The 57671-nt window shown below is 51.0% G+C and carries 46 protein-coding genes; 12 read left to right on the forward strand and 34 right to left on the reverse strand.

The features are described from left to right. Positions 1 to 3048: collagen-like protein (locus HQN87_RS30775; RefSeq protein WP_173140961.1), on the forward strand; the 3048-nt coding region annotated here is incomplete at its 5' end. A gap of 138 nt (positions 3049 to 3186) precedes the next feature. Here the strand turns inward: HQN87_RS30775 and HQN87_RS30780 are convergent. Next, complete coding sequence (locus tag HQN87_RS30780; RefSeq protein WP_173140963.1) at positions 3187 to 5151, reverse strand: glycosyltransferase; 1965 nt, start codon at positions 5149 to 5151, stop codon at positions 3187 to 3189. A gap of 159 nt (positions 5152 to 5310) precedes the next feature. Between HQN87_RS30780 and HQN87_RS30785 the strand changes: the two genes are divergently transcribed. From HQN87_RS30785 to HQN87_RS33155, 8 genes are all read left to right on the forward strand, one after another. Beyond that, the gene (locus HQN87_RS30785) at positions 5311 to 6042 is read left to right on the forward strand and encodes a class I SAM-dependent methyltransferase (RefSeq protein ID WP_173140965.1); all 732 of its coding nucleotides are present in this window, start codon (positions 5311 to 5313) and stop codon (positions 6040 to 6042) included. 186 nt (positions 6043 to 6228) lie between these two features. Further along, a complete protein-coding gene (locus tag HQN87_RS30790) occupies positions 6229 to 8106 on the forward strand; it encodes a leucine-rich repeat domain-containing protein (protein ID WP_173140967.1) in 1878 nt (625 codons plus the stop codon). A 120-nt stretch (positions 8107 to 8226) separates the two neighbouring features. Next, a complete protein-coding gene (locus HQN87_RS30795) occupies positions 8227 to 8547 on the forward strand; it encodes an ArsR/SmtB family transcription factor (RefSeq protein WP_173140969.1) in 321 nt (106 codons plus the stop codon). Between the two features lie 94 nt (positions 8548 to 8641). Beyond that, positions 8642 to 9724, forward strand: a complete 1083-nt coding sequence (locus HQN87_RS30800) for a Rossmann-fold NAD(P)-binding domain-containing protein (RefSeq protein ID WP_173140971.1) — start codon at positions 8642 to 8644, stop codon at positions 9722 to 9724. 67 nt (positions 9725 to 9791) lie between these two features. After that, complete coding sequence (locus HQN87_RS30805) at positions 9792 to 10568, forward strand: methyltransferase (protein ID WP_173140973.1); 777 nt, start codon at positions 9792 to 9794, stop codon at positions 10566 to 10568. 253 nt (positions 10569 to 10821) lie between these two features. Next, positions 10822 to 12663: an HSP90 family protein gene (locus HQN87_RS30810; RefSeq protein ID WP_173140975.1), complete on the forward strand. Its 1842-nt coding sequence runs from the start codon at positions 10822 to 10824 to the stop codon at positions 12661 to 12663. Then, positions 12664 to 13722, forward strand: coding sequence for a hypothetical protein (locus tag HQN87_RS30815; RefSeq protein ID WP_173140977.1), 1059 nt, complete (start codon positions 12664 to 12666; stop codon positions 13720 to 13722). 222 nt (positions 13723 to 13944) lie between these two features. Beyond that, entirely contained in the window at positions 13945 to 14025 is an 81-nt protein-coding gene (locus tag HQN87_RS33155; RefSeq protein WP_367272844.1) for a putative holin-like toxin, read from the forward strand. A gap of 245 nt (positions 14026 to 14270) precedes the next feature. Here the strand turns inward: HQN87_RS33155 and HQN87_RS30820 are convergent, their stop codons facing one another. From HQN87_RS30820 to HQN87_RS30915, 20 genes are all read right to left on the reverse strand, one after another. Further along, entirely contained in the window at positions 14271 to 18320 is a 4050-nt protein-coding gene (locus HQN87_RS30820; RefSeq protein WP_173140979.1) for an S-layer homology domain-containing protein, read from the reverse strand. 363 nt (positions 18321 to 18683) lie between these two features. Further along, complete coding sequence (locus tag HQN87_RS30825) at positions 18684 to 19721, reverse strand: hypothetical protein (protein WP_173140981.1); 1038 nt, start codon at positions 19719 to 19721, stop codon at positions 18684 to 18686. 50 nt (positions 19722 to 19771) lie between these two features. Beyond that, on the reverse strand, positions 19772 to 20605 hold the full coding sequence (locus HQN87_RS30830; protein WP_173140983.1) for an FkbM family methyltransferase: 834 nt from the start codon (positions 20603 to 20605) through the stop codon (positions 19772 to 19774). A gap of 39 nt (positions 20606 to 20644) precedes the next feature. Then, positions 20645 to 21457: an ABC transporter permease gene (locus tag HQN87_RS30835; protein WP_173140985.1), complete on the reverse strand. Its 813-nt coding sequence runs from the start codon at positions 21455 to 21457 to the stop codon at positions 20645 to 20647. Positions 21458 to 21461: 4 nt separating this feature from the next. Then, the gene (locus HQN87_RS30840) at positions 21462 to 22262 is read right to left on the reverse strand and encodes an ABC transporter permease (protein WP_173140987.1); all 801 of its coding nucleotides are present in this window, start codon (positions 22260 to 22262) and stop codon (positions 21462 to 21464) included. Then, positions 22249 to 23253, reverse strand: a complete 1005-nt coding sequence (locus tag HQN87_RS30845; protein ID WP_173140989.1) for an ABC transporter ATP-binding protein — start codon at positions 23251 to 23253, stop codon at positions 22249 to 22251. Before HQN87_RS30845 ends, HQN87_RS30840 begins: the two co-directional genes overlap by 14 nt. A 32-nt stretch (positions 23254 to 23285) precedes the next feature. Then, entirely contained in the window at positions 23286 to 24464 is a 1179-nt protein-coding gene (locus HQN87_RS30850) for a radical SAM/SPASM domain-containing protein (RefSeq protein ID WP_173140991.1), read from the reverse strand. 42 nt (positions 24465 to 24506) lie between these two features. After that, positions 24507 to 25595, reverse strand: coding sequence for a radical SAM/SPASM domain-containing protein (locus HQN87_RS30855; RefSeq protein ID WP_173140993.1), 1089 nt, complete (start codon positions 25593 to 25595; stop codon positions 24507 to 24509). A gap of 27 nt (positions 25596 to 25622) precedes the next feature. Further along, on the reverse strand, positions 25623 to 26771 hold the full coding sequence (locus HQN87_RS30860) for a UDP-glucuronosyltransferase (protein WP_254075740.1): 1149 nt from the start codon (positions 26769 to 26771) through the stop codon (positions 25623 to 25625). Beyond that, positions 26768 to 27019 (reverse strand): acyl carrier protein, encoded by a 252-nt coding sequence (locus HQN87_RS30865; protein ID WP_173140995.1) that lies wholly within the window; start codon positions 27017 to 27019, stop codon positions 26768 to 26770. The genes HQN87_RS30860 and HQN87_RS30865 overlap by 4 nt, the downstream gene beginning before the upstream one ends. 13 nt (positions 27020 to 27032) lie before the next feature. Continuing rightward, entirely contained in the window at positions 27033 to 27974 is a 942-nt protein-coding gene (locus HQN87_RS30870) for an NAD-dependent epimerase/dehydratase family protein (RefSeq protein ID WP_367272845.1), read from the reverse strand. 74 nt (positions 27975 to 28048) lie between these two features. Further along, on the reverse strand, positions 28049 to 29131 hold the full coding sequence (locus tag HQN87_RS30875; protein ID WP_173140997.1) for a hypothetical protein: 1083 nt from the start codon (positions 29129 to 29131) through the stop codon (positions 28049 to 28051). Positions 29132 to 29133: 2 nt separating this feature from the next. Beyond that, entirely contained in the window at positions 29134 to 30621 is a 1488-nt protein-coding gene (locus HQN87_RS30880; protein WP_173140999.1) for a class I adenylate-forming enzyme family protein, read from the reverse strand. Beyond that, entirely contained in the window at positions 30618 to 30857 is a 240-nt protein-coding gene (locus HQN87_RS30885) for a phosphopantetheine-binding protein (RefSeq protein WP_173141001.1), read from the reverse strand. Before HQN87_RS30885 ends, HQN87_RS30880 begins: the two co-directional genes overlap by 4 nt. Positions 30858 to 31279: 422 nt before the next feature. Next, complete coding sequence (locus tag HQN87_RS30890; RefSeq protein ID WP_173141003.1) at positions 31280 to 35680, reverse strand: InlB B-repeat-containing protein; 4401 nt, start codon at positions 35678 to 35680, stop codon at positions 31280 to 31282. Between the two features lie 451 nt (positions 35681 to 36131). Continuing rightward, positions 36132 to 38663, reverse strand: coding sequence for a winged helix-turn-helix domain-containing protein (locus HQN87_RS33160; RefSeq protein ID WP_173141005.1), 2532 nt, complete (start codon positions 38661 to 38663; stop codon positions 36132 to 36134). Between the two features lie 168 nt (positions 38664 to 38831). Further along, complete coding sequence (rlmD, locus tag HQN87_RS30900) at positions 38832 to 40370, reverse strand: 23S rRNA (uracil(1939)-C(5))-methyltransferase RlmD (protein ID WP_173141006.1); 1539 nt, start codon at positions 40368 to 40370, stop codon at positions 38832 to 38834. Positions 40371 to 40451: 81 nt separating this feature from the next. After that, entirely contained in the window at positions 40452 to 41345 is an 894-nt protein-coding gene (locus tag HQN87_RS30905; RefSeq protein ID WP_173141008.1) for a diacylglycerol kinase, read from the reverse strand. 224 nt (positions 41346 to 41569) lie between these two features. After that, positions 41570 to 42334 carry a sirohydrochlorin chelatase gene (locus HQN87_RS30910; protein WP_173141010.1) on the reverse strand — a complete coding sequence of 255 codons (765 nt, stop codon included), beginning with the start codon at positions 42332 to 42334 and terminating at the stop codon, positions 41570 to 41572. Between the two features lie 2 nt (positions 42335 to 42336). Beyond that, entirely contained in the window at positions 42337 to 42627 is a 291-nt protein-coding gene (locus tag HQN87_RS30915) for a YerC/YecD family TrpR-related protein (protein ID WP_019913624.1), read from the reverse strand. A 371-nt stretch (positions 42628 to 42998) separates the two neighbouring features. On the opposite strand from HQN87_RS30915, the gene HQN87_RS30920 reads away from it, so the two are divergent. After that, positions 42999 to 43559 carry a tyrosine protein kinase gene (locus tag HQN87_RS30920; RefSeq protein WP_173141012.1) on the forward strand — a complete coding sequence of 187 codons (561 nt, stop codon included), beginning with the start codon at positions 42999 to 43001 and terminating at the stop codon, positions 43557 to 43559. Between the two features lie 27 nt (positions 43560 to 43586). Here HQN87_RS30920 and corA read toward each other — a convergent pair whose 3' ends face one another. From corA to HQN87_RS30985, 13 genes are all read right to left on the reverse strand, one after another. Further along, the gene (corA, locus tag HQN87_RS30925; RefSeq protein WP_173141014.1) at positions 43587 to 44546 is read right to left on the reverse strand and encodes a magnesium/cobalt transporter CorA; all 960 of its coding nucleotides are present in this window, start codon (positions 44544 to 44546) and stop codon (positions 43587 to 43589) included. 156 nt (positions 44547 to 44702) lie between these two features. Then, positions 44703 to 45611, reverse strand: coding sequence for a response regulator (locus HQN87_RS30930; protein WP_173141016.1), 909 nt, complete (start codon positions 45609 to 45611; stop codon positions 44703 to 44705). Between the two features lie 3 nt (positions 45612 to 45614). After that, entirely contained in the window at positions 45615 to 46904 is a 1290-nt protein-coding gene (locus HQN87_RS30935) for an ATP-binding protein (RefSeq protein ID WP_173141018.1), read from the reverse strand. An 86-nt stretch (positions 46905 to 46990) separates the two neighbouring features. Next, the gene (locus HQN87_RS30940; protein ID WP_173141020.1) at positions 46991 to 47641 is read right to left on the reverse strand and encodes an amino acid ABC transporter permease; all 651 of its coding nucleotides are present in this window, start codon (positions 47639 to 47641) and stop codon (positions 46991 to 46993) included. Positions 47642 to 47669: 28 nt separating this feature from the next. Beyond that, a complete protein-coding gene (locus tag HQN87_RS30945; protein ID WP_173141022.1) occupies positions 47670 to 48320 on the reverse strand; it encodes an amino acid ABC transporter permease in 651 nt (216 codons plus the stop codon). A gap of 148 nt (positions 48321 to 48468) precedes the next feature. After that, entirely contained in the window at positions 48469 to 49323 is an 855-nt protein-coding gene (locus HQN87_RS30950) for a glutamate ABC transporter substrate-binding protein (protein WP_301953247.1), read from the reverse strand. A 33-nt stretch (positions 49324 to 49356) separates the two neighbouring features. Continuing rightward, positions 49357 to 50085, reverse strand: coding sequence for an amino acid ABC transporter ATP-binding protein (locus HQN87_RS30955; RefSeq protein ID WP_173141024.1), 729 nt, complete (start codon positions 50083 to 50085; stop codon positions 49357 to 49359). A 303-nt stretch (positions 50086 to 50388) separates the two neighbouring features. After that, positions 50389 to 51378 carry an inorganic phosphate transporter gene (locus HQN87_RS30960; RefSeq protein ID WP_173141026.1) on the reverse strand — a complete coding sequence of 330 codons (990 nt, stop codon included), beginning with the start codon at positions 51376 to 51378 and terminating at the stop codon, positions 50389 to 50391. 13 nt (positions 51379 to 51391) lie between these two features. Then, on the reverse strand, positions 51392 to 52009 hold the full coding sequence (locus tag HQN87_RS30965) for a DUF47 domain-containing protein (protein ID WP_173141028.1): 618 nt from the start codon (positions 52007 to 52009) through the stop codon (positions 51392 to 51394). A 202-nt stretch (positions 52010 to 52211) separates the two neighbouring features. After that, positions 52212 to 53318: a DUF3048 domain-containing protein gene (locus tag HQN87_RS30970; RefSeq protein ID WP_173141030.1), complete on the reverse strand. Its 1107-nt coding sequence runs from the start codon at positions 53316 to 53318 to the stop codon at positions 52212 to 52214. 153 nt (positions 53319 to 53471) lie between these two features. Beyond that, positions 53472 to 54248 (reverse strand): DODA-type extradiol aromatic ring-opening family dioxygenase, encoded by a 777-nt coding sequence (locus HQN87_RS30975; protein WP_173141032.1) that lies wholly within the window; start codon positions 54246 to 54248, stop codon positions 53472 to 53474. A gap of 81 nt (positions 54249 to 54329) precedes the next feature. Continuing rightward, positions 54330 to 55160 (reverse strand): alpha/beta hydrolase family protein, encoded by an 831-nt coding sequence (locus HQN87_RS30980; protein WP_173141034.1) that lies wholly within the window; start codon positions 55158 to 55160, stop codon positions 54330 to 54332. A 171-nt stretch (positions 55161 to 55331) separates the two neighbouring features. Then, a complete protein-coding gene (locus HQN87_RS30985) occupies positions 55332 to 55532 on the reverse strand; it encodes a hypothetical protein (protein WP_173141036.1) in 201 nt (66 codons plus the stop codon). Positions 55533 to 55730: 198 nt separating this feature from the next. Between HQN87_RS30985 and HQN87_RS30990 the strand changes: the two genes are divergently transcribed. Both HQN87_RS30990 and HQN87_RS30995 read left to right on the forward strand, forming a co-directional pair. Beyond that, the gene (locus HQN87_RS30990; protein WP_173141038.1) at positions 55731 to 56378 is read left to right on the forward strand and encodes a DUF1129 family protein; all 648 of its coding nucleotides are present in this window, start codon (positions 55731 to 55733) and stop codon (positions 56376 to 56378) included. A gap of 41 nt (positions 56379 to 56419) precedes the next feature. Next, entirely contained in the window at positions 56420 to 57346 is a 927-nt protein-coding gene (locus HQN87_RS30995; protein WP_173141040.1) for a hypothetical protein, read from the forward strand. Positions 57347 to 57671 lie beyond the last annotated feature (325 nt).

Consider the following 57671-nt stretch of genomic DNA (forward strand, 5'->3'; position numbering starts at 1 on the left):
GGGGCCACTGGCGAGACGGGCACCACTGGTGCGACGGGTGCTACCGGCGAGACGGGGGCCACTGGCGTGACCGGGGCCACTGGTGCAACCGGGGCTACTGGTGCAACCGGGGCTACTGGTGAGACGGGCGCGACTGGTGCGACCGGGGCTACTGGTGCAACCGGGACTACTGGTGCAACCGGGGAGACTGGTGCGACCGGGGAGACGGGGGCTACTGGTGCGACCGGGGAGACGGGAGCGACTGGTGCGACCGGAGCTACTGGTGCGACCGGGACGACTGGTGCGACGGGGGCGACTGGCGTGACCGGCGCTACTGGTGCGACCGGGGCTACTGGGGCTACTGGGGAGACTGGGGCCACTGGTGAGACCGGGGCTACTGGTGAAACGGGTGCGACTGGCGTGACAGGAGCTACCGGCGAGACCGGGGCTACTGGCGTGACCGGGGCCACTGGCGAAACGGGGACTACTGGTGAGACGGGTGCTACTGGCGTGACCGGGGCTACCGGTGAAACGGGGGCTACTGGCGTGACCGGGGCTACTGGTGCGACCGGCGCTACTGGGGCTACCGGTGCGACCGGGGCGACTGGGGCTACTGGCGTGACCGGGGCCACTGGCGTGACTGGCGCCACTGGTGAGACCGGGGCTACTGGCGTGACCGGGGCTACTAGCGTGACCGGGACTACAGGTGAGACGGGGACTACTGGCGTGACCGGGGCTACTGGGGCGACGGGCACTACCGGTGAGACGGGAGCTACTGGCGAGACAGGTGCTACTGGCGTGACGGGTGCCACTGGGGCGACGGGCACTACCGGCGAGACGGGGGCTACTGGGGCGACTGGTGAGACGGGCGCGACTGGCGAGACGGGGGCTACCGGTGAGACCGGGGCTACTGGCGTGACCGGGGCCACTGGCGATACTGGGGCTACTGGCGTGACCGGGGCGACTGGTGCGACCGGAGCTACTGGTGAGACGGGCGCTACTGGTGAGACCGGGGCCACTGGTGCGACCGGGACTACCGGCGAGACGGGGGCTACTGGTGAGACTGGGGCTACTGGTACGACCGGTACCACTGGCGTAACGGGGACTACTGGCGAGACCGGGGCTACTGGGGCTACTGGCGTGACCGGGACTACAGGTGAGACGGGGACTACTGGCGTGACCGGGGCTACTGGAGCGACGGGTACTACTGGCGAGACGGGGGCGACCGGGGCTACTGGAGCTACTGGAGCTACTGGAGCTACTGGTGCAACCGGGGCCACTGGGGCGACCGGAGCTACTGGGGCGACCGGAGCCACTGGCGAGACGGGGGCTACTGGTGCAACCGGGGCCACTGGGACGACCGGAGCTACTGGGGCGACCGGAGCTACTGGGGCGACCGGAGCTACTGGGGCGACCGGGGCGACCGGGGCTACTGGTGATACGGGTTCCACTGGGGCGACCGGAGCTACTGGCGAGACGGGTGCCACTGGGGCGACCGGTGCGACGGGTTCTACCGGCGAGACCGGGGCTACTGGGGCGACGGGTTCCACTGGGGCGACCGGGGCTACTGGTACTACCGGCGAGACGGGAGCTACTGGGACGACCGGAGCTACTGGCGAGACTGGAGCTACTGGCGAGACTGGGGCTACCGGTGAGACGGGTGCCACTGGCGAGACTGGGGCTACTGGGGCGACCGGGGCTACTGGTGATACGGGTTCCACTGGAGCGACCGGAGCTACTGGGGCGACGGGCACTACCGGCGAGACCGGGGCTACTAGTACGACCGGGGCTACTGGAGCCACTGGAGATACGGGAGCTACTGGCGATACGGGAACTACTGGGGCGACCGGAGCTACTGGGGCGACGGGTTCTACTGGCGAGACGGGAGCCACTGGGGCGACCGGGGTTACTGGGGCGACGGGTTCTACTGGCGAGACCGGAGCTACTGGGGCGACCGGGGCTACTGGCGATACGGGTTCCACTGGAGCTACTGGGACGACGGGCACTACCGGCGAGACGGGAGCTACTGGCGAGACCGGAGCTACTGGCGAGACCGGAGCTACTGGCGATACGGGGGCTACTGGGGCGACCGGAGCTACTGGGGCGACCGGGGCCACTGGAGTAACCGGAGCTACTGGTACGACTGGTGCTACTGGTGCGACCGGGGCCACCGGGGCGACCGGTGAGACTGGCGCTACTGGTGAAACCGGGGCTACTGGTGAAACTGGAGCTACTGGCGAGACGGGGACTACCGGTGAAACGGGCACTACCGGCGAGACGGGTGCCACTGGTGCGACCGGAGCTACTGGGGCGACTGGAGCTACTGCGGCTACCGGCGCTACTGGCGTGACTGGTGCCACTGGCGAAACTGGAGCTACCAGCGAGACCGGAACCACTGGCGTGACCGGGCCTACCGGCGAAACGGGCACCACTGGCGTGACAGGCACCACTGGCGTGACGGGTACCACCAGCGATACGGGAGCTACTGGCGAGACTGGAACTACTGGCGAGACCGGAGCCACTGGCAGTACGGGAGTCACCGGCGAGACGGGGGCCACCGGCGTGACCGGCATCACTGGGTCTACGGGAGAAACCGGTGCAACGGGCGTATACAGCTATGATTTTGCAAGTTATTTTGTTGATGCACCTTCAGTTATAGCTTCCGGCCCAGATACACCGCTTGGTCCTTATTCAGCCTCAGTATCGCCCACAAGAGGAACTGTCACAAACAGTGGAAACACCTTTACTCTGGCTTCATATCGCACCTTTATGATTATTTATCAGGCTACTGTACGCAGTACTTCTGACTCTGGGGGTACAATTGGGATAGAGTTGCTTCATCGTCGCAATCCTGACCCTGAATTTGATCTCTACAGTACCTCCCCTATCGCTGCTACAGTTGCATCCGACACAGAATACGTTTCCTTAACGTACACGCTTGTGTATCAGACCGATTCAGGTGGAAGTGACATACAGCTTGCCCTCATGTTTGACAATACGGAGGCTTCGGGGGAATTTGGCGATGCAGAAGTGAATAGTGGACTTATTACTTTCGTTGCTATCGGGTAAGCCTTACAACAACAAGCACCTCACATTCCCGCTGGGATTGCAGAGGTGCTTGTTTCTGCTGCGGCAGCAGTTCATAAGAAAAAAGACCCATGCCTGAAGCATGGGTCCCTTCGATATCTATCTAGCTAGCACTCATATTTATTCATAAATTGGGATGCGGACAGTCGATTCCTGCTGCTCTTTCTTTAAAGCAGCAAACTTTTCCTCATAATATTTTTTATTAAGCAGCATGCTGGGGTGATCGGGTTCATAGGCCAAAGCCTGATTATTGTGGTCATTTGCCTTGTCATATTGTCCCAGCTTGTCATAGCACAAGCACAGATTCAAATGTGGCAGCCATGTCCAGGCGTTCTGCTCCATGAAAGCCAAGGCGCTGGTAGGCTTCGGTAAGGAGGCAGCCAATTCATACCAGAAAATAGCCTGCTCCAGCTGTTTCGGTTGCTGATCATAAAAGATATTTCCAATTCGGCAGCAAGCCTCCGCACGCGGTTTGTCATAAATCATTGTCCGGAATAAGCTTTCGAATGCTTTTTCCCGCTCGTACATCCGTATGTAACAAGCAGACAACTTCAAGCACGCTGCAATCTGATCCTCCACCCAGCCTAACCCCGTAGCCAGATATTTTTCATAATACTCCACCGCTTCTTCAAAAAACAGATTATCCCGCAGCTCATTGCCAAAATAATAGAGATCCCGGATAGAAAACTCTTTGCCGGCTGCCTGATGTCTGCGGTATATCTGCAAATTCCGGTCCGTGTATTCCTTCTCCTTGTGGTGGGTCACCGCAGCCTCGGAATGAATCACATTTCCATATACATTCAAATACTCATGAACTGCACCATACCATTGGTAGTTCCGTTCGCGCTTAACAATCCGGTTCCGCCTCAAGCTGAAGGTAACCTTGCCATTGGGATTCACACCAATATTGTAAGGCATCGTTACACTATCAATAGTCGGATTCAATGCACGGATCGTTTGCCGCAGCAGCTTCTGGTCTTCCTCCAGAATAATATCATCCGCATCCAGCCACATGATATAATCCATGGTTGCTTTGCTGAAGGCATGATTTCGCGCAGCGGCAAAGTCGTCAATCCATGGGAAATCATAGATTTTCGCCCCGAATTCCGCAGCCACTTCTTTGGTTCTATCGGTTGATCCCGTGTCCACTATAATGATTTCATCCATCAGATCCTTTATGTTGGGCAGACCACGCTGTAACGCATCCTCCTCGTTTTTGGCAATCATACATAAACTGACGGTCACACTCCGCCCCTCCCGGATAGCTCTGGAATGGTGCGGATATCTTTGTTTATAGGCCTGCACCCCATCCAAATCGGTCTCGCGATAGATATGATAGGCCGGATAATGGGTATCCACATATAAAGTCAATCCGAGTGCCGCACTACGTACACAAAAGTGGCGGTCCTCCCCCCAAAGCGATAGATTCGGGATTTTTTTGAAACCTACTCCGGCGCTCAGTGCATTACGGCTAATTAAAGTACACGCGCCAAGGCCCCCCACTTCATATAATCCGGGCACCCGCAATTTGTGCAAGAACTCCGAGGTTCTCTTCCGGATCTCCTCATCTTCCAGCTTTCCACCCTCACGCATTTCATACAGTGTATAGTGGTCCGACACCCAGACTTGCGGCATTTCCGGACTGTCCGGTTGCCACTTGGTCCAAAAAATGGTTGATACAATATCCTTCTCCGCACTTATCAGATGCTCCAACGTATCGGGATGAACAACCAGATCAGAATCAATTAAAAACAGATAATCAAATTCATGGGACTTTGCATACTCAATGATACCGTCCTTCATCCCTGCTACTTTCCATACCAGCTCATCCGGCCAGTAATGGGTTTTGTCGTTACGGACATATCGCCCGGTAGTTATTTCATAAGGCATAACATGAGTTTGCTCATGCTGTTGCGAGAATTCATGCAGTAAATCCTTAGCAGCTTGGTCCTCATTATCATCCACGAAATAATATTCAATATGAAGATTCTCGGTCCTCAACTCATCCAGGGAGTCCAGGAATTCCTTAAGGATAGCAGGCTTCTGGCAGATCGGACTGCCAATTAGAATCTTTGTTTGGTCCATTTCAGCACCTCATTCTATAAAGTCGTTCTCTTAAAAAATATTTCCAAAGTCCACTTACTATTCCTAGAACTTTCCGCCATCCGCTGTGGAATGCTTAAAATCCGCCTTGCATATAGTGAATCGTAACTAGAAAATCGTGACGAGGTGAATGGAATGCTTGTGAGAGACATAGAAAAAGCGCTTAATGCAGCCGAACAAACGGGTGTGGTATTTGGAAGCAAGGCATTGAGCAAAGGAGCGTTGGTCCATTTATGCCGGCGTCTGGATCATAACCGGACCTGGCGGATTCTGGAATTAGGCGGCGGATTAACTCCGCATTTCTGGAACGAAATCGTGACTCAGGAGCTACTCCCTATCTCCATGATTACGGTGGAGCATGACCTGACCTTGAGTAATATCTGGAAGGAAGCTGAACTTGGGAATGGCTGTATTGAGTTTCATACCCAGCCTTTGAAGAGTCTGACGGATGAGGAATGGAACGAAATCTTCTCATGTCGAGATATTGCATTGTCTGTATGGAATTCTTACGGACTCCCCGTTCCTGCCGATCAGCATAACCACTACACCATCCGGAATACCTTCTATGCTGATGTGGATATGCTCCCGCTGGAAGACGACTCCATCGACGTTATGATTCTGGACGGCCCTCACGGGAACGGACGCTCCTTGGCCTACCCGCTGTTTTACAAAAAACTGAAGCCGGACGCTTTCGTTCTGGTTGACGACTATGACCACTACCCGTTCATGGATGATCTGCGGAGGTTCTTCCAAGTCGAGGAGATTTCCAGTGAGGGAAAGGGAGATTACCGGTGGCAGTTGTGCCGTTTGGCTGGCAGACGTCCGCAACCCGACCCTGTAAGTGGGCCTTCCATCGAATCCCAACTGGTCTGAACATACCATTTTGCGCACAAGAAGAACCTGAAGCACTGCTTCAGGTCCTTTTACATTTCACTACATACCAATTGAGATTCCCTAACGTTTTGTTGCCAAAGCGTCGGGCGGTTCAGTAATATGGAACCAAAGGAAAATATAATAGTATAGTTATTAACTCATTACATAATGAAGGAGGGGGCATTCGTGGCTTTTATTCCGTTAACCTGTCCCAATTGCAGCGGAAGAATTGAATACAAGGAAGGTACGATCCTGAAGTGTCCCTATTGTCAAACGGAGCTTCTATTGAAGCAAAATAATGTCTACTATGTGGACCAGACCATTAACCATTATCACGGAGCAACACCTGAAGCCACGCCGAAGCCGACCGTCTCCGTCTCCATCCCTATAAGGCTGGTAATGCTCCTGCTGCTCGTCATATCAGGTGCCATCGGTACTTATTTGTATTACGGCTTAGACTCCCCTCAGCGCACAACAGAAGCCAATCTGTCTGTACGGAAAATGCCCGAAAGCGAGGTCCTGCTCTCCTTTCTGCGGGAGATCTTGGATAAAGGCTCTGCGATGCCGACAGAGGAGGAATTGGCCTCGCTGCGCTATTTGACCGTGGATCGTACAAAGAATGACCAGTGGCGTTTCACCTACAGCTTCGCCGATCCCTTCAGCAATGCCCAGGCTGAGAAGATCACGTATATTACCCAGGACAAGAAACTGAATACCCAGCGGATTGATCAGCGGGATTTTGAGGCCTTCAAGGGGCTGACGGCACTGAATCTGACGGGTACCTATGAGATCAACCAGGCGGACAGAACAACTCTGGCCCATATGCCCGGATTAAAAAGCTATGGCGGCGCCTTTAACGAATCCTTTAGCATATTTTCCGGGTACTTCGGCGACAAGTCTAAAATCACGGAGCTCACCACCCAGCTGCGCAGCAATCAGGAAGTGGCCCTGCTGCTGGAATTCCCCAATTTAAGCTCGCTGTCCATTACCTATGTGGATGAGTCTATAACGGATTTGCATCTGCTGAGTAAGCTTCCGTTGAAGTCCCTGTCCCTTACCTTCGTCAATGACCTGGGGTGGTTATCGTCTATGACGGGGCTGTCTTCTCTGGCTATCCATCACAGTGAAACCACAGATCTGCAGCCGTTATACGCCTTAACCGGGCTCCAGGAGCTTAAGCTTTCCTATTTAACCAATGTAAAATCCATCGACTTCTTGCAGAACATGCCTGCTCTGCAAACGCTGGATATCGAGAATCTGAATTTCACCAGTCTGAAGCCTCTGGCCGGCAAAACCTCTATTACCTCGCTCCGCCTGGCTTCCTTAAGCCAGCTTAGCTCGGTAGCGGCCGTGAACAGTCTGCCCTCTTTGCGGGAATTGACATTGTCCGGGTACTACCAGAAGGCGGAGGCGCTGGCATTGCCGGGCGCCCAGCGGGTGGAAATCCCCGGCGCTTTTCTTCCCGGGCTGAAGGCGCCTGCCCTAACCGGCCTGACACTCCGGGGCGGAAGCTCGGAGCTCAATATGAAGGCACTGGGGAAATTTCCGGAGCTTACGCAGCTCTCCCTCTGGGATATCGACGAAATGGCCCAGCTTGGCGCCCTTGACGATTTGCCGCAACTGCAGACACTAAGCATCTACGATTCGTCGCTGTATAAGGAGAGTGATTCCTTATTTCGTTTGAAGCAGGTGAAGACTTTGGTCTGCTCGGAATGCCGTCTGGATTTCAGACAAAAGGTAGGCGCGGCGAACAGCGTGCTTGAGCATTTGACCTTGGACCGGCCGTCTTTTAGTATTAACAATAACTCTGTAACTGAAGTTGACCAGGCGATGCCTTATTTCGCGGGCCTGTCCGCTCTGCGTTCCTTCACCCTGCAGGACAGCAACTTGGCAACTCTTGCATTCATGGGCAAATGGCAGGCCATCGAAGAGCTTCATCTGGAGAACAACGCCATTTCCAATATAGATATCCTGAGCAAGCTGCCTAATCTGCAAAAGGTATTCCTGACCGGCAATTCCGTGCTGAACAAGTCCGTGCTTGGTGCGGGCGTGCAGGTGTATTAATTTCTCTGTATGACACAAGAATGACGCTGTGGGAAGCAAATGCCCAAGCGTCTTCTTGCGTTCTTTGGCCAGATACAATACAATACGTTTAAACGATTAAGCATTAGAACGGAGAGCGCTATGAACGAATTAAATGGTAATCAGAAAGCAATCCATATTTTCGAGAATTTAAGCCCTTATTTTCAAGGCTTGGGAGACCCGATTCGCCAGCAAATCGTTGCGCTGCTGATCGACAAAGAGAGTATGAATGTGACACAAATCGCAGAGCATATTCCGATGTCACGGCCTACCGTCTCTCATCACCTCAAAATCTTACGGCAAGCAGGGCTGCTTACAGTTCAGAAAAAGGGCACGGAGATGTTCTACAGACTTGAATTTAACGAAGCGATAGCACTTATGAAACAGCTTGTCCATTTTGTTGAAGAGGAATGCCATTACTAGTGCCATTTACCGCACTAGCACATGTCATTCCAATTTTTTAAAACATTATGTCGAATAAATTAAACATTTAAACATTTGATCGGAGGCAAATAATATGAACAGGAAAAAAATACTTATTGTAGGGGGATACGGGGCCGTAGGCAGACAGATTGCGCAAATATTACTGGATCGGCATCCCGATCTGGATATTGCACTGGGAGGAAGGTCACCTGGGAAAGCGGCACCTTTCGAGTCCGAACGAGTCCAGACAGTCGTAATTGATAATAATGCGGATGATCCGCTGCTTAATACAGACGACAATGTGTCGCTGATCATTAACTCCGTTAACGATCTGCAGGATCGGCTGCTTCTGTCTGCAGTTCGAAGAAAGATCCCACTCATCGACCTTACTCGCTGGACAGAGATATTCCAACAATCGGTCAGCAAATTGGAGAACATAGAGCTATATGCTCCTGTCGTGCTGTCCTCGGGATGGATGGCGGGAACTGCTTCACTGTTCGCCATGCTGCATTCGGCCTCTCTTCAGAACGTCTCCATCCATATTCATGCGCTATACTCACTGAGTGACAAGGCAGGACCCGATTCTGCGGCGTACATGGATCGTATGACCATTCCCTTCCATATTACGGAACCGGAGGGACGGCGTCTTGTATTCCCCATGACCGACCCTGTCAAAGTCCAATTTCCAGACGGATATACAGCACAATGTTATCGGCTTGACACCCCGGATCATGTAACCTTGCCCAAAGCTGAGCATGTCGACTCCGCCAGCTTCCGCATCTCCTTCGATAGTAAAGCATCCACATACGCGCTTGTCGGACTGGTCAAAAGCGGAATATGGAAATTGATCAGCGGGGAGCGATTCCGTCCGCTTAGACGAAGTCTGCTCTACAATCCGGGCACTGGCAGCGCACATCACATCCTTATTCATCTAAAGGGCCGTGATCATAATGGGCAATGGGTTGAACGGAGAATCGCGATTTCCGATCCGCTTGGTCAGACTCATCTTACCGCCTTGGGAGCTGCTGTCCAAGCAGAAAAGCTATTGCAGGCACCCGGGGACGAACCACTGGCTCCAGGCATTTATTATCCCGAAGATCTGCCTGATGCGCGGATGGACGCCTCTGCAATTACCAACTTTTTCAAACAATATGGGGTTCTAATAGATATAAACTAAATAGCAATTATATATTTCATTTATAAGCTGTACATCGCTATACTGGATTTCAAAGGAGGGGAAGCCCATGACTCACTCGACTTCCAATAACCAATGGCAGGCGGACACGTATGATCACAAACTGGACTTTGTCTCCAAAATGGGCGGTGACGTCCTCTCGCTGCTACAGCCCCAGCCCGGTGAACGCGTGCTGGATATCGGCTGCGGGACGGCAGACCTGACGGCTAAGATCGCCGCAGCCGGAGCGGTGACGGTCGGTATCGACCTGTCGCCTGAGATGATCGCACGCGCACGCGACAAGTACCCGTACCTGAGTCTGAGCGCCCAGAATGCGTACACTTACCGGGCAGCCCAACCCTTCGATGCAGTGTTCTCCAACGCAGCATTGCACTGGATGAAGGACGCGCACGCAGTCGCGGTGACTGTGGCAAGCGCGCTAAGGGACGGCGGGCGATTCGTCGCCGAGTTCGGCGGCTATCGTAACGTCGCTGCTCTCGTAAGTGCGACCGAGAGCGCACTGACCGCGCATGGCTATGATCCGCAAGGACGCAATCCGTGGTACTTCCCTACCATCGGCCAATATGCGGCAGTACTGGAGGAGCATGGCTTCCTCATTATGCTGGCCCAGCATTTTGAACGGCCTACACCCTTGCACGGTGAGAGCGGAGTCCGTGATTGGCTGGATATGATGGCCGATGACTTCTTCTACGATGTCAGCGCGGAGCACAAGGCAGCGATCTATCAAGCCGTAGAAGATCAACTGCGGCCGGAGCATTACCGGCAGGGGCAATGGATCGCAGACTACCGGCGGCTGCGAGTCTGCGCGGTGAAGCAGGCCAACTGAAATCAGACGACAATCACCCCATTTTAACTTAGGCGAAATTTCTCAGATTGCCGGGAAACCCGGGTCATAAGGACCCTGGGTTTCTTTTATTTTTCAATAATTACCTGCTCACGGGAAACAAGGCGATTGGCAATATCTGTTTCTTACAAGGCCGCTTCTGGGTAATTACATAGGGCAATATGCGCCTACATAACCTCTAGTTGTTGGCATGAAGCACAACCAATATGATTACAGAATAGGAGAACATACAAAAATGGAGAACCAAAACCGGGATACTTACCGCTTTCAGGTTAACTTGAGCGGGATGATTAACATTTTGTCTAACCATTTGTATAGTAGCCCGAAGGTATTCCTCAGGGAGCTGCTGCAAAATGGCATCGACGCGATTACTGCACGGCAGGCTTATTCCCAGGGGGGATACGAAGGCAAAATTCATGTCGAGGTAAGCGGGACCTCAACCGGGGCGACCTTATTAGTCGAAGATAACGGGATCGGGTTAGACGAGGCAGAGATCCATGAGTTCCTGGCGATGATCGGACAATCCTCCAAGCGGGGAGAAGATTTCCTATCCACCAATACCTCTTTTATCGGACGGTTCGGCATCGGGCTCTTGTCTTGCTTCATGGTGAGTGACGATATCGTCATGGTTACCCAATCCGCCAAGGGCGGACCTGCACTGGAATGGCACGGGAAGCCGGACGGTACCTATACGATCCGCAAGCTCGATGGAGAATACGCTCCGGGCACCAAGGTGTATTTGCGTTGCAAAGAAGGCTCAGAAGCTTACTTCGAGGAAAATAATCTCCAGGAATGGCTGTTCTATTACGGCGCTCTGCTGCCTTATCCTATCCAGCTGGTGTCCGATCATACGACCCGCTTGATTAATCCGCCGTCCCCGCCGTGGGTCAAAGATCCGCAGTTGGCCCGGAAGCATCAGGATGAGGTCTTGGCCTTCGGCAAGCAGGTGCTTGGAGAGACATTCCGCGATTTCATCCCCCTGCACACCTCCTCGGGCCGGACGGGAGGCATCGCCTTCATCCTGCCGCAGGCAGTGAACCTGAGCGCCAAACGCAATCACCGGGTATACCTGAAGCACATGCTGGTCTCCGAAGCTGCCAGCAATATCCTGCCGGACTGGGCGTTCTTCGTCAAATGCCTGATCTGGACCGATGAGCTGCAGCCGACCGCGTCCCGGGAGCATTTCTATGAGAACGTCCAGCTGGAGCAGGTGCGGGAAGAGCTTGGGAACACCCTTCGTCAGGAATTGATGCGTATGGCGGAGTACCACCCGGATCGCTTGCAATCTATCATCTCACTGCACGCCTTATCCATGAAGGCTCTCGCGGTGGAAGATTTGTCGTTCTATTCCATTATTCATGAGTGGCTGCCGTTTGAGAGCACCTATGGCAGGAAGCTGCTTGGCGAGCTGAAGCAGCAGCCTCCCCTCTACTTCACGGCTACTCTGGACGAATACCGCCAGATTACCCACGTGGCTTCGGCCCAATCTATGCTGGTTGTGAATGGCGGGTATATCTATGATGCCGAGCTGCTGGCCCAGCTTCCGCTCATTGACCCGGATGTGCAGACGGAGCGGCTGCTGCCGGAGGAGGTGTCGTTATCCTTCACCGATATTACCCCTCAAGAGCGGCTGGACTACTATGAGTCCGTAAGACTCGCAGACAGTGTGCTTCAGAAGTTCCGCTGCCAGGTGCAGCTGCGCCGCTTCAAGCCGGAGGAGATTCCGGTACTCTACACGCTGTCCGAGCAGTCTGCCCAATGGCGTGTACTTCAGGCGACCAAAGAAGTGAGCACTGACGTCCTCTCCTCCGTGCTGGGCAGCCTGGGCGCAACGTTAAAGGATACGGCATACGCCACGCTCTACTTCAACCTGAACAACCCTGTCATTGAGCGGGCCTTCCATTCGGCACATCTGGCGATGCTGCCTGCCATTGTGGAGATGCTGTACTGCAATGCGTTATTGATGGGACATTATCCGATGAACCGCCAGGAGACAGCACTTTTGAACCAGGGCATTATTCAATTTATTGATTGGGGCATCACGGCAGCCGGTCACGCAACAGGAGGAGAAGAATAGATGAACCTTACCGAGATGAGTTTCGAAGATTTGATGGAAGAAGCCTATGGTATGCCGGGAGGAAAGGCAAAGATGGAACTGCTGGAGCAGGCGGTACGTGTTGCCGATGCCGCAGGAGATATCGATCAGGGCTATGAGGCCCGCAGCGAAATCGTAGAGCTGGGCAGCTTCCACGGCTATCCGATGAAGACACTGGTCGCCTTTTCCTGGCAGCTCGGCCAGTATGATAAGAACCCGGGCCGTTTCGATGATTACAGCCTGCTGTGGTCGTACAAGTGGGTGCTGGACCGCATTACCGCTTTTGCAGATATTAGCCGTGTGCAGATTGAGAATCTGCTGGAGGATATGAAGGCCCGCTATGCGGCCGAAGGTTACAGCAGCCGTACCTATCACTACTACCGGGCGCATATCTTCGCAGAGTTCGGGGAGCTGGGTGCTTCCCAGGCCGAATGGGACATTGTACAGTCCATGGAGCGTGATGGGATGAGCGATTGTATGGCCTGTGAGCAGCACCACCTTGTGGAGTTTCTGGCGAAGCGGGGAGATGACGAAGGAACTCTGAGAGCTGCCGAGCCGATTCTCAACGGTACAATGAGCTGTAGCGAGGTGCCTCATGTGACCATCTCGAAAGTGCTGCTCCCCCTCCTGCGGCTGGGCCGCCAGAAGGAAGCGGATAAGCTTCAGAAGAAAGGCTACAAGCTGATCAAAGGAAACCGTGACTTCCTGTATCACCAGGGAGAGCATATCGGTTACCTGACCTTGACCGATCCAGTCAAGGCGCTGGAGGTCTTCGAGGAGTATATTGCCTCCTCTCTCGATCATGAGAATCCGGCCGATCAGATGATCTTCAACGCCTATTCGGCCAAGCTGTTCCGCCGGCTGGCGGAAGAGTCCATCCGCTTCCAGGTCAAGCTTCCGGCCGGGCACCCGTGTGAGCACCAGTCCGAAGACGTAGCTTCGCTTGCGAAGCATTTCCAGAAGTTGGCTCTCGTCACAGCAGAGAAGCTGGATAAGCGAAACGGGAACGTCTACTATACCGAGCTTCTGAAACAGTTGTAGGTTGTGTTTCGGCAGCGTTCTATAAGAAGCGTTCTATAAGAACAGACGCAAATAAGAGCAGCTCCCGTATTGGGGCTGCTCTTTCGCATTATACATACGTATTTACGTCAAATTCTCTCTAAAGATAGTAATATTCTGGCATCTGATATGTTATACTGATTGAGCAATAGAATAGGCTTAAAGGGTCGGTCGGCTACCTCTCTAAGAAGGGAGGGATGCCTTGTGACAGTGTTTGAAGCAATGATGCTTATGCTAACCTTTGGTTCGCTTATCGTAGCGCTACCGTCCAATAAACGCAAATAGACCGCCCATCTCGTAAAGGTATGCGGTCTATTTGTCTATCCTATTTGCCAGAGGCCTACCGCCCTTAAAAGCGGCTATTGCTCGGGAGAGTCGTGTTGACGCACGGCTCTCTTAGCATTGTACGCCCGTTCTGCTTATACTATACCACAGCCGTTAACGAATGTTAACACCTGTGCACGTAACGGATTCAACAGAAACCGCGTCAGCAATAGCTGTCGCGGCTTCATCATTCTTATGCGAATCTCTTACTTATTATACAGTCTGTAGAGGAATACCGCCGCTTCTGCTTTGGTAGTGTTGCCGGCCGGATTGATCTTGTTACCGCTGCCTTGGATAAGCCCTTCCTTCACCATGGCGGCTACGCTGCCGAGCGCATAGGAAGCCACTTTGGACTTGTCGGAGAATCTCTCCAGATCCGCAGCCGTACCAGGGTTATTGAGCTTCTTCTCCAGCTTCAAGGCTCTTTCGGTCAACACCATCATGTCCTGTCTGGTGATCTTCTGATCGCTGCCGAAGCTGCCGTTGTTCTGGCCATTCGTAATCCCAAGCGCCTTGGCAATGGCAAGTTCATTATAGTAGTAAGCATTCTTCTGTACATCGCTGAAATTGCCATCTGCCTTCGCAGTCAAGCCAAGTGCTCTAACAAGGGAGTACAGGAAATCTGCTCTGGTGATATCCGTTGACGGATGGAATTCACCGCCCTCAGTCTTGAGAATATCCTTGGATGCAAGGACTTCGACCGCATTCTTGGCCCATGCTGCCTTTCCGAGATCTGTGAATGTCTTGGATACATAAGCTACTGCGAAATCGCCGAGATGAGTAGTTGTGAAGGTTACCATACCGGTCTTGGAAGCATAACGTCCGCTTGGTACGGTCATCACCTTTCCGCTTTCATCCATGTACCGGATAACTATCATTTCAGGATTCTTCAATTCATCCGTAGACGGCTGGTAAGGCACGGATACGGTTACAGGTGCACCGGGATTGCTCCAGGCTGTTTCTTTGCCGTCCACTTTAAGGCTAAGTTGAATGATCGGTCTATCGCCTAGAGCCGCCTTTACTTCAGCCGGGAGCCCCGACTTGTCGCCTTTTCCAATCTCCAGCGCTACTTCCTTGCCGCTGCTTTCAGGTGTGCCTGTCAACATATTACCGGAAATGACAACCTGACCGAATTCAGTGGAAATGGTCAGTTTGTTATCCTTTGCTCCGTTTGTCAACGCTGCGGCAGGCAAGCCTACTGAGTATGAATTCACTCCTTGCGCCGCTGGTATGTCCAGGGTAACATTTTTCTCGATGAATTCCTTTGCTCGTGCCAGATCCGATACCTTAACTGATGCAGTCGCATTGTTCACAGTCGCCGGCATGGTTACTTTCTGGCCCTGTACAAGTGGTGCTGCAGGTGTTGATGGTGTTGCAGTTGCTACGGTTCCAGGGCCTGAAGGCACTTCAGGTACAGGCGTTGCAGATATTGCAGGCACAGGTGTTGCAGATGGTGCAGGTGTTGCAGTTGGTGTTCCAGGTTCCGGAGTGGACGGAGTCTCCGTCTTGTCATTGGTTACTTTCAGGGTGTAAGTCTTGACCCTGCCGTCTGCACCTGTTACCTCAACCTTTATATCCGTTCTTGTACCAGGTGTCAGCGATATAGCTTCGGAAGCCGTACCGCTGGCAACCACCGTATCGTTCACTTTAATGGATGACCTGCTGTCCGCCGCTGCCGCTGTCACGGTAATGCTGCTGGCATCCTTCAGGGACACATCATACTCTGTGGTGGCCGCGTTGAACGCTGGCTCTAGTGTGCCTGCACTCAGGGACAAGCTACTGAGGTCAGCGTTCACGCTATTAGGTGTATAGACTCCAAGATCGCCAAGGTCGATAGCATTGTTCCCGATGGCCTGATATTCGCCTGCAAAGTAATCATCCAGATACGAATGTCCAAGAATGAACCGGTCCGGCTTCATAGCGCCATAGTAACCGGCATTCGCATTGCTCTGGCCGTCAAACAGGACATAGCTTCCCTGCCATCCTGAGCCGGTTACGCCCCAGCTGATGATATGATCAATATACGGGGCGAACTTGTTGAACGTTTTGTACAGCAGTGCGTACTGATAACCAAGGGCGTCCGACTGTCTCACATTGAGCACTGCGGGAGCGGTCGCGCCTCCTCCGGGGGCATCGGTAGGCACCTTAAGGTCAAGCTCTGAATAGGTAATACCCGACAGCAGACCACGGTCAACGAGTGAGGCATAGAGAGCCATCGCATACTGGTTATCGCTTGCAAGGGTCTTACCCACCGCGTCATGTCCCTGGATTCCGATGTCTTCGATCAGGGGTCTTCCGTCATACAGCGGATCGGAGCGCCATGCGGTATTTAACTCAAGAACCATGTTATATACGGTTCTAGCTTTACTCCGGGTGGCAACCCCGTAATCGTTGTAGGTCAGCTTTGGAGGATTGTCAACGATGTAACTGTCAATACTGCCTTTAGTGTCGTGTCCATCCAGCTTCATGTACTCTGGAAGGTTAGCGTAATTGGCTTTGTAAGCTTCCGCCATCTTGGCGTTGGGGGCCGCGATGTGCGCGTTTTTGAAGAGCAGGTAAATGTAATGGTCAGTGATGTCGCCGCCAATCTGATCATCCGACATGGCAGCAAGCCAGTTGGTGTGCTTCAGGCTCGTTCTCCAGCTGTTCGCATCCTGCGGGATGAGCTCGCTATGGCGGCTCTCGTGAACCTCTTCGTTGAGTACATCCCAGGAATTGAAGGGAATGACGCCACGGGATTCGCTTGAGCCGTACTTCGTATCTGTGGTCAGGAAGTGCCGCATCACATACATCGTATGGTTGAACTGCACTCTTCTCGCCATTTCTTTGTCTACCTTAACCGTGGTTGTAACGCCATTGCCCAGTCCGTAGAAATTGGCAGAACCGTTATAACCGGAAGGAAGGTTCGCAGGGATCATCTGCGCCATCCAACCAGGGGCCTGGTTATACCATGCCAGAACATGACCGTGAGACTTATACTGTCCGGGAGTTCCCGAATCTCGGATCGCCTGATAAGAGTTAGTCGGGAAGCTGTATTCCGCTAAGCCAGGGGCAGTGGTTGCACCGTTCATGGCCTCGCCGTTCACGTTCTTCAGCCATTCCGGACCACGGGGGTGCGTGCCCTCGGCCTTCAGATTGTTGCCGTCGACGAAGATCTCATAGTGATTGGCGCGGGTTCCGGTTACGGGCCCGGTGCCGATCGCACCGACCATGAACAGGCCATTCTCCTTATTGTACAGACTCTTTAGAGGCGCTACGGCACTCTGGTTTTCCTTGTTGACTACGTTCGGAAGCGCAACGCCTTTCGGGTCAGGTGCGGTAATCTCAATGTTGGCGACAAGCAGCATACCGTTCTCTGCCGGACGGGCATTCTCGCCATGAAGCTCCAGAATGAAGTTCGAGGAATTGCCCGCTGAGGCATTAATGCTGTGATGCACCTTCAACCAGGATTCGCCGTTATAGCTGCCCACCCAGTCGGGATTCAGGTTGTTGTACTGGTATTCCCTGAGGTAGCTGTCGAGGTTATCGCTGGTATTTCTGACTCTCCATCTCATGAATTTGCCTTGCGCGCTCTTGGGATAGTATACATCGAATTCAATCGTTGATCCCGCTGTGACATTAACGGCCGGGGACAACGGCGATTCGAGACTGATGCCGCCGAACGTGCTTTTTCCATTGTGGGCGTAATTTATCTGAAGCACTTCCGCTTTACCCTGGGCATCTGTAAAAGGATACGGGATCGTCTTGAATGAACCACCGGCAAAGTCGGCCGGGACACGGTTATCCAGCGGAGTTCTTGCCTTCCAGGCATTCGTAGGCGCGGTAACTTTTACAGAAACCTTACCCGGACCCGGGTCAAGACGGAAATAAGGATCAGAACCGTCAGATTTGATATTTGCAGTAAATTTCATTATGGCTTCTTTAAGACTTGCAATAGCTTCTTCGGCAGGAGTGTTCACATTACGTGCGAGCTCAATCGCATCATTCAGAGCTTGGAGCTCGTCAACATGCACCCATGGTAAGGCCTGGTTCACATCGGAACCATAGACCGATCCATAGACAGACTGGCTGACTTGGAGCGGGAACTCCAGATTACCGGTTTTTAGGGCTTCGGCTTGCGCAATGAGGTCGTTCAGTTCAACGGACGGTTCCTCTCCAGCCGCAGCCGCCGGGACGGGAGTATACGTGAAGATGGAGAACAACATGATGATAACGAGAAGGCGGGAGATGCTGATTACATATTTTCTACTGTTCATCTAAGTTTGACTCCTTTTCTTATGGAGATTCTTATCCTTGGTTACGCCAAGTTTGGCTTGACAGTCAATCCTGCACCTCCCTCTGAACCTAATGGCAGACCATGTTTGAAAACGCATTCACAAAAGCGGATGATTAGGCTGTAATAGCTTTCATATTAACAACAGGAAGAGAAAGTCTAAATACGGGTAATGCACGAATGATTTTAATATATTACGAAAGTGGACACATTCTCGCTCTGAGGTTTCCAGGAAAAAGAACATCTGGTGTGGTAATGGAATATCTTCGGGTGAACGCAAAATAGACCGCCCTCCCAGCAAGGGCTTGCGGTCTTGTAATTACAACGGGTGGCTGTGGGTTCAGCTTTACAATCTCGCAGCCTTTAACATTAAATAAAATTGATTATTAAAATGCACTTCATTCGTATATATTTTTGTTAATAAACCCATACACTTATCTATGATTTCCCCAGTGAACGTTTGAGACATGATGACTTTATTCGAATAGAACCTTACCGTCTTCCAGTCATTAATAATTTGGTCCAGTAACGGGTCAAGCGTATCTTTGGCATTGATATGATCAAGGTTGTACTTATAGAGCGTATTTAACCTGTATTTCTCAGAACATTTTCTATAAATAGTACTGCTTAGTGTTTCTATAATCGTTTCATTGGTTAGAATGAGCTCGAAATTTTCTGCCAACAACAATATACTATTCAGACTTTCCGTGATTTCATTTTGATACCTGAACATATTTTCTACAAATTTATTGATGCTGGTGTGTGCTGACTTCTTATGGTTCAAGATCTCATGATCAGCGGGGGACACTAGTGCATATTCCCAAAAGTAATTTGGCATCTTAACGTGTTCCGAAGTCATGCAGGACAATTTAAATTCTGAGAATGGTAAAGAATATGGTTTGTATTCTGTAATATCATCAACCGTATATATTTCCCCGTTCGTAAGATTGAAGCCATAGACAAAAACGGGGTGCAGTCCATGTTTTTTGTTATAGTAAAAGTCTCTCCCGCGTTGATAAAATAAATCAATAAAAATAGAAATCGGATGACCCTTAGAAATAGAGTTTATGATTTCATCTTGTAAAGTATCTAATGTAGGAGATTCTCTGCGAATAGAGATGCCCATTTCCTCAAGAATCTGATCTCCCTCCTCGAGATCCAACACTTCTAACTTGAAATAACCTCTTGTTTGTATTTTTTGTTTATCAAATCTATAAATACTAATGACATTATTCAAAATCGGCAGCTCATCTTTTTCGAAATAATTGGCAAGCGTTAATAACAAATTGTAGTCGCAATTAAAATACGGAAAATTATGATGAGGAAACATTTTGATCATGCCGTCGAATGGTTGAAAGGTATCCAGGGAAACAATTTCATCCATAAAATAGTTCTCCTAACCTAAAATTATTGTCGATATTACGGCTATATTACCTACATTTGATTCAGAGCGTACACATTATAGTAATTTGGAATATTCAAGTCTTCGTAGTAGTCGATTGAGACATTGAAGCCATTGCTTCGGAAGATGTTTTCGAGCCTGTTGATCTGCTCTCCATCCAGTCCGTGTACCTCCATTACAATTTGCCTGATTTTGCCCCAATCCTCCGGATGGATGCCTTCCAGCACCTCGAACTCACTTTTTTCCACGTCGATTTTGAGCAGATCAATTGGGTTCAGATCGTAATAGCGGATCATTTCGGAGATCGTAGTTAGCTTGCATGGATAGATTTGTTCATTCAGAAGCCTCGGCGACATCAGATGATCAACAAACCGGTTTAGCATTCGCGGGTCAGGGAAATCTTCTCTGTAATGGTTGATTAATCCGTATCGGAGATCCTGATCGTGGTTCTCCCGGTATTTGATCTGGACAGAATCCGTGGACATCGTAGGAAAATAGGCAAACTCCGCTTCCTTGATCTCATTGGACAGCCCAACATTAACCGTCGTTACGCGGGGCAGCGAGCTCGTATTCATCTTCAAGAGTTCAAACGTCGGAGGCAGTGGCTCAAAGGCATATACCCTGCAGTTGCTCTTGCTGCTGACATATAGGGTGAACATGCCGATATTAGCCCCGACGTCCATGACCGTGCCATGATCCGGGAGCGTAATCCCGTGCTTGAAATACATCTCCTTGCGGAAAATCTCGTTGTAGAGGAACTCGGTCTCGCCTTCATTGTTCTGATAGATTTCGATCCCGTTGTGCAGCCGTTTCTTGGAAGTGGCTTCTGTCTGCGGTGAAAAGCTCTTGTGCTCCATCCTGCTCATCCGATTCACCTTCTCAATAATTTATTTGGGGGCATTTCTCTAACTGCTGGCGCTCTCATAGTGTTTGACGGCCAGCTTCCAGAACAGCCTGACCACTAGAAGCGATATCACAGGAGCTGCAAAAATCCATATTCCTAGGAACAAGTCCAACCGGTCGATCAAATAAACCGACGGCATGTTGGTGATAAACAAGATAGGCACAACATACAGTCCTATTCTCCGCAGCCATTTGGGGTATATGTACATCGGCATATTATTCAAATCCCAGCATTTGTCCAGTATGTCGAAGATCGAACCGGACTTCACCGTCCAGAAGGCAAGAATCTGCGGAAGCAGCAGCACCGAGTAGGTCACGATCGTGCTACTCAAGATCACGCCGATATATCCGGCCAAGTGGATAAAGCTTGGATCGATGCCAAGACGCTGCCAGGCCAATACGATCATCGTGATCCCGGCGATCAGGTTCGGAATCGGAAACGCGAAGTTCACGTGCCGTAATGAAATCATGAACTGCAGCGATAGCGGCTTGGTCATATACAAGTCCAGCGTCCCGTTGCGGATATGGCCGGCGAATCTATAAAAGTTATCCATGAACAGTCCTGTATAGATTGCGATCATAATCGTATAGGTCCCGGTGAAGATCATCATCTGGTCAGGAGAAATTCCGTTAATTTCGATCCCTAGCTGATAAACGAAGATGATATAGATCAGCTTGGACAACAGAAATACGGTCTCCATGATCAAACCGGAGTAGAAATTTGCTTTGTATTCCATGTAACCGACCAAGCTGTTCTTCGCAAAAATAAAAAACATACGTACATGCTTCCGAATCTCAGACAAGCTGATACTCACAGATCTAACCTCCAACGGCTACATATTTCTTCATCCCGGAATCCCAAGACAACTTGGAAATGATCATAAGCACAATGACCCAAACCGCCTGTACGAGGAGCCCGGGCACGATTTCATGAATCGTCAAGCTCCCATTGATGATCTTAACCGGGAAGTATACGACATATTGAAACGGTAAATAGCTGGAAATTCTGGCAAACGTATCTCCGAAAATATTAAGCGGAAAGATGGCGCCACTGAGCAGATAGACGCCTTGGTTGAACGCGATAAAAACGCCCCAAACCTCAGTAATAATGAACGCGAGCGCACTAATCGAATAAAAAAGCAGAAAGTTGATGAGCAGCCCGAACAGAATGCTGACCAGGAACAAAACGATCTGCCCCGCTCTAAGCTGAAACTCCCAAATCTGAGTAAACACGATCATCAGGATGACGAATAAGACAAGGACGACCGCGGTCTGAACCGTTTTCCCGCCGAAAAAATTGCATATCCGATAGCTGAAATAATGAATAGGCTGAGCGATAAATTTGCTCAATCCGCCCGTCTTGATATCATTCGCGATCTCCCCTTCGAAGCCGGCAGAAACCAGCTTGGAGACGACGCCGGACAACACGGAATAAATGATGATCTGCGAATACGAATAGCCGTTAATAATCTCCTGCGGCGAACTGCGAAATACGGCTGTCCAGAGGAAGCATTGGACGAGTATGATGAAGCCGCCGCTGATAATACTCATCAGGAAATCGGTCCGGTATTCCATCTCATTCTGAAGCGCAAGGATGTACGTCCTTTTATACTTCTGCAAGGCTTTCATGTCTGACCCCATCTTTCTGATATAAGCTTTCGATGCCCCGCTCGACAGGTATATCTTCAACTGTGAAATCAAGGATCGGGAACCGGTCCAGCATCATCTTGGAGAGCTGCTGAAGGTCATGCTTATCAATCTCCATGACGGCATTCAGGCCGTCATGTTGAGTAATAACGCCATAGTCGCTTAGCGCTTGCCTCGGTACTTCGTCCGTAAATTGCAGCTTGATAATCTTTTTGGTATGGAACAGCTCGTTCACACGCCGGAGATCGCCGTCGTATACGATTTTCCCTTGATTGATGATGATCGTTCGTTTGCACAGATCCTCAATATCCGCCATGTAGTGGCTTGTCAGAATGACCGTTGCCTTCGTCTGCTGGTTATAATACTTCAGGAACTCCCGAATGCGCTTCTGCGAAATCAGATCAAGTCCGATGGTAGGCTCATCCAGGAAAATCACCTTGGGCCGGTGGATGAGCGATGCAATTAGCTCCATCTTCATCCGTTCCCCCAGCGAAAGCCTCCGCACCTGAATATTGAGCAGGTCCTTTACGTCAAGAATCTCCGTAAGCTCATCCAGGACAAGGTTGTAGGGCTTATCCTCGACCTCATAGATACATTTGTTCAGGTACAACGATTCGTTCGCCGGTAGATCCCACCACAACTGCGATTTCTGCCCCATCACGATCGAGAACTGCATCTTGAATTCTTTTTTTCGCTCCCAAGGGACATAGCCTAATACCGTCGCCTGCCCGCTTGTCGGATACAAGATGCCGGACAGCATCTTAAGCGTAGTCGTTTTGCCGGAACCGTTCGGGCCTAAGAATCCGACCATCTCACCTTGCTCGATGACAAGTGATATTTCGCTAACCGCTTCTTTGATCAGTGATTTCCGCTTCACTAAATTTTTGAGCGATTTTTTGAGCCCCAATTCTTTCTCGTAGTATTTGAAGCTTTTGGATAAGTGTTCCACTTGGATAATGCTCACTGGTGCACCTCATTTATGTTCATTTAGAATCGTTAAACACCGTGCAAATGCAAGACACTGCACTTGGAACATGCCGGTGTCAGCCGTTCGTCCATCATTTCCCTTATCCTTCTGTAAGTCATGCTATGCCATAATTCCTGTACAGACATTTCATTTAATTTGCCGATCTCGAACTCCTTGAAAAATTTGCAAGCGATAATCGTTCCATCGGGCGTAATGTCCATCCGGTTCGAGAGCGCCAGGCACTTCTTGTTCATCGTGCCTTTGCCCTTCAACTCTTTGCCGAGCACGAAATCTTCGATCTGGTCATGATCCAGATTCGGCTGGTAGCGCAAACGCATTTTCCAGACCCGATGATTCACCCGGTCCAACTCGCTCATGAGAGCAGGGATACGCTCCGGATCGAGCTTATAGTTGAAGGCGTGCCAGCTTCGTTCGCCCTTGTGCTCGCTTGCCGGAAGGAAGTGGAACTTCTGGTCGAAGTAATCGTCCATTCCCTGCGTGCATTCGTCCGAGATGTACCACGGGAAGCAGACGATGACCAGATCTACGCCGACGCCCTCCAGAAAGTCCAGCAGATCGTACAGCTTGTCGGTCATACCATCGTTAACGACGGTATGAATCGAAATTTTACCCCTGAACCGGTTTTCCTTGCGCAGTTCGACTAGCATCCGGATAGCATCTATCGCCTTATTAAATACCCCATTGCCGCGAAGCGCATCATTCTCTTCTTCGAATCCATCAAGCGCAATGAGCAGCTCTAAGTTGTCGGAGATTCTCTGCAAGGCGTCCAGCTTTCGCTCGATCAGCACCGCATTCGTGCAGATCGTCGTCTCCCGGGGATGGGCTTCAAGCAAATCGGCCAAACGGTCGAAATGGCTGTATACGAGCGGCTCGCCGCCCCAGATATAGAGTCTCGACTTGGCTGGTTCCGTCTCAAGGATCAGCTTCTCCAGCAGCCCGTAGTCGAGCTGTTCCCGCTGCTGCTCCGGTGTCATGAAGTGATGGTAGCCGGTGTCGTTCCATTGATAGCAATGCTTGCAGCGCAAGTTGCATTGGTTCGTCAGTTTAATCCCGACCGACTCTGGCAACGGTGTCGCGTAACCCGCTATTTTCTCCATGTTCCGCTTGGTTTCCATCGTATTCCTGATGGTACGTTTCAATATTTGCAAATCCTTAGCGGAATGCTTGATCTCTGATTTCGGATTCATATCAACACACCCTTCTTAAATGTGATAGGTCATTCACATGAATCAGTAGATGTAATACCTTGAACAAGCCGTACAGATCGGAAGCATATTTTTTTTCATATACGCGCGATACTCTTTGTACTTGTCACTACTCCAGATATCCAGCAAATTCTCTTCGTTCACGTTGCCGAAGGTCAAATCATAGAAGGCATGGCAGGGCGAAACGTCGCCCCTTGCCGTAATCTCCGCATAAACCCATGGAAGGGAGCACTGATTTCGTTTATCAGCCATCTGCTGGAATTGCCCCGAGAAATAGTTGCGCAAATTCAGTTCATCTATCGTCTTCGGATAGGTGACCACATGGATGCGGTTTTTCAAGCAGTATGCTTTGACATGATTGAGCTGTCTCGTCAATTCCGGAATGTCGATCTCCCTGAACGAACTAATGTCCCGCCACACCATCCCCTTGGCATAAGGAGCTTCATACACGCCGAATTCCTCACTAAGAACCTCCACATATTGGGCATACTGCTCTTCCGTGGCATAGAGCTGCACTTCCATGCTGATATGGTCGAGCATCGACAAGTCAATATGCTTGAAGAAAAATTCCTCGACGTACATATAGTTCAAGGGCGTAATGATAAAGGATACACCCAGCTTCGGAAATTGCGTGCCTTTGCTTTGCCGGAGCTCATAGAGCTTCTCGATTCCCTTGATTACTTTCTTGAATACGCCTTTGCCCCTCTGCCTGTCGTTGATTGCCTCAGGGCCGTCGAGCGATACCCAGATCTTATTAGGAGCATTCTCGGCAAGCATCTCGGCATGCTGCTCGAGCAATGTGCCGTTCGTGGGGAAGTCCGCTACGCTTCCATAGTGATTGATCATGGCGAGAATGTCGCTCAGCCAAGGGTACATCAGCGGCTCGCCGCCGAAGAAATCGTAATACGGCTTGCCGGGGCTGCACTGGACGATGATCTTTTTGATCAGATCCGGGTCCAGCTGCACTAACGTTTTTTTGCTTTTGTACGAACCTTCGAGTCCCCACTCATAGCACATCTTGCATCGCAAATTGCACTCCTCGAGCAGCTGCAAGACGATCCATCTCGGATAGCTTGTCGTATCTCGGGCGATACTCAATTTGTTGACGCTCATCGCATAACCCCTTCTGCCATTGAAATCTTACCTCATCATTAACGCGACTCTCGAACAATAATAATCCACATAATTCGTCCGTTCTCCGGGCCTGTTCCTGATCGCCTGATGCATCTCCTTAAGGACATCTACGGAAAAATCCATCTCCCGCCACTTCTCGTAGCGTATTCCGAACCCAAGCGACTCCCACAATTCCAGATTGCTAAGCTCATGACTGCCGAACGGCTCCAGCAGAATAAGAGGGGTTTCGGATGCAAGCGAGTCGATTAATGTGCCCGCTCCCGGCTTGGCCACGATAGCCATCGCCTCCGAAGCGACGTCAAATAACCAATGATGATCAGCCTTAGCGGCGTATGATTTCGTATCTTCTCCCGCTACTTCAATGTATGGCGGGAACTCGTGCAGGCCGCTTCCGCTCTTCACCCATGAACACCAATCCGGATCGTTCATCCAATACCGGTGATCGGGATCGGGCTTCGCTTCCTTCCAGTCGTAAGCTACGATATCAAGTCCATAGTTATGGCTGGCAAGCTCCGGAACTTTACTTTGATAAGTGCCCATCCCCCAGCCGCCGCCATGAACAACAAGCCGCCGCTTCCTTGATTCGAAGGGGATTGGCGTACCAGAAAGAACCGGGATTTCGTATCGGATCGCCATCTTATCGGTGTCATAGAGACAAGCATTGTAATAATGCTCGTCATACCGGGGATGAAACTTCTTCAGGCTCTTCCAAGACGGGGCCAGATCTGAATCGACGTAGAGCAGGTCTACATGAATTGGATTCGGCAGCATCTTCTCCCTGTACAAATCCAGAATATAACCCCAGTGTCCGGATAGCGATATGAATTCGTACCGTTCTTCCGCTTTCCACGCCTCCAGCAATAGCTCTACCTGGGCATCATCAAGGCTGCTCCGGATATCCATCGGCATTCGGGCCGAAAAATTGGCAAGTGCGAAATTATTGTGGTAAGCCTTCCTGCTGTCTGCAATATGATCCCTTTTGTCTTGCTCCAGATAGCTTTCGAACACGAGCACTTCCGTCGCGATATCCCTCTTCTTGAATGCGCTTGCAGCTAATAGGCCGGGAATATAGAAACCCAGACCGAAACCCGAGCATAGAATCGTTACTTTCCGCTTACCCATAAACTCCCGGACACCCTTGCGTCTATCGTTCATACAGATGCCGTCTTCTGCAGCTCCGAGATATAATTGCAGAAGGTTGTAACCGACTCCAAAAAATCGAAGTCGAATTGTTCAAAATCGATTTCAATATCGAAACGCTCTTCCACCTTTAATAAGAAAGTAATTAGCTGTAACGAGTCGAGTCCCCCGTCTTCCATGATGCTGGAATGCTCGTTCAAGCGGTTTGCCAGCTGGGCGTCGTCCTTGATTTCGCTTATAATCGCTATGATCTGTTCTTGCATAGGTACCTCCCGTTTAATGGATATATTGACCTTGGTAATAATGGATCGTTCTAGCGAGTGCATCATGCAAACCGATCGCCGGTTCCCAGTCCATAATCGTCCTTGATAGGGTAATATCCGGCTTCCTTCTCCTAGGATCGTCTTCCGGCAGCGGGAGAAACTCGATCTGCGCGTTGGATTTCATGAGCTCCTTCAAGACTTGGGCGACTTCAAGTATGGTGACTTCCTGCGGATTCCCCAAATTGACTGGCTGTTCATACGTGGTGCCCAGCAGTCTTATAATCCCTTCCAGCAAATCGTCGATATACTGAAAGCTTCTCGTCTGTCTGCCGTCGCCATAAATCGTAAGGTTTTGCTTGGACATGATTTGATTAATGAAATTGGTAATGACACGTCCGTCATATAAATCCATCTTCGGGCCGAATGTATTGAAGATTCGAATGACCCTTACCGGTATGCCGTATTTCCTGTTCATCCAGTAGGTGATCGCCTCTGCATACCGCTTCGATTCGTTGTAGCAGCTTCTTGCTCCAATCGAATTCACGTTGCCATAATAGTTCTCCGGCTGAGGGTGAACGGTTGGGTCACCGTAGATCTCGCTTGTTGAAGCCAGGAAAAAAGCGGCCTGCTTTTCATTGGCCAGATGCAGCAGATGCATCGTTCCTTCGCTGTTGACCCTCATCGTTTCGATCGGATAGGACAAATATTTGGGCGGGCTGGCAGGACTTGCGAAATGCATCACCCAATCGACCGGGCCTTCAACGGCGAGCGGATGAATGACGTCATGCTCGATAAACTTGAAATTTGGCGACCGTAAGAGATTGTCCATGTTGACAGTGGACCCGGTCAGAAAATTATCGACACCGATAACGGTATGGCCTTCCCGCAGCAGCCTCTCGGCAAGGTTGGAACCAATGAAGCCTGCGACTCCTGTTAATACAATGAATATAAAGATCCCCCCTGGAGCTTATTCAATACGCTGTATCGCAATGATTATAATCCCAGCATCACTCCCTCCATATGTAATACCTAGAACACCACCGGCTTCGGAATGCTTACCTTCTTGAGCCATCGTTCAAGGAATATTGATTCTTCATTTTCAATATTCGTTATCAGCCTATATAAGCTTTCTGAAATACTCATATCCCTTGTCAAATTATATTTAAACGCTACATTCACAAGGATCTTCGCCTTAACTTCAATGGCTGTGAATTCATCAATATGCTCTTGATTTAAATGAATAAGATGCCGGTTATCGTACAAATACTTGAGTCTCAGCGTCATTATCTTCTTATGATCATAAAGTAAATGAAAGGGTCTGATATCAAGCTTAGACTTATTTTCTGAGGTCTCTTTCACATAATTAAATAGAGTTGTGTATATTTGCATGCCAAAGTCAAGATTATCCCTGTCGCCCCCATAGTTGAACATCTCCCAATATTCCGGCGTTTTTTTAGTAAAATAGTTTCTTATAGAATTCACTAGGGTATCTGCACTGAATTTATCCTGATATTGATCATTGAATGTATACAGATACACCATTTCTCTTAGATAATCATGATTGGTTGTTAGATGATTAGTGTTGAACGCAAGATTGAAATCGGCAAATGATATCTCAGCTTGACTATAAACGCCGTTCTTAAAGAAATCGGAAACATACAATATCTCTCTATTTAAGTCATAGCCGTAAACAAATATGTCATGATGCAAATGGAGTCTATGATATCGATCGCTTAGGGGCACGTTGAAATAATTCACCATGGTGTGGATATAATGATTAGCATTAATATTTTCTATAATAAAATGAATAACAGAGTCCCATTTAGCTGTTACAGTATCCCTATGTATCTTCTGAGTAGTAATCCACTTGCATGCATCTGAAGGCCGCAGCTCATAAGTCAGAGGGAAATAAAAATCTCCCCAATTATGTTTATAATCTTTGTTAATAAATAATTGAATATAATTGCTGAATATCCATGGGTGTGCGCACTCGTAATGGGTAAGTATGGACAAGAGATGCGCATGCTGCGTATAGGTTGTAATCATCGGATAACTTACCGGCAATATTCCGCTGCCCAAGGTTTGAGTTGTATTCTTCAACTTTTCGTTCACCCCTACTCCTTTAGCAATATGTGCTTCGTACTTGCCCTGTCCAGTTTTCCTGTTTTTGTTTTTGGAATTTCATTGATAATCCTCCATTGCCTAGGCACCTTATACGAGGACAAATACAAGTTGCAATGTTTGGTCAGCGCCTCTATATCAACCAGACATTCTTCACTAACTTTCAGAAAGGCGATGGGTACTTCGCCTAATAGATCATCGGGCACACCAACAACCATGACTTCCTCCACTTCTTTCACGCCATATAAAAACTCCTCGATTTCTTCCGGATAGATATTGATACCGCCGGATATAATGATATTCTTCTTTCTGCCTGTGATGATGAGACACCCTGATTCATTCCAATATCCCAAATCTCCTGTCTTTAACCAACCATCAACAATGGTAACGTTCGTTAACTCCGGGTTGTTATAATAACCGAGCATCACATTTGGGCCCTTGACCCAAATTTCTCCGGCAGCAGCTCCTTCAACCTCATTCTCATCTTCGTCAACAAGCCGAATAGAAACGTCACTGATGGGTGATCCACAGGATAAGCAGCGGTCTCCCCGGTCCATCATGCTCACCCGCGGAGAAGCTTCTGTCAATCCGTAGGTTTGAATAATGTCCGCTTGAGGAAATACAGTCTGAAGATTGTCTACTAATCTCGCGGGAATCGGCGCACCGCTTATCACAATAAATTCAATGGAATCAAAGGCACTCCAGTTGGTGGTCTGATGATAATCAGAAACAAAGTGCATCAATTGCGTAGGCACCGCTGAGAATGCCGTGACCGCCTTATCCTGAAACAGTCTAAACGCTGTACGCGGCAGCAAGGGCAAGCTGATAAGCCTAATTCGGGTTCCAAATAGCATGCAAGAAATCAATTGCGTGACAATCGTAGAACTGAAATGAACGGGCATCGTTACAAGAAACGAATCTTGATCCGTATAACCCGCCTTTCTGCCATGTGCCAACGCATTCGTTAATACATTCCCATGGGATAACATAACGATTTTAGATTGTCCGGTTGTGCCCGATGTAGGAAGGAGAATCGCACATGAATTGGGATCGGACGGATTCGTGAGCGAGATTGCTTCAAACGAAGGCACCGGTTCCTGCGAGAAATCCTGAGCGGTAACCCAATAAATATGGCAATTTAAACCCGCAGGCTGTGCATATTTGCTGATAACCAGCTTGGCGTCACTGGCATTTAGAATATTTTCAATCTCAGTTTTGGATGCCGAGTAAGGAACCGGTATTAGTACATGACCGCTGAACTGAATGCCAAGCGCCGCAGTAATGAACAAGGGCTCATTATTTGTGTAAACTGCAAGATGACTTCCGGCCTCAAGCTCAAAGTTCTTTTGGATATATAAAGCAATTAAGTATGCTTCTGTCATCACTTCCGCATAAGTCCACTGCTGCTTCAGATCTTGAAGGATAATATGATCCTTGCGCTCACAAGCCTCCATGAATAAACGTTGAATGATAGTCATCATATCGTTTTCTCGGTCAAATAATTAAGGATTAATCCAGCCGTGGAGAACTTCTCAAACAACAGATCCTCATCAGGGATCGAGATATTAAACTTCGATTCCATTGAAACAATAAGCTTGATGAAGCCCGCCGAATCGATCCCTTGATCCAACAAAGGGGTATCGTGGTCATCTGGATACTTGATGTCAAGCTCAGCAAAAATTTCATCTCTCAAGATAAATTCTATTGATTTAGACATCAGGTTTCCTCCAGTAGATAATCTTTTAGAAAGGCTGATTAGAGAGGATAGCATACATGGTGATATTCAGTAATGAGTAAGTGAAAGTGAGTGTGAAGGAGAATAATCTCAAAACGATGGACAATGTGGAATATGACTCGGTGCAGGAATGAAAAGCAGAAAAAAGCATTTTCCCAAGCGATAAAGCCCTGCTGAAAATGCTCTACTTATCTACGGTGAATGACACCCTTAAATGGATATGTTTAGTATAAATTGCAAATATACCAATTGTCAACAATTTTAAAATTTAAGCATTTGAAATGTCCAAGTCATGTATATTAAGGCAAGGGCTATCCCCTAAGCAGCAGCAGTTAATTGAACCGCTTTAAGGATAACCCTTGTTATTTAGTTCTAAAAATCAGTTTGGGTTAACAATTTTCACTTTACTTGCTCTTTTGAGCCAGCATGTTCAGCAGAACCGTTACGGCCTCTGCTCTTGTTGCATGATCCTCAGGAGCAAATTTATTGCCGCCTTTCCCTTGCACGATGCTTGTTTGCTTTACATAAGCAACCGCAGCTTTTGCCCACGCTGGAATGTCCTTGTCGTCTGCGAAGCTAGTTGCCGTGACATTCGCTTCGCTATATTTACCCAAAGCACCTGCAATGATCACTGCCATCTCTGCACGTGTAATTTCCCCGGCTGGACGGAAAGTACCGTCCTCATAGCCATTAATAATGCCTGCTTGCACCGCTTGCGCGACCGCTATCTGCGCCCAGCTTCCGATCTTCGCTGTATCTGTGAACGTCAGCGCCGCTCCCGCTCCTTGCGTCTTCAGTGCATTCATCAGCATGACGGCAAATTCCGCACGAGTCACGGTTTTGTCCGGCTTAAACGTGCTGTCCTGATAACCAGTGACGATTCCGCTGCTTACCGCTTGGTTGATGCTTGCCTTCGCCCAGTGTGCGGATATATCGCTAAAGTTAATCGTTGGTTTTGGCTCACTTGCCGCTTGCCCTACAACCATTACCGCAAATTTTGTAAATTGGGTTACTGCTGCGGTAATCTGATTCCCCCTAACAACACTGCCAACTTCCACCCATTTCTTCTGCACTTCATCATAATAGAACACAGCTGCTCTTTGATTACCGCTCAATTTTGTCGGATCAAACTTAAAAGTCAGTGTTACCGGTTTACTGAAATTCTCCGAGAAATTTTTCAGAATCTCGAAGATCGGACTAGCCAGAACGTCTTCATCCGTTAGAAGATCTTGAGTTCCAGTAAGTTGTTTAATCGTTAATTTCAGTTCTTTGTCCGTTGCATTTGCCGGAATATCTATTGTGATTGCATCTCCCAAACTAACCTTACCCATTCTGCCTGCGGGAAGCGATAATTCACCATTTACTGAGATTACTTTGCTGTTATCTGGTAGTGTAGGGATGCCACCTCCACCTCCACTGCCAGTACCGTCACCGCTACCGCTACCGCCACCAGGGCTAACTGTCCACTGCGCGTACAGTGTCACGTTCGCTGCTCCCATGTCGAACGTTGCATTTGCCGCATAGCTTGTGCCACTTCCATTCGCCGCTGTGTTCCAACCTGCGAACGTGTTGCCCGTCTTCACCAAGCTTCCCGTATTGCCTACTACGGTTACCATTGCATTTTGCACGTACGAATGGCTATCCGTTGGCACGGTTCCTCCCGTGCTGCCATTGCCGTTATACGTTACGGTGTATGTCGGGTCCGCTGTCCACTGCGCGTACAGCGTCACATTCGCCGCTCCCATGCTGAACGTGACACCTTCCGCATAGCTTGTGCCACTTCCATTCGCCGCCGTGTTCCAACCTGCGAACGTGTTGCCCGTCTTCTCCAAGCTTCCCGTGTTGCCCAATACCGTTACCGCTGCATTTTGCGCGTACGAATGGCTATCCGTTGGCACGGTTCCTCCCGTGCTGCCATTGCCGCTATACGTTACGGTGTATGCCGGGTCGGCCGTCCACTGCGCGTACAGCGTCACATTCGCCGCTCCCATGCTGAATGTAGCGTCCGCCGCATAACTTGTGCCACTTCCGTTCGCCGCCGTGTTCCAACCTGCGAAGGTGTTACCCGTCTTCGCCAAGCTTCCCGTGTTTCCTATTACGGTTACCACTGCATTTTTCGTGTACGGATTGCTATCCGTTGGCACGGTTCCTCCCGTGCTGCCATTGCCGTCATACGTTACGGTGTATGACGGGTTGGTCGTCCACTGCGCGTACAGCGTCACATTCGCCGCTCCCATGCTGAATGTAGCGTCCGCCGCATAGCTTGTGCCACTTCCATTCGCCGCCGTGTTCCAACCCATGAAGGTGTTGCCCGTTTTCACCAAGCTTCCCGTGTTGCCTACTACGGTTACTGTTGCATTTTGCGCGTACGGATTGCTATCCGTTGGCACGGTTCCTCCCGTGCTGCCATTGCCGTCATACGTTACGGTGTATGCCGGGTTGGTCGTCCACTGCGCGTACAGCGTCACATTCGCCGCTCCCATGCTGAACGTGGCACCTTCCGCATAGCTTGTGCCACTTCCGTCAGCCGCCGTGTTCCAACCTGTGAAGGTGTTGCCCGTCTTCACCAAGCTTCCCATGTTGCCCACTACGGTTACTGTTGCATTTTGCGAATACGAATTGCTGTCTGTTGGCACGGTTCCTCCCGTGCTGCCATTGCCGCTATACGTTATGGTGTATGCCGGGTTGGCCGTCCACTGCGCGTATAGCGTCACGTTTGCCGCTCCCATGCTGAATGTAGCGTCCGCCGCATAGCTTGTGCCACTTCCATTCGCCGCCGTGTTCCAACCCATGAAGGTGTTGCCCGTCTTCACCAAGCTTCCCGTGTTGCCCAATACGGTTACCGCTGCATTCTGCGTGTACGCATTGCTGTCCGTTGGCACGGTTCCTCCCGTGCTGCCATTGCCGCTATACGTTACGGTGTATGTCGCGTCGGCCGTCCACTGCGCGTACAGCGTCACGTTCGCCGCTCCCATGCTGAACGTTGCGTCCGCCGCATAGCTTGTGCCACTTCCATTCGCCGCCGTGTTCCAACCCATGAAGGTGTTGCCCGTCTTCTCCAAGCTTCCCGTGTTGCCCAATACGGTTACCTCTGCATTCTGCGTGTACGCATTGCTGTCCGTTGGCACGGTTCCTCCCGTGCTGCCATTGCCGTTGTACATTACGGTGTATGTCGGGTCGGCCGTCCACTGCGCGTACAGCGTCACGTTCGCTGCTCCCATGCTGAACGTGGCACCTTCCGCATAGCTTGTGCCACTTCCGTTCGCCGCCGTGTTCCAACCTGTGAAGGTGTTGCCCGTCTTCTCCAAGCTTCCCGTGTTGCCCAATACGGTTACCGCTGCATTCTGCGCGTACGAATGGCTGTCCGTTGGCACGGTTCCTCCCGTGCTGCCATTGCCGCTATACATTACGGTATATGTCGGGTCGGCCGTCCACTGCGCGTACAGCGTCACATTCGCCGCTCCCATGCTGAACGTGGCATTTGCCGCATAGCTTGTGCCACTTCCATTCGCCGCCGTGTTCCAACCTGCGAAGGTGTTGCCCGTCTTCACCAAGCTTCCCGTGTTGCCTACTACGGTTACCGCTGCATTCTGCGTGTACGGATTGCTGTCCGTTGGCACGGCTCCTCCCGTGCTGCCATTGCCGCTATACGTTACGGTATATGTCGGGTTGGCCGTCCACTGCGCGTACAGCGTCACATTCGCCACTCCCATGCTGAACGTGGCACCTTCCGCATAGCTTGTGCCGCTTCCGTTCGCCGCTGTGTTCCAACCTGCGAAGGTGTTGCCCGTCTTCACCAAGCTTCCCGTGTTGCCTACTACGGTTACTGTTGCATTTTTCGTGTACGGATTGCTATCCGTTGGCACGGTTCCTCCCGTGCTGCCATTGCCGCTATACGTTACGGTGTATGTCGGGTCGGCTGTCCACTGCGCGAACAGCGTCACATTCGCCGCTCCCATGCTGAACGTGGCACCTTCTGCATAGTTTGTGCCGCTTCCGTTCGCCGCCGTGTTCCAACCCATGAAGGTGTTGCCCGTTTTCACCAAGCTTCCCGTGTTGCCTACTACGGTTACCGCTGCATTCTGCGCGTACGAATGGCTGTCCGTTGGCACGGTTCCTCCCGTGCTGCCATTGCCGTTATACGTTACGGTGTATGCCGGGAGATCAATGTTTTGAAATATGTCTCCTCTGTTACCTACCGCGATAAACGTGCCGTTGCCGTAGGTGACGCCATTAAGAGACCCGTACGTACCCTCATACCTTTTCGTCCAACTCACTAAGTCACTGGAGGTATAGATAGAATTAAATGATCCCACACCCACATACGTACCATTTCCGTAGGATACACTATGAAGGATTCCAGAATTAACCACTTCACATTTCGCACAGATAAGGCCCGACGTGGTGATTATACTCCAGCTCACTCCGTCAACGGAGGTCAATATCGTTGTTCCGTCTACTGCCCAAGACACAAACTTACCATTTAGGTATTTGACACCTTTAAGATCAGCCGCAGTGCCCGAATTTCGGTTCGTCCAGCTCACTCCGTCACTCGAGGTCAGCATCGCTCCACTTTCTCCCACCGCCACAAACTTTTGGTTGCCGTAGGTGACGCCCGTAAGTGTTGAAGTGTTGTTTACATTGCGATCCGTCCATAAGTCCGGATCCCCAGTCGTCGTAGAGGTGTATATGGCTCCTTTATCTTCAGTAATTTTGTTCCCTACCGCCACATACAGGCCGTTGCCATAGCTAACGCCCCAAAGGGATAAATAATTATTGAGGGTAAAGCCTGTTTTCCAGTTCACTCCGTCACTAGAGGACGATGCATTCCCAGTTCTACTCACAACCACATACTTGCCGCTATCGCAAATGATACTAGAAAGCTTATTTGTAGTTCGCGGATCGAAAAGCGTCCAACTCGTTCCGTCACTCGAGGTTAAGATGCCTCCCTCATCAGTCACCGCCATAAACTTGCCGTTACTGTAACAGACGTCCTGATTACTGGTAACAAGGTTAGCAGGTTTCTGATTAACCCAATTATCAGTAGAAGCAGCACTAGCAAAAGTAGGGATCATTCCCAATAGAATAATTAATGACATTACTAAAGAAATCCAACGTTTGTTCATAAATTGTTCACCCGCCTTTTTTCAAAATTCAAAATTTGAAATTCTTCTCTACTATAAATTAAAATAAACAAAATAAAACCTACCCGCCTGGGGTAGGTTTTCAAAAAGGATAGGCATTTTAACCAAGCCTCTATAATTTTTTTGCAAGTTGCAGTGCTTGTTTACGATTGTTTACTTCAAGCTTTTTGTAGATATTTTTAATATGAAATTTCACAGTATCTACCGTAATATTCAGACGCTCCGCAATTTCCTTGTTCATCAATCCATCCATCATTAGCAGAAAAATTTTAAATTCCTGCCCTGTCAGTTTTCCTTTCGGTGATTGATCAACCTCGGGTGTATCATTCATAGCGCGCAACAATTGCTTCACATAGAAACCCGAAGAAAAATTGCTATCTTGCTGAACGTTTGAATATGCGTTAAGCATCTCCGCCATTACAGAACCTTCGTCAATAAAACTACGAATATATCCATCCGGCTTAGCCAAATCCAAAGCAGTGCCCAATTGAATGAGCGCAGCCTCCGTTTGACCCGAATGCCATAGCGTCACACTTTGCACAATTAATACTTTGGTGTGATCACGGAGACAGTCTCCCTTGCACACCAAGAGATATAGTCTTTCCAACAGGTACAGCGCTGCTTCTATTCGTTCGCTCGCCACAAGCACTCTAGCCACAATCAGATGCTCAGCTATAAGATTCAATGAAACCTCATCCGTGTGCGCAAGACCACACCTCTGCAACCAATCAAGCGCATCTTGGAGCGAGCCTTGCCGCAAAGATAGATAAGCTTGTTCCGTTTCGATTTTCACAATAAAGAAAGCATAATCGGGTGAATTAATTTCCGACTTCAATTGCGCCAATATTTCGGACGCTCGCTTTGGATTACCTTTGGCTTGCTCAATCCGCGATGCAGCGATGCCCAATTGGACCCTTATTCGTGCAAGAGGCTGATAGTCTTTGCGCCCCAATGACTGACCGAAGTAAAATTCTGCCTCCTCCAGTCGATTCCACTCATACAGCAAATGGATATATGCCAAGTACATGTATCCAATAAAAGGATAATTATTTTTATGCTCCCATACTTTAATCCATTTCCTAATAAAGTCTTCCGCCGCATACAGATCTTTGATTAAAGTTAATTGATCATAATTCCTACTGTACCCTTCATACCGGTTTACCCCCATCACCTGAAAGTAGCTTCCTTCCGGCATATATCGTTCTGTAAGGGCCAAATAATCCGATGCTCGCACAAAGTCATTTTGGATATAAGAGGCCATACCACAATAGAAATAGATATTACCCATAACCTTGTTCCAGTCTACATCCGGTAATTTCCCTTGCAGTGCTTCAAACCGGACTTTGGTTTGCTCCATTCTCTGAAATGCGGCTTCCCACTTACCTCCTAGCATCATTACGGCTATATAAAATATTTCGATCATCGGCTTCTCCGCAATGGCGCTTTCAGGTAAAACAGTTACCCACCTCATCAACGCAACACTCTTCGATTGCATCAAGGCAGGGGGATTTTTCTCGATCAACCGGATAACATCCGCATACTGTTGGCCTTCTAAATAATGCTCGACCGCTTCCTCATCAAACCCTTTTTTCTCCAACCATTTCGCCGCGCGGATGTGCCCTTGAATCCATTGGTCCGAATCCGTTCTGGACCCTAGCTGTCGCAAGAAATCGGAAAGTAAATGGTGATACCGATACCAATTCCGCTCCTCGTCTAAGGGTATAATGAATAAATTTAGCTGCTCCAGTCTCTGCAATTGTTCTTGGCTGTTCATTTGACCCGTTACTGCTTGGCATAAAGAATGGTTCATTCTACTTAAAATGGACGTTTCCAATAAAAAGGACCGCATGGTTTCCGGTTGATGCAGGAACACTTCTTCCAACAAGTAATCGGCTATATGATGCTGTTGACCCGTAAATTTCTGGATGGACTGCTTTATATTAGTACTTCGTTTCAGAGAAATTGCCGCCAGCTGCAATCCACTGACCCAGCCCTCAGTTCGATGGAACAACTCGGTTACTTGCCCTTTCGTTAGCGATAAATCCGTTGTATCTCGAAAAAACACAACCCCCTCTTCCAGTTCAAAGCGCAAATCATGCATTTGGATATAATGCATTTCACCCTTCGCCAAAAGTCTGGCAGTAGGAATTGGCAAATCGGTACGGCTAGCGATATATAGATGAATATGTGGAGGAAAATGTTCCAGGAGGTAGCTCAATGATTGGTGAATATCGGGGAGTTCAATGAAATGATAATCGTCGAGTATGATTACCAGTTCACCGGTTATATGATTCAATTCATGCAAAAGTTCCTTAATCATAGGCTCTGAAGATTCCGAAGGTCCTTTCTCAAGAAGACACCCAATCGTTTGGCCAAAGCCAGGGATTCTCTCCTGAATGGAGGCCGTTACGCAACTCCAAAATGAAATCCACTCATTATCATGCTTATCTAAAGAGACCCACGCAACAAGTGTGGTGCATTGTTTCACCCATTCACATAAAGCTGTAGTCTTTCCATAACCAGCCTGCGCGGAAACAAGCATCAGCTTGGTTTCCATTCCCTCATTAAGCTTGCGCATCAGCTTCGGGCGGGATACCATAGTATTTCGTATATGGGGGATCTGAAATTTTGTATTTACAATCACTGTTGATACCTCCACAAAAAAAATCTAAATAAATAACTCAACTTTCGCAACGCGAAATTAGCTGAATCCCTTGTGGCTGTAAGGCAGTACTATGCGTGAATTATCCTGTTATACGAAAGACCACCTTTATTTTGCTTTACAAGGTGGCCTTTCATCATTTTGCTGCTTCTAAGTATCGACTCGACGTATCCCCACTACACACTCCACATGCACCGTATGCGGGAACATATCCACCGGCGTAACCTCCACTGTCTTGTAACCCCCATCCTCCAGCACCCGCAAATCGCGGGCCAGGGTTGATGGGTTGCACGACACGTACACCACACGCTCCGGCTTCATCAGAAGAATTGTCTCTAATAACCTGGGGTCGCAGCCCTTGCGCGGGGGATCGACAACGATGACGTCTGGGGTGATGCCCTGCTCTTTCCAGGCCGGGATGACATCCTCCGAAGCGCCGACTTCGAACTTCACATTGTTCATTCCGTTCAGCTTCGCGTTGGCGCGGGCGTCCTCGATGGCTTCGGGCACGATTTCTACACCATACACCTGATCCGCATGCTGGGCCAGGAACAGGGAGATGGTGCCGATGCCGCAATACGCATCAATCACAGTCTCTTTGCCGGTTAGCGCAGCATACTCCAGAGTTCTGCCATACAGCACCTCGGTCTGGGCCGGGTTCACCTGGTAGAAGGAGCGCGCCGAGATGGCGAATTGCACCTCACCGATGTAGTCGTAAATGACCTCGTTGCCCCACAATACGCGGGTATCGTTGCCGAAGATGACATTGGTCCGCTGGGTGTTGATGTTCTGGCAGATGCTGACTACTGCCGGAAGCTGCTCGCGGATACTGCCGAGCCAGGCGTCCAGGTGCGGGATATCCCGGCCGTTCGTGACCAGCACCAGCATCATCTGACCGGTGCGGAACGCCTTCTTCACCACTACATGGCGGAGCAGTCCACGACCGGTCTCTTCATCATAGGCGGTGATGCCCAGCTCACGGCCGAGGCTCTTGACGGTGGCAACGACCTTGTCGTTGTCCTCATGCTGGATCAAACAGGTCTCCATGTCGATGATTCGGTGACTGCCCCGGGCGTAGAATCCGCCAACCAGACCGCCATCCGTAACCCCAATCGGCACCTGGGCTTTGTTGCGGTAGCGCCAGGGCTCGTCCATGCCGAGTGTAGGCAGGACGCGGATACCCTCAGCAGGGTAACCTGCATCGCCCGCACTACCACCTTCAACCGCTGCAGGCTCCGCATCCTTCTCAGCGCTGCCGCTTACTGCTCCTCTGCTTGCCGCACCCGCCACCTGCAGCTTCCCGATCCGCTGCAGGTTGTCCACCACCAGCTGGCGCTTCCAGGCCAGCTGGGCGGTATAGTCCATATGCTGCAGCTGGCAGCCGCCGCATTGGTCATAGATCGGGCAAGGCGGCCCTATACGGTCGGGGCTGGCCTGCACCAGCTCCAGCAGTTTGGCGTAGCCGTACTGCTTCTTGGTCTTCAGCACTCTGGCCCGGACCTTCTCACCGGGGAGCGCGCCCTGCACAAAAAGGGTAAAGCCCTCTACGCGGCCCACCCCTTCTCCTTCATGGGTCATGCCGATAATATCCAGCAGGACCTCGTCATTCTTATTCACTGGCAGTCCGGCAGCAGAGGCCGGTCCTTGTTCCCGGCGGCTTGCGCTGCGCCCGCTGCGTTGTTTACTCATGGGTATAGGTTCACTTCTTTCATTATCTTCACTATTAACGTTATTAAATATTAATGTTAAATATTAATGTTGCCCTTCTGCTTAATCATTCTTAGCGAAGATCCGCAGATGCTGCGGCAGAATGCTGAAGTTGCCGGGCAGGGAGCCGCCAAGCTCACCGTCCAGGTTCAACTGGACATGGCCAGGTGAGGTAACCTCCATCGCATCGGTCCGGAAATGGATAACCTTCTTGTCATTCAGGTGCTCGCCGCGGATCGTCAGCCGCACCAGCCGGATGAACTCGGCCAGGTTGCATTTCTTGACGGCGATCACATCGAGCAGGCCGTCATCAATGCTGGCACCCGGAGCCAGCTTCTCGAAGCCGCCGACCGAATTCGTATTGGCGATCAGGAAGAGCATGAACTCGTCATGGATCATCTCTTGCCCGTTCGCACGGATGTACAGCTCCTGCGGAGCAAGGCTGGCCATCTTCTCGATCCCCTTGAGGTAATAGGCGAGCTGACCCATCATGGTCTTGAGCTTGCTGGGAACTTCATAGGTAAGCTCCGTCAGCTGTCCGCCGCCTGCTATATTAATGAAGTAACGGTCATTTGCTTTGCCGAGATCAATCAGGCGTGACTCCTGACTCAGAATCAGGTCGCAGGAATCCTCCCAATTCTTCGGAATCCCCATCGCCCGCGCGAAATCATTCGTAGTTCCCAGCGGCAATATGCCGAGCGGAGGAAGGTTCGGCTTCTCTGCCATCCCGTTGATAATCTCATTGAGTGTGCCGTCGCCTCCGGCAGCTATGATCAGATCATAAGTACCGCGTTCTACAGCCTCAGCCACAGCCGCCGTAGCATCGCCCTCTCCCGTGGTTGCATGGCAGGTAGCTTCAATACCGCCCACATCCAGCCGGTCCAGAATATCGGCGAGTCGTCTTTTCATTTCTTCCCGTCCAGAAGTGGGATTATAAATCAATCTCGCAGTTTTCATTACCGGAACGCCACCTGTTTATATAATGGATAACTTTACTGATTATACCCAATTGAGGACCCCACAAGCAATGTCAAGGAGCCTAAGAGGAATATATTTATCCCTCCCGCTCAGGCTCTAAGGCTCAAGAGACCGGCAGAAGGTATAGATATATGTATGCAGCACCGGCCAACATGAACACTGGACGCATACTATCCTCAGTTCAATTTCCAACGGGCTAACGCTCACTCCATGAGCTGCTCCAGCGCCGCCTCCACCTGCCGCTGTATCCAGCGCGGCAGCAGCGGATGAGGCAGCAGCGTCTGGCCGGAGTAGGCATAATCCAGTCCTTCCAGCCGCTGCGGAATAACAACCTTGGTGAAGTATCCCTCACTCAAAAAGAGCGGAGCCACCAGTACATCATGGCCCTGCTCCTGCCAGTACTGCACTCTGCTTCTTACAGTGTCCGGGTTCAGCAGCCCGTAATCCGCCGCAGCCAGCCCGCTTACTTCCCGTACCCGCGCCGCAAGGGAGGAGATTCCCTGCTCCCAGCGCTGCCGGAAGCCTTCATGCCTGCTGCCGTGTCCGACGAGCAGCAGAGTCTCCCGCTCAGGATGCTTCGACAGCTCGCGGACCTTATCCCATAACATCTGCGCAATATCGGGGTCGTCATCGACCGGATAGCCGTAGTGAACCCTTGCCGTAACCCTGAACGGCTCCAGATCGGTCTCGCGTTCAGGAACCGGCTTCGCACCCAGCGCATATTCTATCTCATCAATATGCGTACTGCCGGAAGAAACAAACAAGGGGATCACAATAATATCTGTGACCCCTGCATGTTCCAGCTCATCTATTCCATCCTGAATCAATCGTCCATCTACCAGCTCAAGGAATGACACCGCCATAGGCAAGTCTTCCCGGAGTGTTACATGACTTACTGCTTCGTCCACCATCGACACCCAGGTCTGATCACGGGAGCCGTGGCTGATCAATAATACACCCGGAAGCATGATTAGCGCCCCAGACGTTCCAGCGTAAGCTTATAGCCGTCATTGCCATAGTTCAGGCAGCGCTTCACGCGGGAGATCGTCGCCGTGCTGGCACCCGTTTCTGCTTCAATCTGATTATATGTAGATCCCTTGCCCAGCATCCGCGCAACTTCAAGACGCTGCGAGAGCGATTGAATTTCGTTCACTGTGCACAAGTCATCAAAGAACACATAACATTCTTCCATATTTTTCAATGTTAAAATGGCTTCAAATAATTGATCAATACTTTTATCGTTTAGCTTCTTTAGCTGCATCGCCCTATCATCCCCTACATTAACTTATTGTGACTATCTTGCCTCTACTATATTGTACTGGAGCACATTTTTCAAGCATTAACGGTTTCACGCTGTAAAGAGTGAAAATGATGGACAAACGTCCATCCCCGGCGCACACCCTAAATGGGTCTGCTAAGCTTTTTCTTCCGGCTCACAGCTTTCACCGCTTTAATCATAGTACTACATAACCGCGCGAAATCAAGCATGGACACGGTTTCTTCACTTCCATTACCGTACTATAGGCATCCGCCCTTTTCCGCTGGTATCCCGGTTACCCGGGCATTCGTCTATACCGTATGTTCGCCCATGACATACAGTATAGCAAACCACTAACGAAGGAATGTGATATTATGCCTGAGCATTACTATAATCATTCCCGCAAGCAAGGCCGTTCACTGGCTGAGCCTTACAATCCATCGTCATACAATCCGTCGCCCTATCCGGGCCTCTCTGCCTATGTGCCCGCTCCGCTTCAGGGCGAAGCTGAAATTCTGCCTGCCTATGGCGCTGAAGTCACCGATACTGCACTCGCCGTCCCTGCCGCAGAAGCGGCTACAGCGAAGCCCGGCGGTCTGCTGGGCGGACTCGGCAATCTCGGAAGCCTTGCGAATATGGAGCAGTTCAAGGGAATCGTTGACCGGATGGGCGGGATTGACGGGATCGTCAACTCTATGGGCAAGGTGCAGAAAGTCATGCAGAGCTTTCAGCAGATGGCTCCGATGGTGAAGCTTGTCATGGGCGGATTCGGCAAAGGGAAGAGCGGGGCAGGTGCGCTCGCGGCTGAAGAGGATGCGGCACTTTATACCCCCAAACGGCGCAAAAAAAGACGCCCCGCTCCGAAGCGCCGCAATACCTCCTCCAAAAAGCGTAAATCCGGAGGCCCTTCCTCTGTTAAACGCCGCCGTTCCTAAGCGGCGGCGTTTAACCCATTGTACCTGTTACTTAAACCAGCCGCTCCGCCGGAACCAGCCGAACATCCCGATACCCAGCAGCAGCATGAGCAGCAGCACCACGAAATAGCCATATTTCCATTCAAGCTCCGGCATCACCCTGAAGTTCATTCCATAGATCCCGGCGATCAGCGTCAGAGGCATGAATACCGTCGTAATTACCGTGAGTGTCTTCATAATGGAGTTCATCCGGTTGGAGTTGAGCGAGATATAGCTGTCACGCAGATCGGCGGTCATTTCCCGGTCAGCTTCAATCATATCGGTCAGCTTCAGCAGATGATCATAGATATCGCCGAAATAGACGCGTTCCTCTCCATTACTCTGCACATGCTGGGAATTGACGATCCGGTACATCAGATCACGCATCGGCACAATCGTCCGCCGCAGCTTCAGCAGCCTTCCGCGCACGTTGAAGACCTGGCTCATCAGCTCCTCTACCGATTCGTTGCCGCCCTGGCTCTCCAGATCAGCGAGTTCATCCTCCAGCAAATAGAGGGACGGGAAATACCTGTCGACCAGCTTGTCCATCACCGTATACGCAGCGGCCATCGGCCCGCCCGACCAGCCCTGGCGGCTATGGATTTCAGCCTTGACCATCTGCCACGCTTCCTCCATCTCCGGCTTATCCTGGTGGTGGTAGGAGACCAGGAATTTCTTATTCAGGAACAGGTCAATCTCTTCCGCTTCCAGCGTCCGCTCATTCAGCGAATGCAGCACGAAGAACTGCACATCCTCATAATAATCCAGCTTCGGCCGCTGCAGTACATGCATACAGTCTTCAATAGCCAGCGGGTGAAAATGAAAATAGGTGTCCAGGACCAGTGTTTCCTCTTCCGAAGGCATGGCAAAATCTGCCCAGATCCAGGCATAATCATCCAGCGCTATATCCTGCAGCGGCAGATCCGTCAGCACCTCACCCTTATGTGTTACTGCAAGCGTTCGTATCATACTATAAGTCCTCCACCCTATCGCTATGCGCAGCAGAGCTGCGCTCTATCTTGTTGCTTCTACTATTGTACCGCATGTGTATCCAAAAAAATAACCGCCAGCCCGCTGACCAGCGGTTCCGGAGGTTTCTTGGTCTTACTATTTCCCTTATCATCGTCAGCGGCCCAAGCCTTCCAGTACCTCCAGGTGCAGCACCTGCAGGAATTTCCTGATATTCACCTTCACCTTGCCGGTATCGCGGCCCTGCTCCATCTCCTTCATCTTCAGGCGCACCTCTTCAAAGTCGAAATACAGCGGCGCATAATGCTCGAACTTCGGATTGCCGTAATCCGTCAGACCGATGGAAGCCAGATTACTCAGACCCGCCGCGAGTGCGCGGCGCAGACGCTGTTCGATGGCTTTGACCTCTTTGGCTGCCTCCGCAGGCACCGGTCTGTTTTTGGCGGCTGCCCGCTCGTACAGCTCCTTCAGCGGCGGAAGACTTCCGCTGTTCTCTCCGGCCCCGTCCACCGCCAGCTCCATGAGGGTGATCATATCGCGGCTGCCGCTCTCCGAGATCATCCCCATATTCATCAGAATCGGCTGGACAATCTCCCTGACGGTACGCTTGCCGGACGGCACCTGCGGCAGTCCGAACTGCAGGCCTTCCAGCTTGCCGAGCGTCAGCTTGATCTCATCCAGATAACGGCCCATGGCATAACGTTCATTGACCTTATAGAGTACAGATTCGACTTCAATCTTGTTGATCGGCTTGCGGATGAAGAATTCAATTCCGCTGCGGTAGGCGCGGCTGACCACATCCCCGTTCTCGATCTGCGAGATCATCACGAACTTGGAACGGCAGCCCTGCGCCTGAAGAGAGAGAATGGTCTCGATCCCGTCCTGGTCAGGCATCAGCAGATCCATCAGCACAATGTCCGGGGTCTCGCTCAGGATCAGGGCAATCCCCTCCTGTCCGCTCTCTGCTGTACCTGTCACCTCACCCAGCCCGCTGTCCTCAATAATATGCTGCAGCATCCTTCTCGCCGACGCATCGTCATCTACAATACAGAAAGATAGCGGCATCCTCTATTCCTCCTTCCGCAGCTTTACACTCGGCACCCTAACCTGGAACATAGCCCCCCCGGCAGGCGATACCGGATGAACCGTAATGCTTCCCCCGAACATATTCACAATATCCCGTACATGCGAGAGCCCGATCCCTGTAGCGGCGATCCCCTCTTCATCGAATTTCGTCGTGAACCCCGGCTCGAACAACAGCTCCAGGTCACGCTTTTGAATCCCGGCACCGCTATCGGCTACTGTAAAAAAAGTCAGGCCCTCCTGCTCATATGCACGCAGATGAATACTGCCTTTACCTTGGATGACCTCCACCGCGTTGGCGGTGAGATTGTTCAGCAGAGTCAATAGAGGGATGTAGCTGTCGGTTGTATAGTCGGAGGTCATATCCACATGGAAGTCGATCTGCTTGTCCAGCATTTCGGCATATTTGGCATTGCTTTGGACCGTGAACTGCAGAATACCCGATAACGGCATGTCCCCGTTCACCTCACGCTCCGCCAGCTTCACAAGCCCGGCCAGAATCCGCTGTGAATCCTTCTTCACCTCATGGAGCTGCTGGGTAATATCCAGTACCTGACGGCTATGCTGCTCCGTTCCTTCCCCGGCCTTCAGCTGGCGGTATAGCTCGAAGCTGTTCAGTGTCACATGCTCCAGTGTGCCGATGGACTTCTTCAGATAGAACACTTCACCATATAGGCCGGAGCCGAATCCGAGCAGTTGCCGGGTCCGCTCCTGCTGCTCACGCTCCCTGATCCGCATCTGGCTGACAGAGATGCTGCTGTATACCCCGGTTGTGAAGTACGTGCGCAAGACCGCAATCGCCATTAGATACGTCCACTCATTGAGCCGGAAGGAAGCCGAATCCAGCACAATCAGCCGGGTCAGCAGCTCCATTTCATTCGACACCAGATCAATCAATGCGGCAACGGCGCCAAGCACCAGCGGGTGGAAGGTGTCGATCCGGCGTTTGATGACATACATCAGCAAGCCGAACACCATATAATAGATCATGGCTGAGCAATGACTGCTGAGGCTCTGCTCGAGTGTCTGTCCGCTTCCTTCAACCGCATCCATAGCCGTCCGGAACAGCAGTACAACTATCCCTGTAGCAATGCCTGTGTGGATATACGGCAGTTGGCGCATTAACAGCAGGAACAACAGGAACGCGCTGCTGCCCATGGCAATCCGGAAGATATCTCCGTCAAACGGGTTGATTTTGAATTCTCCGGCCACCGCCGTAACGGCAGCCACCAGCAGAATCTGTACAGTCTTCATTCTCAGAATGGATCGTCCCATCGCCACTGCTCCTGCCTAGAGATGTTGACAACTATAGTATCATAGCCGCACTGGATTGAATATGGGATTCGCCTCATCCGGGCCGCTTATACCGTTCTCTGTTCAAGCCTTCTGGAGAGCAGTGACAACAGGTAATTGACGGTAAAATAAATCAGGGCAACCAGCGCCAGCGTTGGTATGGCATAGCTATAGCTGTGACCGATGACGATATTCGCATTATGCATCAGCTCCGGCAGGGAAATAACGACGGCCAGTGAAGTATCCTTCAGCAGGGAGATGAACTGGCTGACCAGCGGCGGAACCATCCGCCGCAGCCCCTGGGGAAGCACAATATGCCATAAGGTCTGGGCATTACTGAGACCGGAGGAACGCGCCGCCTCAATCTGCCCCTTGTCGATAGACATTAAGCCGCCGCGGACAATCTCGGCAATCATCGCTGCCTCGAATATCGTTAAGGCAGCAATCGCTGCTGTAATCAGTCCGAGCTTGATCCCCACCTCCGGCAAGGCGAAACGGATGAAGAAGATGATCAGCAGCAGCGGCAGATTACGGATCACCTCCACCAGATAGAACATGACCGGCGACAATACAGGCACTTCCGAGTAGCGGATAACGCCAATAATGCAGCCAATTATAAAGCTCAGGATAATAGATACAAAAGCTACAATCAGCGTAATATACAGTCCGTCCAGCAGAAACTTCAAATTATCGGCGGAGTATGCTCCTATGAAATCCACGATATCCCTCCTTCAGCTTCCGAGATACTTAATATTTGCGCTGCAGCCGGCGCTCCCATATCCGCACCCCATAGCTGAGCGGCAGCGTAAGCACCAGGTAGAACAGCGCCACGAAGATGTAGGTGTCAAAGGTACGGTAAGTCTCTGTGGAGATACCGTCTGCGAAGTACATCAGATCCAGACCTGCCACCAGTGTCAGCACTGAGGAATTCTTAATCAGATTAATGAATTGGTTGCCGAGCGGCGGAATGACCAGCTTGATCGCCTGAGGCAGAATGATATGCAGCATAGTCTGTATGTAGCTGAGGCCGGAGGAACGGGAAGCCTCCATTTGTCCCTTGGGAACGGCCATGATTCCGGCACGGATCGCTTCGGCGATGAAGGCCGAGGTGTATACCGCGAGCCCTATAGTTCCTGCCTTGAAGCCGTCCAGCGTGAAGCCCAGGGCCGAAGGTCCGTAATAGAAAATATACACTACAAGCAGCAGCGGGATATTGCGGATGAACTCCACATACACCGCGCCGAACCAGCGCAGCCCTCTCACTGTAGTAATGCGGAAGACGGCAATTACCGCGCCGATCAGGAAGCTGCCGAACAGGGCCAGCACACTGGACAGCAACGTGCCGTAGAAGCCTTCCATATACAGCCCGAAGTAATCCGTTAATATTGAATAATCCATTCATTTCACCTGCCTTTCCCTTAAGGATAAACAAGTAGAAACGGCTTTGCCGTCCTTAGAAAAGGCGCTACCGTTTCTACAAGAAATTCAAGGATAACTTATCGTGTGGAACATATACATTCTTATAGAGCAGGCTTATAGAGTAAGCTTATTTCGCCGGGGCTTTACCAATCCATTTGGTATAAATGGCATCATATTCACCGTTAGCCTTTAGCTCAGTGAGTGTGTCATTAACCGCCTTAACTACATCGGTATTTCCCTTTTGTACCGCGATGCCGTAAGGCTCGTCGGTGAATGGCTTGCCTACAACCTCAAACCCCGGGTCCTGTGAAGCCATCCCGTAGAGGATCGCATCATCCGTCGTCAGCGCATCGCCTTGTCCGGCCTTGAGCGCGCTGAAGGCATCCTGATAGTTGTCGAATTCAAGCACGGTAACGCCCGGCACCTTTTCTTTGATATTCTTGATGGAGGTCGCACCCTTGGAGCCCAGGATCTTCGTATCCTTTGTGACCGCTTCAATCCCGGTAATCGGGCTGCCCTTCTTCACCAGCAGGGATTGGCCGGCCTGGAAATAGACATCAGAGAAATCCACTTCCTTCTTGCGGTCCTCCGTAATCGTCATGGTAGCCACGACCATATCAATCTCGCCATTATTTAGCATCGGAATCCGTGTCTTGGAGGTGACCTCCTTCAGCTCAATGGCATTTTCGTCGCCCAGAATTTTTTTGGCGATGGCCTTGGAGATATCAATGTCGAAGCCTTCCACGTTACCGGAGGCCGGGTCCTTCAGTCCAAACAGCCGGGTATCGAACTTCACGCCGACGAGCAGCTTGCCGCGTTCCTTGATTTTGGCAATCGCCCCGGAGTCCGCGGCCGTTCCTGCAGCCGTGTTCCCGCCTGCTTCATTGTTATTCTTCGCCTTGTTGTTGCCGCAGCCGGCAATGACCAGCATGGCCGCAATCGTCAGAACACTTACCATTTTGAAGCTCTTGGACATTTTCATTTTGTTTCCTCCCCGGGTTCCTATTTATTTAGGTTAGTGACTTAATACACGGCTGAGAAAAGTTCGCGTCCGCTCTTCCTTCGGACTGGCGAAGAACTGCTCCGGCTCCGCCTCTTCCACGATCTGTCCCTGATCCATGAAGATGACCCGGTCCGCCACCTCACGCGCGAAGCCCATCTCATGGGTCACGACCACCATCGTCATACCCTCCTTGGCCAGGGCGCGCATGACATCCAGCACTTCTCCGACCATCTCCGGGTCAAGCGCTGAGGTCGGCTCATCGAACAGCATGATCTTCGGCTTCATCGCCAGCCCCCGGGCAATCGCCACACGCTGCTGTTGACCGCCGGATAGCTGCGAGGGATAGGACTGCGCTTTGTCGGCAATTCCGACCTTATCCAGATAGTACATTGCGGTCTTCTCCGCTTCGGCCTTGCTGAGTCCAAGCACCTTGATTGGAGCTAGTGTGATATTGTCAATTACCTTCTTGTGCGGGTACAGGTTGAAGTGCTGGAAGACCATTCCGATCTCTTTGCGCAGGGTATTGATATCTGTCTTGCGTTCATTTACAGTTATACCGTCTACCGTTAATCCGCCGCTGGTGATGGTCTCCAGCCGGTTAATGCAGCGCAGCATGGTACTCTTGCCGGAGCCGGAAGGACCGACTACAACTACTACTTCCCCTTCCTGAACATGCAGATCAATGGATTTCAGTACATGGAATTGTCCGTAATGTTTGTCTACCTGATGAAAGTCGATCAATGGCTAGGCCTCCTTTGTATAATCGGGTTTGCTTGTCAGCTATGGTAACACTTAAATCAAACCTTACTTCAGAGACTACCAAATACTACATAATACTATGCAAATTTTTATTCACTCATGTTATTTTCTTTTCAAAATGTGGTGGATTCCCTTTTCTTTTTATGTCTATTACTATTTTTTATCAGTTCGTTGTGACCTTTTGTGACATTATTCTCTTGAACAATCAGAGAAAGCAAAAAAAGATGTCCTGAAGCCTTCGTGGCTCCCGCGACATCTTGTCCAGGCAATCTATTCGATTACTATCTAGAAGAAGATCTTGAAGATGACTCCCGCCAGCACAGCACTGATCGGAATGGTAATGAACCAGGTCACCACGATCCGTCCGGCTACTCCCCATTTCACAGCGGAGAAGCGCTTGGCTGAACCTACACCCAGGATGGATGAAGTAATGGCATGGGTCGTACTTACCGGCAGATGCAGCAGCGTAGCTGTGAAAATAACAGAGGCCGCCGAAATATCCGCCGCGAAGCCGTTAATCGGCTCAATTTTGAAAATCTTCGTGCCCATCGTCTTAATAATCTTCCAGCCGCCGATTGACGTTCCAAGCGCCATCGAAGTAGCTGCTGCAATCTTAACCCAGAGCGGAACCTCCATGGTCTCGAGCCGTCCTGAAGTCACGAGGGCAAAGGTGATAATCCCCATCGCCTTCTGCGCGTCATTTGTACCGTGGGTGAAGGATTGCAGTGCTGCCGTAACGATCTGCATCGAACGGAAGCCCTTGTTGACCGTGTGCGGACTCCGCTTGGCGAAGATCCACTTCAGGATCGTCATCACGATATAACCGATAACAAAAGCGATCAGCGGGGAGAATACCAGCCCCTCCACAATCTCAATGAATCCGTTCCATTTGATATGCTCCGTACCTGCCCCAACATATACTGCACCAGCCAGAGCACCGATAAGCGCATGGGAGGAGGACGATGGAATACCGAGCCACCAGGTTACCAGATTCCAGATAATCGCTGCTATGAGCGTCGCTGTCACAATATCTATCCCGTTGTCCAGCAGGGTCGGATCGGTAATACTTCCTCCGATCTTCTTCGCTACGCCGGTGAACATTAATGCTCCGATAAAGTTCATGGAGGCGGCCAGCATGATCGCTGTACGCGGCTTCAGCGCGCGCGTGGAGACGGAGGTCGCAATGGCGTTGGCTGTGTCATGGAACCCGTTGATGAAGTCGAACGCCAGCGCAAGAAAGATAACAAAAGCCAGCACATATATAGATGTGTCCATATTTCAGAGCCCCTTATGAGTTGCGCATGATGATCGATTCCAGCATGTTGGCTACGTCTTCACATTTGTCCGTGGTCGTCTCCAACCGCTCGTACAATTCTTTGCGTTTGATCAGCTCAATCGGGTCTTTTACAGTCTCGAACAGGGCCTTGGTGCAGATGCGCAGGACTTCATCGCCCTGGTTCTCCAGATCATTCAGGCGGATGGTGTATTCGCGGATCGCCAGAAGCTTCTTCTGGGAGAGCAAATGGACTGCTTTCTGGATCTCATACGCACTCTGGCGGAGAATCTCAGCGAATTGAATAATATATTCATCCGCATCCAGCAGGTTATACATATAGAAACGCGAAGCAGAGGCCTCCAGACCATCAATAACATCGTCCATGCTGGTGATCAGATCCATGATGTCGTCACGCTCCAGCGGCGTAATGAACGTTTTGTTGAGTTCCTTGATGACAGTGTGTGTGTACGTATCGCATTGGGATTCGTATTTCTTCATCACCCCGGCGAAGTTCTCCACATTGCCTTGGAGGGTCGAGATATTCTGAGCGAAATAATCGGCCGCCTGAACAATGGTGTCAGCCATATTTTCGAGCGTCTCAAAGAATATATCCTTTTTTCTAAACTTCATTAGCCTTAAACCCCTTTACATAAAATTGCCTGAAAAATGCAGCCACCCATATGTAAACAGCATGAAAATGAATGACAACCCTTGTTATCTTATCATATCAACAGAAGGGATAGAAGACAAAAACCGAACTTTTTTGCACTATAATAACAATTCCCTGTAATTGCGAAAATAATCATCTGAACGGTTAATTTTACAGCCGGACTCAGTTGGACACGGGCGCAGGGACATATTCGACATGGCTGCTGAAGGAGGGGCTGTTCGGTACGATCAAAATATGGGTAACCCCCGGGTACATTAGCGCCTCCTTGCCGTCCTCCTTCACAAACCGGATAATGTCCCCGGGGCTGCGGGACCACTTGCCTGAGACGGAGACTCCGCGCTGGAACAGCAGCGCTTCTCCCCCCAGCTCCGTATCCACCTTCAGTCTGCCGACATCATCAAGCACCTTATGGTCCGAGCCCATCACGATGATGTTCGCCGCTTCCACCGGTCTGTCATTATTCAGGTCCAGATAGGGCTTGCCGTTCACCCACCGGGCATAGGTACGCTGCTCTGCGTTATATTTGTACCCCACGGTGTAGCTCTTCAGCAGGAAGCTCACACTCAGCTCCAGTGCAGGGTTGCCCTCTACAGGGATATAATCCGGATCATTGAATAAAAGGGCGGGTACCTTCACGCTCCCGGCATAGCCCAGCTTCGCTGCGCCCTCCCGCAGCTTGGCGGCATTGCTGTACAGGTTATGCGGGGCTTTGCGCTCCTTGTCCCGCCAGAAGTAGGCGCCTGCGCGGCCGATCTCGTCCATGTCCGCCTTCTTCTCTCTTTGCAGAATAGCATAAGCGTCCGGACTGCCCCCGGCATGGACCGTTACGCCGCCGTAGCTCTCGCCAATATCCAGCAGGTACGGGCGGATACTGCGGATCGGACCGATCTTCACCACACCCTCATGGCTCTGAAAAATCCCTATCAGCCGGGTAATCCCGCCTTCTGCCAGAACCTCGTACAGGATATCCGCCTCGCTGATCCCCGATTGCGGCCGGGCAGCCGGGGCATTATTGATCATGACCGCGAGCGGCCGGGGCAGGGTTCCTTCTGCCACCGGAAGACCTGTTAACCCGGATACCAATGCCGGGGCAGGCGTTGCGGTAGGCGACGGCGAAGGCTGCGGAACTTCTGTTAGCTGCGGCTGCGCCGTAGGCGCCACCACCCGCACGGGTGCCGGGGTTGCCTGCTCCTGTCCGCAGGCAGAGAGCATTGCAGCAGTAAGGATAAGGGCATATAGAGGGCGGAATGAAGACCGGTTCATCGTCATAGACTCGTTGTTCCTCCTAATCGTTTCTTTCATATAATCATAGCGTAATCCACGGGAAATAGAAGAATAAGTTGTCAGGTGAAGCTTATAAATTGTGCGCAACAAAAAAGGATACAGCCCTTAGCGCGGCTGTATCCCTCATTCATATGTGTATTAGTCAACCATCCAGCAGTTCAGGCTGAGCGTGCCATATTGATAAGCCTGAATCATTAACTGCGCCCGCCTGCCTTCATCGGCTGCGCCCATCACGTAGAAGAGCGGGATGAAATGTTCCTTGCCATAGGTAGGTATGGCTTCCCTCACATGCGGAGCTTGCTTCTCATAGGCAAACAGTGCAGGAAGATCCCAGGCCTTAAGACGCTCCGCAATCCAGCTGTCGAAGTCAAGCGCCCATTGCTCGGGCTGATCGTCCTGCTTCAGCAGTCTGAGGTTATGGATCAGGCCTCCGCTGCCGATCACGAGAATGCCTTCCTCGCGCAGCGGGGCCAGCATCCGTCCGATGTTGTATTGCTCTTCAGGCGAACGGAGCGAATCAACGGATAAGGCCACGACCGGAATATCCGCCTGCGGGAACATTTTGCTTAAGATTACCCAGACTCCATGATCGAGGCCGCGGCCGAGTACAGGCTGATGGGATAGATTACTGTCCCTGAAGAGTTCGGAAATGCGGCTGCTGAGTGCGGGATCACCTGGAGCAGGATACGTCAGCTTATACATCTCTTCCGGGAATCCGTAGAAATCATGCTGCGTTTCATGCTGTGCGTCCACTGTAATCAGCTGCTCGGGACTGTCCCAATGGGCCGAGAACACTACAATGCCGCGGGGCTTCCCCAGATCAGAACCCAGCCGCTGCAGGAAACGCGTATAGTCGTTATCCTCAAGAAGCAGCATAGGGGAGCCGTGCGCAATAAAAAATGCCGGTAATTTCATAGGGTCAGAGCCTCCATTCCAGTATGGTCTGCCCCTTTATTTTACAGCTAATTCCCAGCCATTGCGAGTGCCGCCGTTCTCCTATATCATCCAGTTCTGCCATTCCTCCTGCAGATGCTCCTGCTGGTTCATCCAATCCCGGGTACGCTTCAGCACCTGCTCCTGCGCCGGACCCGAAGAGAAGGTATGGTCGCCCTGAAAAATAATCTCCTTGTCGCACCGTCCCTCCGGCCGGGTCCAGAACAGCTTCTGGTAGAGAAACGCATAATCTACAGGGATCACATCATCGGAGGTTCCGTGGATAACAAGCACATCGCCGCTGAACTTCCCGGCCTCCTGGAACGGCTGAAACGCGGCCAGGGAGTTGAAGTATACCGGAGTGAACGAATACCCGGCATAATCAGCCGTCCCGCTCTTCACTGACCGGTCGAAGGCTTCTCTTCCGACAATCTTCACGATATCATTGAACGGATAACCTACAGCGGACCAGAGGACGAGGTTCTTCACCCGCCGGTCACGGACACCGGTCAGCAGCGCCACCGCGCCGCCCAGACTGTGCCCGATCAGCGTTACACGCTGCGGGTCCACATCGGCTGAGCCGATGCCGTAGTCCAGCACTGCCCGGGTCTGCCCGATCATCGACTCCATATCCTCGCTTCCGTAATTGCCGCTGCTCTCCCCGCAGCCCACATAATCGAAGCGGATGACCATATAGCCATCCTGTGCCAGCTCACGGGCCGCCTTGACGAAGATCCGGTCTACACCAATCCGGCTGCCCACGAAGCCGTGGCAGATCACGGCCAGCGGCACCCGGTTCTTGCACCGTCCAGTACCTGCCCTGTCTGCGGCCGGATAGTGTATGCTCGCTGTCAGTTCCTCTCCCTTATGCCGGATGATTATATTCCGTTCCATCGCTGCGTCCTCCCTTGAATGTTCCTTTTAATTTTAAATTATAATAATTCCGATTAATTTAGTATGATTTATATTTCTATTATAATAGCTGCAATAATTTCTTGTCAACAAGCAGAAACCCCCTTCACTCCCGAGAGGAGCAAAAGGGGTCCATGTGCAGCTTACTTTCACTCAGTCATAGCTGTCGTGAAACATATCATGAGTCTCCTGCCGGCCTTCCCAGCCTTCAAGCCCGTTCTCCGGGCTCTGTCCCGCAGCATCCCATAGACTGAAGCCGTCGGAATTGCCCCAGTCCCCCACTTCATTAGTCGGTGCAGGCGCGGTGCCGCCTGTCACAGCTTGCTCAGGTTCCCGTTTGTTCTCCAGTTCCATAACGCTCCCTGCCTTCCTCTAGCTAGATTTGTGAAGCAGCCACCTCTTCAGTGTTTACTCTTCCAAAAGGATTATGCAAAGGATGACCGGAAGCACGTTGTCCTTGCACACCGCTGGTGCACAAACGTATACTCTAGGTTGAAGGTATCCTGATCAACACTTCTGGAGGTATAGCTAAGCGCAATGAAAGTCAAAGCTATGATTAAGCAAAACAATCTGCTGCGGGAGCAGATGACACCGTTCAACCGCTCTTATTACGAAGATATGATTCTGGCGATGCGCGCCAGTAACGTAGATGCTGTACGTGCAGAGGAGCTGCTGCTTGAGGCGGCGGACCTGCTGCTGAAGGGACAAGCCAAAGGCAGAAACGCCAAGCAGATCTTCGGCGAGAACCCCGGTGATTATTTCAAGGATGTGATGGACAGCGTTCCTTCGCGCGCTCCGCGCAGCAGGCTGAAGAATTCCCTGATGATCTCCTGGTCCGCTCTGACGATTCTGTTCGGGGCTATGGGCATAGCCGGCCTGATTATGCAGTGGAGCGGCGGCCCTGAGGAGATCTTCGGCCAGCTCAGCATTTTCACTCTTGTCATAGTCGGCGCAGGCTCGGTTGTTCTGGTTGAACTCCTTATGAAATGGATGGCCTCCTTGGCCGAGGACGACAGTCCGAAGCCCAAGACTTTCGACATCAAGGGCCTGGGCCTTTATATCGGAATTGCAGTCATTGCAGTATTCGCCGGAATATTCCTGGACAATCTGTTCCCGGTGATCCGGATCTCGCCCTGGGTCAGTCTGGCTCTTGCGGCTGCCGGAGGCCTGGGACTGAAAGTTATATTCTTCCGATCCTAGAAGCTGTATCCCATACTTGTTCCACACAGGAGGAGACTTGAATGAAAAAGCATGTCGTTCTATCCGCCGCTATTGCCCTGTTCATAGGGCTCCAGGCCGTCGTGTCCGCCCCCGCCGGTGCCGAAGGAGCAGCAGGCGCTAAGGCCGGGGGAAGCGGAACAGCCGCCCTCAGCCATGCGGAAGCTGTCTACAAGGGCGCGCTGCCGCTGCTGTCCAGCGGCAATCTCCCGGGAGCCATTGCCTACATGAAGACGAAGCTGTATGCGGTCACTCCCTATCAGGCGACAGTGCTGACCCTGAAGCTCGAGAACCTGCACAAGGCTCTTCTCCCCTCCTGGGAGAAGAAGTTCAGCAGCAGTGATGTCCAGCGTAAGCTTATCTCCGTCTACAAGGGCGGAGTCAGCATGACGAAGCTGGCTGAGAGTACGGAGAACGCCTCGCTGCGTGCCTTGCTGCTAAGCGCAGGAGAGAGCGGCTATAAGCTGGACACCGCCGAAGGCACCTTTTACCCGGTGATTGATTATGCGGCCTACCGTAAATATAAGAACTTCGTAACCGATGATATCAGCAGTTATATCTCCATTATGGCGGACGAATCGGATCTGCCCCCATCCAAGGATAACGGACTTATTATTGCCTGGGGTGAGGTCGCAGACCGTGCGCTGACCCAGGAGCAGTTCATACAATCTTATCCCGCCTCCAACCGGTTACAAGCCGTTAAGAAGCTGTATAACCAGTATGCTGTGAACACCTTCTATGGCCAGAACAACACGCCGCTCTTCCATTACGACAATCTGGAGATGGATCTGGAGGCGCAGAAGGCTTATACCAGCATCTTGTCCAAGAACAACAGCACAAGCGATTTCCTGCAGAAGCTGGACGGCTTCATGAAGCTGATGAAGAGTAACGGCTATCTGCTGGACGATGCGGCTAAGCAGTATTTGAAGACTGAGGTCCCTCTGTCTTAGAGAATTAGCCCTAATCAGCAGCAAGGAATCTGCAATCTGATTATGTATCACCAGGCTAGTTCCGCTCACCGCAGCATCCGGATTTGATATAGTAACCAGGCGCGGAGGACGGTGCAGAAGATACCAAACGCGCTGTAACAAGCAAGTGGAAAAACGTATCTTAATTGGTCGGTTTCTGATGATTTAACGGAAGCAAGTGGAAAAACAGCAGCTATTGGTGCAAATTTCACTGCTACCGGTTAAATTCCGCTAATTTCGGTGCGACCCCCTTATTACGGAGTCCCCCGCATAAAACCGACATGTGTCGTAGCCATGCTCTTTATTT

This window comes from Paenibacillus tritici (assembly GCF_013204885.1).
Classification (GTDB): Bacteria; Bacillota; Bacilli; order Paenibacillales; family Paenibacillaceae; genus Paenibacillus_AQ; species Paenibacillus_AQ tritici.

Excerpts from the sequence above, each read along its gene's own strand:
- HQN87_RS30780 (WP_173140963.1), bottom strand. The coding sequence starts at position 5,151 with ATGGACCAAACAAAGATTCTAATTGGCAGTCCGATCTGCCAGAAGCCT.
- HQN87_RS30795 (WP_173140969.1), top strand. The coding sequence starts at position 8,227 with ATGAACGAATTAAATGGTAATCAGAAAGCAATCCATATTTTCGAGAAT.
- HQN87_RS30800 (WP_173140971.1), top strand. The coding sequence starts at position 8,642 with ATGAACAGGAAAAAAATACTTATTGTAGGGGGATACGGGGCCGTAGGC.
- HQN87_RS30805 (WP_173140973.1), top strand. The coding sequence starts at position 9,792 with ATGACTCACTCGACTTCCAATAACCAATGGCAGGCGGACACGTATGAT.
- HQN87_RS30810 (WP_173140975.1), top strand. The coding sequence starts at position 10,822 with ATGGAGAACCAAAACCGGGATACTTACCGCTTTCAGGTTAACTTGAGC.
- HQN87_RS30815 (WP_173140977.1), top strand. The coding sequence starts at position 12,664 with ATGAACCTTACCGAGATGAGTTTCGAAGATTTGATGGAAGAAGCCTAT.
- HQN87_RS30820 (WP_173140979.1), bottom strand. The coding sequence starts at position 18,320 with ATGAACAGTAGAAAATATGTAATCAGCATCTCCCGCCTTCTCGTTATC.
- HQN87_RS30825 (WP_173140981.1), bottom strand. The coding sequence starts at position 19,721 with ATGGATGAAATTGTTTCCCTGGATACCTTTCAACCATTCGACGGCATG.
- HQN87_RS30830 (WP_173140983.1), bottom strand. The coding sequence starts at position 20,605 with ATGAGCAGGATGGAGCACAAGAGCTTTTCACCGCAGACAGAAGCCACT.
- HQN87_RS30850 (WP_173140991.1), bottom strand. The coding sequence starts at position 24,464 with ATGAATCCGAAATCAGAGATCAAGCATTCCGCTAAGGATTTGCAAATA.
- HQN87_RS30855 (WP_173140993.1), bottom strand. The coding sequence starts at position 25,595 with ATGAGCGTCAACAAATTGAGTATCGCCCGAGATACGACAAGCTATCCG.
- HQN87_RS30860 (WP_254075740.1), bottom strand. The coding sequence starts at position 26,771 with ATGAACGATAGACGCAAGGGTGTCCGGGAGTTTATGGGTAAGCGGAAA.
- HQN87_RS30865 (WP_173140995.1), bottom strand. The coding sequence starts at position 27,019 with ATGCAAGAACAGATCATAGCGATTATAAGCGAAATCAAGGACGACGCC.
- HQN87_RS30880 (WP_173140999.1), bottom strand. The coding sequence starts at position 30,621 with ATGATGACTATCATTCAACGTTTATTCATGGAGGCTTGTGAGCGCAAG.
- HQN87_RS30885 (WP_173141001.1), bottom strand. The coding sequence starts at position 30,857 with ATGTCTAAATCAATAGAATTTATCTTGAGAGATGAAATTTTTGCTGAG.
- rlmD (WP_173141006.1), bottom strand. The coding sequence starts at position 40,370 with ATGAGTAAACAACGCAGCGGGCGCAGCGCAAGCCGCCGGGAACAAGGA.
- HQN87_RS30905 (WP_173141008.1), bottom strand. The coding sequence starts at position 41,345 with ATGAAAACTGCGAGATTGATTTATAATCCCACTTCTGGACGGGAAGAA.
- HQN87_RS30910 (WP_173141010.1), bottom strand. The coding sequence starts at position 42,334 with ATGCTTCCGGGTGTATTATTGATCAGCCACGGCTCCCGTGATCAGACC.
- HQN87_RS30915 (WP_019913624.1), bottom strand. The coding sequence starts at position 42,627 with ATGCAGCTAAAGAAGCTAAACGATAAAAGTATTGATCAATTATTTGAA.
- HQN87_RS30920 (WP_173141012.1), top strand. The coding sequence starts at position 42,999 with ATGCCTGAGCATTACTATAATCATTCCCGCAAGCAAGGCCGTTCACTG.
- corA (WP_173141014.1), bottom strand. The coding sequence starts at position 44,546 with ATGATACGAACGCTTGCAGTAACACATAAGGGTGAGGTGCTGACGGAT.
- HQN87_RS30930 (WP_173141016.1), bottom strand. The coding sequence starts at position 45,611 with ATGCCGCTATCTTTCTGTATTGTAGATGACGATGCGTCGGCGAGAAGG.
- HQN87_RS30935 (WP_173141018.1), bottom strand. The coding sequence starts at position 46,904 with ATGGGACGATCCATTCTGAGAATGAAGACTGTACAGATTCTGCTGGTG.
- HQN87_RS30945 (WP_173141022.1), bottom strand. The coding sequence starts at position 48,320 with ATGGATTATTCAATATTAACGGATTACTTCGGGCTGTATATGGAAGGC.
- HQN87_RS30950 (WP_301953247.1), bottom strand. The coding sequence starts at position 49,323 with ATGAAAATGTCCAAGAGCTTCAAAATGGTAAGTGTTCTGACGATTGCG.
- HQN87_RS30960 (WP_173141026.1), bottom strand. The coding sequence starts at position 51,378 with ATGGACACATCTATATATGTGCTGGCTTTTGTTATCTTTCTTGCGCTG.
- HQN87_RS30965 (WP_173141028.1), bottom strand. The coding sequence starts at position 52,009 with ATGAAGTTTAGAAAAAAGGATATATTCTTTGAGACGCTCGAAAATATG.
- HQN87_RS30970 (WP_173141030.1), bottom strand. The coding sequence starts at position 53,318 with ATGACGATGAACCGGTCTTCATTCCGCCCTCTATATGCCCTTATCCTT.
- HQN87_RS30975 (WP_173141032.1), bottom strand. The coding sequence starts at position 54,248 with ATGAAATTACCGGCATTTTTTATTGCGCACGGCTCCCCTATGCTGCTT.
- HQN87_RS30980 (WP_173141034.1), bottom strand. The coding sequence starts at position 55,160 with ATGGAACGGAATATAATCATCCGGCATAAGGGAGAGGAACTGACAGCG.
- HQN87_RS30985 (WP_173141036.1), bottom strand. The coding sequence starts at position 55,532 with ATGGAACTGGAGAACAAACGGGAACCTGAGCAAGCTGTGACAGGCGGC.
- HQN87_RS30990 (WP_173141038.1), top strand. The coding sequence starts at position 55,731 with ATGATTAAGCAAAACAATCTGCTGCGGGAGCAGATGACACCGTTCAAC.
- HQN87_RS30995 (WP_173141040.1), top strand. The coding sequence starts at position 56,420 with ATGAAAAAGCATGTCGTTCTATCCGCCGCTATTGCCCTGTTCATAGGG.